The sequence below is a fragment of the Nocardioides sp. LHG3406-4 genome (assembly GCF_049897745.1).
In the GTDB taxonomy this organism is placed as follows: Bacteria; Actinomycetota; Actinomycetes; order Propionibacteriales; family Nocardioidaceae; genus Nocardioides.
The window spans coordinates 1-55,956 of record NZ_JAFCWV010000006.1 but is presented as its reverse complement, the minus strand read 5'-3'; the positions used below and the strand labels follow the sequence as shown (position 1 = coordinate 55,956).

At 72.0% G+C, this 55,956-nt stretch carries 53 protein-coding genes (1 of these 53 only partly in view); 20 read left to right on the top strand and 33 right to left on the bottom strand.

Annotation, left to right across the window (positions count from 1 at the left end; genetic code table 11):
* The 4 genes in view from lhgO to ACP7BP_RS18885 are tightly spaced (at most 46 nt apart) and all read left to right on the top strand, a layout consistent with a single transcriptional unit that may run on beyond the window.
* A protein-coding gene (gene lhgO / locus ACP7BP_RS18900) for an L-2-hydroxyglutarate oxidase (RefSeq protein ID WP_426246869.1) crosses the window boundary here: on the top strand, positions 1 to 815 show its 3' portion. 421 nt of this gene lie to the left of the window's left edge; only the last 815 of its 1,236 coding nucleotides appear in the window; its start codon lies beyond the left edge, outside the window; it ends in the stop codon at positions 813 to 815.
* Positions 812 to 1,711, top strand: a complete 900-nt coding sequence (locus ACP7BP_RS18895) for a dihydrodipicolinate synthase family protein (protein ID WP_426246867.1) — start codon at positions 812 to 814, stop codon at positions 1,709 to 1,711. Before lhgO ends, ACP7BP_RS18895 begins: the two co-directional genes overlap by 4 nt.
* Positions 1,711 to 2,484, top strand: a complete 774-nt coding sequence (locus tag ACP7BP_RS18890) for an SDR family oxidoreductase (protein WP_426246866.1) — start codon at positions 1,711 to 1,713, stop codon at positions 2,482 to 2,484. The genes ACP7BP_RS18895 and ACP7BP_RS18890 overlap by 1 nt, the downstream gene beginning before the upstream one ends.
* Positions 2,485 to 2,530: 46 nt before the next feature.
* On the top strand, positions 2,531 to 3,379 hold the full coding sequence (locus tag ACP7BP_RS18885) for a fumarylacetoacetate hydrolase family protein (RefSeq protein WP_426246864.1): 849 nt from the start codon (positions 2,531 to 2,533) through the stop codon (positions 3,377 to 3,379).
* 6 nt (positions 3,380 to 3,385) lie between these two features.
* Here the strand turns inward: ACP7BP_RS18885 and ACP7BP_RS18880 are convergent, their stop codons facing one another.
* From ACP7BP_RS18880 to ACP7BP_RS18860, 5 genes are all read right to left on the bottom strand, one after another.
* Positions 3,386 to 4,492, bottom strand: coding sequence for a GuaB3 family IMP dehydrogenase-related protein (locus ACP7BP_RS18880; protein WP_426246862.1), 1,107 nt, complete (start codon positions 4,490 to 4,492; stop codon positions 3,386 to 3,388).
* 71 nt (positions 4,493 to 4,563) lie between these two features.
* Complete coding sequence (locus ACP7BP_RS18875) at positions 4,564 to 6,591, bottom strand: pre-peptidase C-terminal domain-containing protein (RefSeq protein ID WP_426246860.1); 2,028 nt, start codon at positions 6,589 to 6,591, stop codon at positions 4,564 to 4,566.
* A 152-nt stretch (positions 6,592 to 6,743) separates the two neighbouring features.
* A complete protein-coding gene (guaB, locus tag ACP7BP_RS18870; RefSeq protein ID WP_426246859.1) occupies positions 6,744 to 8,267 on the bottom strand; it encodes an IMP dehydrogenase in 1,524 nt (507 codons plus the stop codon).
* Between the two features lie 299 nt (positions 8,268 to 8,566).
* Positions 8,567 to 9,850, bottom strand: coding sequence for a multidrug effflux MFS transporter (locus ACP7BP_RS18865; RefSeq protein WP_426246858.1), 1,284 nt, complete (start codon positions 9,848 to 9,850; stop codon positions 8,567 to 8,569).
* Between the two features lie 19 nt (positions 9,851 to 9,869).
* Positions 9,870 to 10,763: a GNAT family N-acetyltransferase gene (locus ACP7BP_RS18860; protein ID WP_426246856.1), complete on the bottom strand. Its 894-nt coding sequence runs from the start codon at positions 10,761 to 10,763 to the stop codon at positions 9,870 to 9,872.
* A gap of 119 nt (positions 10,764 to 10,882) precedes the next feature.
* Between ACP7BP_RS18860 and ACP7BP_RS18855 the strand changes: the two genes are divergently transcribed.
* The gene (locus tag ACP7BP_RS18855; protein ID WP_426246854.1) at positions 10,883 to 11,950 is read left to right on the top strand and encodes a YihY/virulence factor BrkB family protein; all 1,068 of its coding nucleotides are present in this window, start codon (positions 10,883 to 10,885) and stop codon (positions 11,948 to 11,950) included.
* Positions 11,951 to 11,983: 33 nt separating this feature from the next.
* Positions 11,984 to 13,579, top strand: coding sequence for a hypothetical protein (locus tag ACP7BP_RS18850; RefSeq protein ID WP_426246852.1), 1,596 nt, complete (start codon positions 11,984 to 11,986; stop codon positions 13,577 to 13,579).
* A 54-nt stretch (positions 13,580 to 13,633) separates the two neighbouring features.
* On the opposite strand, the gene groL is transcribed toward ACP7BP_RS18850, so the two are convergent.
* Both groL and groES read right to left on the bottom strand, forming a co-directional pair.
* Positions 13,634 to 15,253 (bottom strand): chaperonin GroEL, encoded by a 1,620-nt coding sequence (gene groL, locus ACP7BP_RS18845; protein WP_426246851.1) that lies wholly within the window; start codon positions 15,251 to 15,253, stop codon positions 13,634 to 13,636.
* A gap of 92 nt (positions 15,254 to 15,345) precedes the next feature.
* On the bottom strand, positions 15,346 to 15,639 hold the full coding sequence (groES, locus tag ACP7BP_RS18840) for a co-chaperone GroES (protein ID WP_116570841.1): 294 nt from the start codon (positions 15,637 to 15,639) through the stop codon (positions 15,346 to 15,348).
* Between the two features lie 221 nt (positions 15,640 to 15,860).
* Here groES and ACP7BP_RS18835 point away from each other — a divergent pair, with 221 nt between their 5' ends.
* Together ACP7BP_RS18835 and ACP7BP_RS18830 are read left to right on the top strand one after the other, a co-directional pair.
* Positions 15,861 to 17,045, top strand: coding sequence for a class I SAM-dependent methyltransferase (locus ACP7BP_RS18835; RefSeq protein WP_426246849.1), 1,185 nt, complete (start codon positions 15,861 to 15,863; stop codon positions 17,043 to 17,045).
* 53 nt (positions 17,046 to 17,098) lie between these two features.
* A complete protein-coding gene (locus tag ACP7BP_RS18830) occupies positions 17,099 to 18,298 on the top strand; it encodes a glycoside hydrolase family 6 protein (protein WP_426246847.1) in 1,200 nt (399 codons plus the stop codon).
* A gap of 1 nt (position 18,299) precedes the next feature.
* On the opposite strand, the gene ACP7BP_RS18825 is transcribed toward ACP7BP_RS18830, so the two are convergent.
* The 3 genes from ACP7BP_RS18825 to ACP7BP_RS18815 are packed head-to-tail and all read right to left on the bottom strand — an operon-like array spanning position 18,300 to position 21,762.
* Positions 18,300 to 20,003: a glycoside hydrolase family 3 protein gene (locus ACP7BP_RS18825; protein ID WP_426246845.1), complete on the bottom strand. Its 1,704-nt coding sequence runs from the start codon at positions 20,001 to 20,003 to the stop codon at positions 18,300 to 18,302.
* Positions 20,004 to 20,053: 50 nt separating this feature from the next.
* Complete coding sequence (locus ACP7BP_RS18820; protein ID WP_426246843.1) at positions 20,054 to 20,668, bottom strand: MBL fold metallo-hydrolase; 615 nt, start codon at positions 20,666 to 20,668, stop codon at positions 20,054 to 20,056.
* Between the two features lie 8 nt (positions 20,669 to 20,676).
* On the bottom strand, positions 20,677 to 21,762 hold the full coding sequence (locus ACP7BP_RS18815; protein ID WP_426246841.1) for an S-(hydroxymethyl)mycothiol dehydrogenase: 1,086 nt from the start codon (positions 21,760 to 21,762) through the stop codon (positions 20,677 to 20,679).
* A 144-nt stretch (positions 21,763 to 21,906) separates the two neighbouring features.
* Here ACP7BP_RS18815 and ACP7BP_RS18810 point away from each other — a divergent pair, with 144 nt between their 5' ends.
* Complete coding sequence (locus ACP7BP_RS18810) at positions 21,907 to 22,416, top strand: SigE family RNA polymerase sigma factor (protein ID WP_426246839.1); 510 nt, start codon at positions 21,907 to 21,909, stop codon at positions 22,414 to 22,416.
* On the top strand, positions 22,413 to 23,558 hold the full coding sequence (locus ACP7BP_RS18805) for a hypothetical protein (protein ID WP_426246838.1): 1,146 nt from the start codon (positions 22,413 to 22,415) through the stop codon (positions 23,556 to 23,558). Before ACP7BP_RS18810 ends, ACP7BP_RS18805 begins: the two co-directional genes overlap by 4 nt.
* Positions 23,559 to 23,565: 7 nt before the next feature.
* On the opposite strand, the gene ACP7BP_RS18800 is transcribed toward ACP7BP_RS18805, so the two are convergent.
* A complete protein-coding gene (locus tag ACP7BP_RS18800; protein ID WP_426246836.1) occupies positions 23,566 to 24,162 on the bottom strand; it encodes a hypothetical protein in 597 nt (198 codons plus the stop codon).
* Between the two features lie 145 nt (positions 24,163 to 24,307).
* On the opposite strand from ACP7BP_RS18800, the gene ACP7BP_RS18795 reads away from it, so the two are divergent.
* The gene (locus ACP7BP_RS18795; RefSeq protein WP_426246834.1) at positions 24,308 to 24,703 is read left to right on the top strand and encodes a hypothetical protein; all 396 of its coding nucleotides are present in this window, start codon (positions 24,308 to 24,310) and stop codon (positions 24,701 to 24,703) included.
* The gene (locus tag ACP7BP_RS18790; RefSeq protein ID WP_426246832.1) at positions 24,703 to 26,097 is read left to right on the top strand and encodes a hypothetical protein; all 1,395 of its coding nucleotides are present in this window, start codon (positions 24,703 to 24,705) and stop codon (positions 26,095 to 26,097) included. The genes ACP7BP_RS18795 and ACP7BP_RS18790 overlap by 1 nt, the downstream gene beginning before the upstream one ends.
* Before the next feature lie 41 nt (positions 26,098 to 26,138).
* Here ACP7BP_RS18790 and tsaD read toward each other — a convergent pair whose 3' ends face one another.
* Entirely contained in the window at positions 26,139 to 27,185 is a 1,047-nt protein-coding gene (tsaD, locus tag ACP7BP_RS18785; protein ID WP_426246831.1) for a tRNA (adenosine(37)-N6)-threonylcarbamoyltransferase complex transferase subunit TsaD, read from the bottom strand.
* A gap of 32 nt (positions 27,186 to 27,217) precedes the next feature.
* On the opposite strand from tsaD, the gene ACP7BP_RS18780 reads away from it, so the two are divergent.
* Complete coding sequence (locus ACP7BP_RS18780; RefSeq protein ID WP_426246829.1) at positions 27,218 to 27,949, top strand: GNAT family N-acetyltransferase; 732 nt, start codon at positions 27,218 to 27,220, stop codon at positions 27,947 to 27,949.
* On the opposite strand, the gene ACP7BP_RS18775 is transcribed toward ACP7BP_RS18780, so the two are convergent.
* From ACP7BP_RS18775 to glmS, 9 genes are all read right to left on the bottom strand, one after another.
* Entirely contained in the window at positions 27,930 to 28,355 is a 426-nt protein-coding gene (locus ACP7BP_RS18775; RefSeq protein ID WP_426246827.1) for a GNAT family N-acetyltransferase, read from the bottom strand. The two genes, ACP7BP_RS18780 and ACP7BP_RS18775, sit on opposite strands and share 20 nt — an antisense overlap.
* Entirely contained in the window at positions 28,352 to 28,990 is a 639-nt protein-coding gene (tsaB, locus tag ACP7BP_RS18770) for a tRNA (adenosine(37)-N6)-threonylcarbamoyltransferase complex dimerization subunit type 1 TsaB (RefSeq protein WP_426246825.1), read from the bottom strand. The genes ACP7BP_RS18775 and tsaB overlap by 4 nt, the downstream gene beginning before the upstream one ends.
* A gap of 9 nt (positions 28,991 to 28,999) precedes the next feature.
* Entirely contained in the window at positions 29,000 to 29,881 is an 882-nt protein-coding gene (gene tsaE, locus ACP7BP_RS18765) for a tRNA (adenosine(37)-N6)-threonylcarbamoyltransferase complex ATPase subunit type 1 TsaE (protein WP_426246823.1), read from the bottom strand.
* The gene (locus tag ACP7BP_RS18760; protein WP_426246821.1) at positions 29,878 to 30,954 is read right to left on the bottom strand and encodes an alpha/beta fold hydrolase; all 1,077 of its coding nucleotides are present in this window, start codon (positions 30,952 to 30,954) and stop codon (positions 29,878 to 29,880) included. Before ACP7BP_RS18760 ends, tsaE begins: the two co-directional genes overlap by 4 nt.
* A complete protein-coding gene (gene alr / locus ACP7BP_RS18755) occupies positions 30,951 to 32,087 on the bottom strand; it encodes an alanine racemase (RefSeq protein ID WP_426246820.1) in 1,137 nt (378 codons plus the stop codon). The genes ACP7BP_RS18760 and alr overlap by 4 nt, the downstream gene beginning before the upstream one ends.
* Positions 32,088 to 32,104: 17 nt before the next feature.
* Complete coding sequence (locus ACP7BP_RS18750) at positions 32,105 to 33,481, bottom strand: NAD(P)H-hydrate dehydratase (protein WP_426246818.1); 1,377 nt, start codon at positions 33,479 to 33,481, stop codon at positions 32,105 to 32,107.
* Positions 33,482 to 33,637: 156 nt separating this feature from the next.
* Positions 33,638 to 33,934: a LysM peptidoglycan-binding domain-containing protein gene (locus tag ACP7BP_RS18745; protein ID WP_426246816.1), complete on the bottom strand. Its 297-nt coding sequence runs from the start codon at positions 33,932 to 33,934 to the stop codon at positions 33,638 to 33,640.
* Between the two features lie 68 nt (positions 33,935 to 34,002).
* Positions 34,003 to 34,356 carry a holo-ACP synthase gene (locus ACP7BP_RS18740; protein WP_426246814.1) on the bottom strand — a complete coding sequence of 118 codons (354 nt, stop codon included), beginning with the start codon at positions 34,354 to 34,356 and terminating at the stop codon, positions 34,003 to 34,005.
* A gap of 2 nt (positions 34,357 to 34,358) precedes the next feature.
* On the bottom strand, positions 34,359 to 36,203 hold the full coding sequence (glmS, locus tag ACP7BP_RS18735) for a glutamine--fructose-6-phosphate transaminase (isomerizing) (RefSeq protein WP_426246813.1): 1,845 nt from the start codon (positions 36,201 to 36,203) through the stop codon (positions 34,359 to 34,361).
* Positions 36,204 to 36,292: 89 nt separating this feature from the next.
* Between glmS and coaA the strand changes: the two genes are divergently transcribed.
* Both coaA and ACP7BP_RS18725 read left to right on the top strand, forming a co-directional pair.
* The gene (coaA, locus tag ACP7BP_RS18730) at positions 36,293 to 37,261 is read left to right on the top strand and encodes a type I pantothenate kinase (RefSeq protein ID WP_426246811.1); all 969 of its coding nucleotides are present in this window, start codon (positions 36,293 to 36,295) and stop codon (positions 37,259 to 37,261) included.
* A 122-nt stretch (positions 37,262 to 37,383) separates the two neighbouring features.
* The gene (locus ACP7BP_RS18725; protein ID WP_426246810.1) at positions 37,384 to 38,418 is read left to right on the top strand and encodes a DUF4082 domain-containing protein; all 1,035 of its coding nucleotides are present in this window, start codon (positions 37,384 to 37,386) and stop codon (positions 38,416 to 38,418) included.
* Between the two features lie 3 nt (positions 38,419 to 38,421).
* On the opposite strand, the gene glmM is transcribed toward ACP7BP_RS18725, so the two are convergent.
* The 3 genes from glmM to rplM are packed head-to-tail and all read right to left on the bottom strand — an operon-like array spanning position 38,422 to position 40,782.
* The gene (gene glmM / locus ACP7BP_RS18720) at positions 38,422 to 39,768 is read right to left on the bottom strand and encodes a phosphoglucosamine mutase (RefSeq protein WP_426246808.1); all 1,347 of its coding nucleotides are present in this window, start codon (positions 39,766 to 39,768) and stop codon (positions 38,422 to 38,424) included.
* 17 nt (positions 39,769 to 39,785) lie between these two features.
* On the bottom strand, positions 39,786 to 40,325 hold the full coding sequence (rpsI, locus tag ACP7BP_RS18715) for a 30S ribosomal protein S9 (RefSeq protein WP_426246806.1): 540 nt from the start codon (positions 40,323 to 40,325) through the stop codon (positions 39,786 to 39,788).
* A 13-nt stretch (positions 40,326 to 40,338) separates the two neighbouring features.
* A complete protein-coding gene (gene rplM / locus ACP7BP_RS18710) occupies positions 40,339 to 40,782 on the bottom strand; it encodes a 50S ribosomal protein L13 (RefSeq protein ID WP_426246805.1) in 444 nt (147 codons plus the stop codon).
* A gap of 315 nt (positions 40,783 to 41,097) precedes the next feature.
* Between rplM and ACP7BP_RS18705 the strand changes: the two genes are divergently transcribed.
* Positions 41,098 to 42,423 (top strand): citrate synthase, encoded by a 1,326-nt coding sequence (locus ACP7BP_RS18705; RefSeq protein WP_426246804.1) that lies wholly within the window; start codon positions 41,098 to 41,100, stop codon positions 42,421 to 42,423.
* Between the two features lie 165 nt (positions 42,424 to 42,588).
* Here ACP7BP_RS18705 and ACP7BP_RS18700 read toward each other — a convergent pair whose 3' ends face one another.
* On the bottom strand, positions 42,589 to 43,887 hold the full coding sequence (locus ACP7BP_RS18700; protein ID WP_426246802.1) for an HNH endonuclease: 1,299 nt from the start codon (positions 43,885 to 43,887) through the stop codon (positions 42,589 to 42,591).
* A gap of 162 nt (positions 43,888 to 44,049) precedes the next feature.
* Positions 44,050 to 45,024 (bottom strand): YihY/virulence factor BrkB family protein, encoded by a 975-nt coding sequence (locus tag ACP7BP_RS18695; RefSeq protein WP_426246800.1) that lies wholly within the window; start codon positions 45,022 to 45,024, stop codon positions 44,050 to 44,052.
* A 118-nt stretch (positions 45,025 to 45,142) separates the two neighbouring features.
* On the opposite strand from ACP7BP_RS18695, the gene ACP7BP_RS18690 reads away from it, so the two are divergent.
* Complete coding sequence (locus tag ACP7BP_RS18690; protein ID WP_426246798.1) at positions 45,143 to 46,432, top strand: S1C family serine protease; 1,290 nt, start codon at positions 45,143 to 45,145, stop codon at positions 46,430 to 46,432.
* A 95-nt stretch (positions 46,433 to 46,527) separates the two neighbouring features.
* On the opposite strand, the gene ACP7BP_RS18685 is transcribed toward ACP7BP_RS18690, so the two are convergent.
* The 4 genes from ACP7BP_RS18685 to ACP7BP_RS18670 all read right to left on the bottom strand — a co-directional run bounded on the left by ACP7BP_RS18685 (position 46,528) and on the right by ACP7BP_RS18670 (position 50,821).
* Entirely contained in the window at positions 46,528 to 47,289 is a 762-nt protein-coding gene (locus ACP7BP_RS18685) for a cobalt transporter (RefSeq protein ID WP_426246796.1), read from the bottom strand.
* Positions 47,286 to 47,981, bottom strand: coding sequence for a hypothetical protein (locus tag ACP7BP_RS18680; protein ID WP_426246794.1), 696 nt, complete (start codon positions 47,979 to 47,981; stop codon positions 47,286 to 47,288). The genes ACP7BP_RS18685 and ACP7BP_RS18680 overlap by 4 nt, the downstream gene beginning before the upstream one ends.
* 132 nt (positions 47,982 to 48,113) lie before the next feature.
* Entirely contained in the window at positions 48,114 to 49,133 is a 1,020-nt protein-coding gene (locus ACP7BP_RS18675; RefSeq protein WP_426246792.1) for a GNAT family N-acetyltransferase, read from the bottom strand.
* A complete protein-coding gene (locus tag ACP7BP_RS18670; protein ID WP_426246790.1) occupies positions 49,130 to 50,821 on the bottom strand; it encodes an ABC-F family ATP-binding cassette domain-containing protein in 1,692 nt (563 codons plus the stop codon). Before ACP7BP_RS18670 ends, ACP7BP_RS18675 begins: the two co-directional genes overlap by 4 nt.
* Before the next feature lie 123 nt (positions 50,822 to 50,944).
* On the opposite strand from ACP7BP_RS18670, the gene ACP7BP_RS18665 reads away from it, so the two are divergent.
* Both ACP7BP_RS18665 and ACP7BP_RS18660 read left to right on the top strand, forming a co-directional pair.
* Entirely contained in the window at positions 50,945 to 52,099 is a 1,155-nt protein-coding gene (locus tag ACP7BP_RS18665) for an acyl-CoA dehydrogenase family protein (protein ID WP_426246788.1), read from the top strand.
* Positions 52,100 to 52,111: 12 nt separating this feature from the next.
* Positions 52,112 to 53,257, top strand: a complete 1,146-nt coding sequence (locus tag ACP7BP_RS18660) for an acyl-CoA dehydrogenase family protein (RefSeq protein WP_426246786.1) — start codon at positions 52,112 to 52,114, stop codon at positions 53,255 to 53,257.
* 122 nt (positions 53,258 to 53,379) lie between these two features.
* Here ACP7BP_RS18660 and ACP7BP_RS18655 read toward each other — a convergent pair whose 3' ends face one another.
* A complete protein-coding gene (locus tag ACP7BP_RS18655; protein ID WP_426246784.1) occupies positions 53,380 to 53,655 on the bottom strand; it encodes a hypothetical protein in 276 nt (91 codons plus the stop codon).
* Between the two features lie 210 nt (positions 53,656 to 53,865).
* Complete coding sequence (gene mgrA, locus ACP7BP_RS18650) at positions 53,866 to 54,903, bottom strand: L-glyceraldehyde 3-phosphate reductase (RefSeq protein WP_426246782.1); 1,038 nt, start codon at positions 54,901 to 54,903, stop codon at positions 53,866 to 53,868.
* A gap of 82 nt (positions 54,904 to 54,985) precedes the next feature.
* On the opposite strand from mgrA, the gene ACP7BP_RS18645 reads away from it, so the two are divergent.
* Positions 54,986 to 55,732 carry a class E sortase gene (locus ACP7BP_RS18645; RefSeq protein ID WP_426246781.1) on the top strand — a complete coding sequence of 249 codons (747 nt, stop codon included), beginning with the start codon at positions 54,986 to 54,988 and terminating at the stop codon, positions 55,730 to 55,732.
* Here ACP7BP_RS18645 and ACP7BP_RS18640 read toward each other — a convergent pair.
* A partial coding sequence (locus ACP7BP_RS18640) for an integrase core domain-containing protein (protein WP_426246779.1) occupies positions 55,729 to 55,956 on the bottom strand: 228 nt, incomplete at its 5' end. The genes ACP7BP_RS18645 and ACP7BP_RS18640 overlap by 4 nt on opposite strands.

Here is a 55,956-nt window from a genome sequence, read left to right as displayed (position 1 = left end):
ACTCCCCCACGACGGCCATCGTCGACTTCCCCGGCGTCACCCGCGAGCTCGCCCGTCAGGTCGAGCTGCGCGGCGGCGAGGTGCACTGTGGCGTCACCGTCACCGACGTCGACGCCGACTCCACCGGCGGCGTGGTGCTCCGTGCCCGGACCGCCGACGGCAGCACCCGCGACCAGCGCTTCGACCGGGCGGTGCTGTGTGTCGGGCTGTTCAGCGACCGGCTGGCCGAGCGCGCCGGCGACGACCCTGACCCGAGGATCGTGCCCTTCCGGGGTGAGTACCTGCTGCTGCGGCCCGAGAGGCGCTCGCTGGTCAACGGGCTGGTCTACCCCGTCCCGGACCCGCGGTACCCGTTCCTCGGGGTGCACCTGACCCCTCGCGTGGACGGCGAGGTCATGGTCGGCCCGAACGCCGTCCTCGCGCTGGCCCGCGAGGGCTACCGCTGGGGAAACGTCTCGCTGCGCGACCTGCGTGAGATCGCGGCCTCCCCCGGCTTCCGGAGGTTCGCGCGCAGGCACTGGCGCACCGGCATCACTGAGATGGCCGGCTCACTGAGCCGCCGGCGCTTCGTGGCCGCCGCGCAGCGCTACGTGCCCGAGCTCCGCCTGGATGACGTCGTGCCGGGCCCGAGCGGCATCCGGGCGCAGGCGCTCGACCGGGCCGGCAACCTCGTCGACGACTTCCGGATCAGCATCCGCGGCCCGGTCGTGGCGCTTCGCAACGCGCCGTCGCCGGCCGCCACATCGAGCCTGGCCATCGCCGAGCACCTCGTGGACGCCATGCTCGGCCGCACCGACGACGGAGAAGACGCATGACCCACACCCCTCTCGAGCGCGGCCTGTGGGTCGTCCTGGCCACCCCGTTCGGCACCGACGACGACGTCGACCACGGCTCGCTCCGGCGCCAGGTCCACCTCGCGGAGCAGGTCGGGGCGGCCGGGCTGGTGGCCCTCGGCGTCTTCGGCGAGGCCGCCAGCCTGTCGTCCGCCGAGCACGCCGCGGTGCTCGCCACCGTCACCGCGGCCACCACGCTGCCTGTGGTGGTGGGCCTTCCTGCGCGCACCACCGCGGTCGCCGTCGAGCAGGCGCGCGGCTGCATCGGGGCCGCGACCCGCCCCCTCCGGGGGCTGATGGTGCAGGCTCACTCGCCCCGGCCCGAGCTGCTCATCGAGCACCTGCACGCGATCCACGATGCCACCGGCGCCGACGTGGTGCTCCAGGACTATCCCGTTGTCTCGGGAGTGCACGTCACCCCGGCGGCCCTGCTCGAGACCGTCGCGGCCTGCCCCTTCGTGATCGCGGTCAAGGCGGAGTCCACGCCCACCGCTCCATCGGTGGCCGCGCTCACGGCCGGCACGGCCCTTCCCGTCTTCGGCGGGCTGGGCGGCGTCGGCCTGGTCGACGAGCTGGCCTGCGGTGCCGCCGGCGCGATGACCGGCTTCAGCCACCCGGAGGCGCTGCGCACCGCGTTGACGGCGTACGACGACGGGGGCTTCGCCGCGGCCCGCGCGGCCTGGGCGCCGTGGCTGCCGCTGGCGAACTTCGAGGGCCAGGTGGGCATCGGGCTCGCCCTGCGCAAGGCGATCCTCTACCGCCGCGGCGTACTGGCCACCCGGCGGGTGCGCCCGCCGGCCCCCGGCGTACCCCCGCTCCTGGAGCCGGTCCTGGCCCAGCACCTCTCTACCCTTCCCTCAACACAGGAGGTCTCCTGATGGACCTGGGTCTGACCGACAAGGTCGCCGTCGTCCTCGGCTCGACATCCGGACTCGGCCGGGCCAGCGCCCGGGCCCTGGCCGGCGAAGGCGCGCACGTCGTGGTCGTCGGCAGGCGACAGGAGCTCGTCGACGAGCTCGCTGCCTCCCTGCCCTCGGCCGCGGGCGTGGTGGCGGACGTGACCGATCCCGGTGCGCCAGCGATCATCGCGGATGCGGCACGTTCGGCCTTCGGCAGCATCGACGTGCTGGTCCTCAACGGCGGTGGCCCCGCCCCCGGCACCGCCCCCGACCTCACGGCGGACGGAGCCAGGGCCGCCACCGACCTGTTGCTCACCCCGCACGTCGCCATGGTGGGCGAGGTCCTGCCCGGCATGCGCGAGGCCGGTTGGGGCCGCATCATCGCGATCGGCTCCAGCGGCGTGCAGCAGCCGATCCCGACCCTCACCTCGTCCAACATCGGCCGGGCCGCGCTGGCGGCCTACCTGAAGACGCTCGCCGGCGCCGTCGCCCGCGACGGGGTCACCGTCAACATGGTGCTCCCCGGGCGCATCGACACCGACCGGGTCACCGCCCTGGACCGGGCCGCTGCCGAAGGCAGCAACACCGGCGCCGCCGAGGTCCGGGCCGCCTCGGAGGCGGCCATCCCCGTCGGTCGCTACGGAGACCCTGACGAGTTCGCCGCCGTCGTCACGTTCCTGGCCGGCCGCCCCGCGGCGTACGTCACCGGCGAGCAGGTCCGCTGCGACGGCGGGATGGTCGCGAGCTACTGAGCGACCCGGCACCGACCGGCCCCACCCCCACCTGCGAGGAGCAACCATGAACCTGGCCACCATCGACCACCACGGCCACGGCGTACCCGTCCTGGTCGACCCGACGCGCGGCGTGGTGCGGCTGGACCGGCTCACCGACGATGCACCCGCCGACGTGATGTCGGTGATCGAGGACGAGCGGTACGCCGAGCTCGTGAAGGCGGCCGGCGCGGCCGACGCCGACGCCTTCGAGCCGACCGGGTCGGTGCGGTTCACCGCGCCGTACCGCCGGCCGCACAAGATCTGGGGGATCGGGCTGAACTACGTCGCCCATGCCGCCGACCTGTCCGAGAGCGTCCCTGAGGAGCCCGCGTCCTTCATCAAGGGCGACCACACGATCATCGGCACCGGCGACGCGATCCCCATCCCGCACCAGAGCGAGCGGACCACCGCGGAGGGTGAGCTCGGGCTCGTCATCGGCCGCTACTGCCGCGACGTGAGCGAGGCGGACGCGATGGACTACGTCTTCGGCGTCACGACCGTCCTGGACCAGACCGCCGAGGACATCCTGCAGCGCAACCCGCGCTTCCTCACCCGCTCGAAGAACTTCCCGGGGTTCTTCTCGTTCGGCCCGGAGATCGTGCCGATGGCCACGCTGCTCGAGCGCTTCGACACCATCGGCGACGTGGAGGTGTCGACGGTCGTCAACGGCGACGAGAGCCGCACGAACACCGTTGAGATGATGCGCTACAGCCCGGCGTTCCTGGTCAGCTTCCACAGCGCCGTGATGCCGCTCTACCCGGGCGACGTGATCTCCACCGGCACGCCCGGCGCGATCCACGTGCGGCCGGGGGACATCGCGGAGTGCCGCATCCCGGGGGTGGGCCAGCTGGTCAACCCGGTGGTCGCGGGCTGAGCCGGCTCAGCCGACGACGACCTCGACCCGCTGGAACTCCTTGAGCTCGGTGTAGCCGGTCGTCGCCATCGAGCGCCGCAGCGCCCCGATGAGGTTCATCGTGCCGTCGGCCACCCGGGAGGGTCCGAAGAGGATCTCCTCGAGCGACCCGATCGGGCCGAACTCCACGCGCTCGCCGCGCGGCAGCTCGGCGTGGTGGGCCTCGGCGCCCCAGTGGAAGCCGCGGCCGGGCGCGTCCGTGGCGCGCGCCAGCGGCGAGCCGACCATGACGGCGTCGGCACCGCAGGCGACGGCCTTGGCGATGTCGCCCGAGCGGCCGATGGAGCCGTCGGCGATGACGTGGACGTAGCGCCCGCCCGACTCGTCGAGGTAGTCGCGCCGGGCTGCTGCGACGTCGGCCACTGCGCTCGCCATCGGCACCGCGATGCCCAGGACCGTGCGCGTGGTGTGCGCCGCTCCCCCGCCGAACCCGACGAGTACGCCGGCCGCGCCGGTGCGCATCAGGTGCAGGGCGGCCTGGTAGGTCGCGCAGCCGCCCACGATGACCGGCACGTCGAGCTCGTAGATGAACTCCTTGAGGTTGAGCGGCTCGGCCTGGCTGGAGACGTGCTCGGCCGAGACGGTGGTGCCGCGGATGACGAACATGTCGACGCCGGCGTCGACCACGGCCTTGCCGAACTCCTTGGTCCGCTGCGGGGAGAGCGACCCGGCGACGGTCACGCCGGCCTCCCGCATCTGCTTGAGCCGGGCGGTGATCAGCTCGGGCTTGATCGGCTCGGCGTACATCTCCTGCATGCGCTGGGTGGCGTCACTGCCGTGCAGCCCCGCGACCTCCTCGAGCAGGCCGGACGGGTCGTCGTACCTGGTCCAGAGGCCCTCGAGGTTGAGGACGCCGAGCCCGCCGAGCTTGCCGAAGGCGATCGCCGTCGACGGCGACATCACCGAGTCCATGGGCGCGGCCAGCACCGGCAGCTCGAACCTGTAGGCGTCGATCTGCCAGGCGACGCTCACCTCCTCGGGGTCGCGGGTGCGCCGCGAGGGCACGATCGCGATGTCGTCGAAGGAGTAGGACTGGCGGGCGCGCTTGGCCTTGCCGATCTCGATCTCGGTCACGGCACCACCCTATCCGCGACGGACGGCCCCACCCCGAGGGGTGAGGCCGTCCACGCGGGTGTGCTGCGACGTCAGCGGCCGGAGTAGGCCCAGGCGCTCACGTTGAGGGTGTTCTCCAGCCCGGTGAAGCCCTCGACCGGCGTGTAGGTGTCGGTGAGGAACCGGACGTTGGTGTCGTCGGCGGTGCCTCCGACGTTGTCCGGGCCGACGCCGTACAGGTTGAAGGCGAAGTTGGCGCCGCCGGAGTCCATCATGTTGCCGATCTCGTCGGCGTTGTCGGTGTGGTAGCTGCCGATCGTGTGACCGACCTCGTGGGCGACGACGTTGCCGACCGCGGCCGACACGAACCTCACCCGGTCGCTCGACGCGTTCATGAAGGTGTTGAGCGACGAGATCGGACCGGCCGCGGCGCTCAGCACGTCGAGCAGCACGATCGCCTCGTCCTCGTGCCCGTAGTTGCCCGGGTCGATGTACTGGGCGATGCCGATCGTGCTGATGCCGGTCTCCGCGATCGTGCCGGCGACGTAGATCCGCGACACGTTCTCCTTGCCGATCAGGTCGGCGTTGGTGCGGGCGTTGAGCACCTCGACGTTGACGTCGGGGTTGAGCCCACTGGACTGCAGCTCGGCCTGGAGGTTGGCACGGACGGTGTCGACGACGCGGTTCTCGACCTTGCGCGCGTCGGCCCGGGCGATGCCCCACTTCGGCACGAAGGAGGAGAACGGCGACACGTCGACCACGCCCGAGAGCGAGCCCCAGGTGGCTGCGTTGACGCGCCCCGGGTCGAAGTCGAGGAGCACCGTCTGGGTGCGGGCGGTGCGGTCGAGCTCGGCGCCCGGCCGGTAGCCCTCGACGGTCACGTCGTAGGCGCCCACCGCGCCGGTCACCTCGACGGCGTACCAGCCGGCCTCCTCCGCGACGTAGGCGATGGTCGTGTTGCCGCCGCCGGGCAGAGGGGAGGTGGGCGGGTAGAGCGACGAGGCGTCGGTGCCGACGCCGCCGACGCGCCGCTCACCACTGGGCGTGGTGACCGCGAGTCCGGTGGCGCCCCCGTTGCCGACCGCGCCGACGGTGTCACCCGGGCGCAGGCGCACGGAGTAGAAGTCGGCGTCGACCTGCTGCACGGAGATGGCGAGGTTGTAGGCGCCGTCGTCCGCTCCGCCGAAGCCGCTGCCGGAGTCGAACGGGTCCTCGGGGAGCGGGCCTGCCAGCGAGTAGCCGGCGACCAGGACGTAGTAGGTGCCCGGGGCCTCGGGCGTGTAGCTCAGGTTGCTGGACGTGCCGGTGCCGCTGTCGTCGTCGGCCGCCAGTGCGGTGCCCTCGGCGTCGTAGACGGCGATGATCGTGTCGGTGGTCGCCGCGCTTCCCTCGGTGTTGGCCGTGATGGAGTTCCCGGCAGCGACATCGACCTTGTAGAAGTCGAAGTCGTTGGTGTCGTCGCCGGGAGGGTTGCCGTGCGGGCCGTCGCCGAGCACGGACGTGGTCTTGACCGCCCCTGCGCCGGTGATGCCGGTGGCGGTGGCGAGCGGGATGGAGCCCTGGTCCTCGGCCGTGGTGATCGTGCGCGCGGCGGGGCCGCTCAGGTTGGCGAGCTCGCCGAGGATGCGCACCCGGTTGTTCCGGGAGTTCGCGGTGCCGAACTCGGCGATCGGCTCGGCGTTGGGCGCCGTGTCGTTGGAGCCCGCGCTGCCGGCCGGCTCCTCCTCGTCGTGGACGAACGCCGGCGGCAGAGCCGACGCCGCTGCGGACGCCGCTTCCCTGCGGTTGGCCGAGAGCTTCGCGGAGTCGGCGCGCTGCTCCGCCTTCGCGTGCATCCGCTTGTTCCACGTGAAGTAGTCGGCGTCGGTGACGCTGGGCAGATTGGCCAGGTAGGGGTTCGGGCTGAGCGCGGCTCCCCCTGCCTTGCTGGTTGCCTTGCCGGTTGCTTTGCGGGCGGCCAGGTCGGACGCCTTGGGTGCCACCTGGATGCCGAGGTCTAGGGCGTCCTGCTGTGCCGCAGTGACGCTACCCCCGTCTCCGGCGGCCGCAGTGGACAGTGTTGGAATGGTGAGACTGGCTACGGCGGCGACGCCGACCGCAGCTGCGAAGGTTTTTCGCACGTGGTTCCCTCTCCCGAGATTCGCGGATCGAGACCACCACTCACGCTCGTGACGCGAACAGGGCCCCGAATCCCTGATCTCAGGAAGGTAGGGGGCGGCCGTACTCCTCGTCCAGCCCCCGACCGGAGGACTTCCGGCGCGCCCCGCAGCGATCAGCGACCGGAGTAGTTCGGCGCCTCGACCGTCATCTGCACGTCGTGCGGGTGGCTCTCCTTGAGCGAGGCCGAGGTGATCCGGACGAACCGGCCCTTCTCCTGGAGCTCGGGAACGGTCCGCGCGCCGACGTAGAACATCGACTGGGTCAGCCCCCCGATCAGCTGGTGGGCGACCGCCGCCAGGGGCCCGCGGTAGGCGACCTGGCCCTCCACACCCTCAGGCACGAGGTGGTCGTCGCTGACGACCTCGGCCTGGAAGTACCGGTCCTTGGAGTAGGACTTCTTGCCGCGGCTGCTCATCGCGCCCAAAGAGCCCATGCCGCGGTAGGCCTTGAACTGCTTGCCGCTCACGAACACGACCTCGCCCGGCGACTCCTCGCAGCCGGCGAGCATCGAGCCGATCATGACCGTCTCGGCGCCGGCGGCGATGGCCTTCGCGATGTCACCCGACTGCTGCAGGCCGCCGTCTGCGATCACGGGCACGCCGGCCGGCTTCGCCGCGAGCGATGCCTCGTAGACGGCGGTGATCTGGGGTACGCCGCAGCCGGTCACGACCCGCGTCGTGCAGATGGAGCCGGGACCGAAGCCCACCTTCACGGCGTCGGCGCCCGCGTCGACGAACGCCTGGGCGCCGTCCCGCGTGGCGACGTTTCCGCCGATCACCTGGACGTGGCGGGTCGCCGGGTCGCTCTTGAGTCGCGCGACCATGTCGAGCAGCATCCGCACGTGGCCGTGGGCGGTGTCGGCGACGAGGACGTCCACGCCCGCCTCGATGAGCGTCGTGGCGCGCTCCCACGCGTCACCGAAGTAGCCGATCGCGGCACCCACCATCAGCCGGCCGTCGGCGTCCTTGGACGCGTGCGGGAACTGCTCGGACTTCACGAAGTCCTTGACGGTGATCAGGCCGCCGAGGCGGCCGTCGTCCTCGATGAGGGGAAGGCGCTCGCGCTTGTGCTTGCGCAACAGCAGGGTCGCGTCCTCGCGGGAGATGCCGACCTGGCCGGTGACCAGCGGCATCGGGGTCATCACCTCGTCCACCTTGGTGGTCGCCCACTCCGCGACGGGCGTGAACCTCAGGTCGCGGTTGGTGATGATGCCCAGCAGGTGGTTGCCGGCGTCGACGACGGGCAGGCCCGAGACGCGGTACTCGCCGCAGATCCGGTCGAGCTCCTCCAGGGTCGCGTCCGGCCCGATCGTGACGGGGTTGGAGATGATCCCGGTCTGGGTGCGCTTGACGAGGTCGACCTGGTAGGCCTGGTCCTCGAGCGACAGGTTGCGGTGCAGCACGCCGAGACCGCCCTGGCGGGCCATGGCGATGGCCATCCGTGACTCGGTGACCGTGTCCATCGCGGCACTCACCAGAGGCACCCGCAGGCTGATCTCGCGGGTCAGGCGCGACGTGGTGTCGATCTCGGAGGGGTTCAGGTCGGACATGCCGGGCAGCAGCAGCACGTCGTCGTAGGTCAGGCCGAGCGCCGCGAACTTGTCGGGCACACCCTCGTAGTTGACACCGTCAGTCATGGGTCAGCGACGACCTTTCGCGAGCCGGGGAACGAGACCCCATCCTACGTGGGCGTCCGAAGGGAGGAGTGCCGCCCTCGACTGGTGAGCGACCGGGTCCATCCGGTTGTTGGAACGTTCGCACAACGGCGGTTGCGCGAACGTTCCAACACCGGTCCGATCTCTGGTGCGAACGTTCCATCAACGGTCCGATCTCTGGTGCGAACGTTCCATCAACGGTCCGATCTCTGGTGCGAACGTTCCAACAACGCCCGTCGCGCGAACGGTCCAACAAGCGCACAGGCTCCTCGAGAGGCCGGTCAGAGCGACTCGGTCGGCTTGATCGGCTCCGGTGCCTTCGCCGGGACCGGCCTCGGCCCGGTGCGCAGGTGCCACACCCAGCAGAGCATTCCGCCGAGCACCAGCACCGTCGACCCGAGGGCCAGGGTCAGCACCGAGTGCGTGACCCACGGCGTCACGACCGCGGCAGTGATGCCGTTGAGCAGCAGCGCGAAGAACGTGAACATCGACACCGAGGCGCCACGGGAGCGCGGAAACATGTCGAGCAGCACCAGCTGCAGGGTGGGGTACGCCGCGGCGGTACCGACCGCGATCAGCCCAGGTCCGACGACGGCGTACGGCAGCTCGGCCGCCGTCGGCAGCAGCGCCAGCCCGACGTTGAGCAGGGCGGCGCCCGAGGCGAAGAGCAGTGACCACGTCACGAGGCGACGACCCGACACCCGGCCCGCCGCCCGGCCGCTGACCCACGCGCCCAGCATCACCCCGGAGATCATCGGCAGGAAGAACACCCAGAAGTCGAGCTCGCCCTTCCCGAGCAGGTCGACGACGAAGATCGGTGCCGAGCCGATGTAGATGAACTGGCCCGCGAAGCTGAGGGCGGCAGCCCACGCGACCCGGTGGAAGCGCAGGTCGCGCGACACCTCACCGAGGCTGGCGAGCAGCGACCCGACGGCCAGCGGCGTACGACGCTCCTTCGGGTGGGTCTCCGGCAGGAAGACCGCCACCAGGGCGACCAGGAGCAGTCCCACGACGGCGAGGAACCAGAAGATCACCGGCCATGGTCCGGCCTGCAAGAGGAAGCCGCCGACGATCGGTGCGATCGCCGGCGCTGCCCCGAAGATCATCATCACCCGGCTCATCAGCCGCTGGGCCTGGGGTCCGTCGAAGACGTCGCGGATCACGGTACGGCTCACGATGACCCCGCCGCCTGCGCTGAGGCCCTGGAGGACGCGGAACGTCAGCAGCATCGGCAACGACGTCGAGAAGGCGCAGCCGATCGACGCGACCGCGAACACCGCGCACCCGCCCAGGATCACCGGACGCCGGCCGATCGCGTCGGAGAGCGGGCCGTGGAAGGGGCTCATCAGGCCGAACGACAGCAGGTAGGCGCTCACCACGAGCTGCATCTGGTCGGTGCTGACGTCGAGGTCGGCGCCCATCCTCTTGAACGCCGGGAACGGCGTGTCGATGCTGAACGGGCCGAGCATGGACAGCCCTGCGAGCAGCAGCGGAACCACGAGCATGGCGGTCTTCGGGGACATCCGGGACCGGCCCGCGAACGACACGACTGGCTGCGAGGGCACGCTCCACCCTCGCAGACCGTCAGCGCATTGAGGACTTCAGGTCGCGCACCAGCACTCGCACGGTCAGGACATCGGCGGCCATCCGGATCCGGCCCCGCAGCCCGGCGGCCAGCACCATGGGCAGTGCCGCCTGGTTGTCGGCGTTGGTCGTGAGGACCAGCTCGCCGATGCCGCGGGAGCCCGCCAGTCGGACGGCCTCGACCAGCAGCCGGGTGCCAACGCCCCGACGCCGCCATGCCGGGTCGACCCGCAGGTAGAGCGGGCGGACCCCGGGCTCGCCCCCCTCCGGCCGCAGGGTCGCGAGGCCGACCACGGTGCCCTCGACCATCGCCTCGACGGTCTCACCCAGCACGGTGTACGACGGCACCTGGCCGCCGCCGATCCGGCGGCCCGGCGGCGGGCTGTCGGCCCTCAGGCGGGCCAGGACGTCGCTGACGAGGTCGGCCATCGAAGCCGCTCGCGCATGCTCGGTGGCTGTGAACGGCGCGGTCCGGCGTACCTGCACCGAGACTTCGCCCACAGCCATCTCGATGACGTCCTGGACGGGCGCGTAGTCGCCCGGCACTGGATCCGCCTCGGCGTCGAAGAGCCCAGCCACCACTTCCGGGAAGCTCGCCGGCTGGGCCAGGACCGTGCGCGCCGCCTGCACGTAGCGGGTCGGCTGGTCGACGAGCGCCGACTCCGTGCAGCGGGCGGCGCTCACCGCGCGCCCCCCGGACGCCTCGACCAGCGCCGCGAGATCTGGCAGCCCCCAGTCCTCCGGCGTGCCCAGCACGAGCTCGTCGGTGACCCGCTCGACGCCGGGGAAGATCTGGAGGCCGAGGATGTTGACTCCGGCCTCACCGCAGTGCAGGGCGAGCGCCGCGAGGGCGCCTGGCCGGTCGGGCAGGGTGGTGCGGACGCGCCAGAGCATGGCTGCTCCTCCGATGGATGTCATGGTGCCGTGGAGCCACAGCCTCCCCCGCTCGCGTTGCGTGACGACGGCGTGCGTGTTTCGGCGTTGCTACGAGCGTCGCTGGGTAGCCTCGGTCCATGAGCGGCGTGGTCGACCGGATCGACCGGTTCCAGGAGCGGCATCCGCTCGTGTCGTTCCCCCTCGCGGTCGTCTACAAGTTCTTCGACGACCAGGGCAACTACCTCGCCGCGATCCTCACCTACTACGCGTTCGTGGCGATCTTCCCGCTGATGCTGCTCGGTACGTCGATCCTGGGCTTCATCCTCGAGGGCAGGCCGGGCTGGCAGGAGGACATCCTCAACTCCGCGCTCAGCCAGTTCCCGATCATCGGCGAGGAGCTGGGCAGGCCCGAGGGGCTGAGCGGGTCGGTCGGGGGTGTCGCGGTCGGCGCCCTCGCGGCCCTGTACGGCGCCCTTGGCCTGGGGCAGGCGGTGCAGAACAGCATGCACGTGGTCTGGTCGGTGCCGCGCAACAGCCGTCCCAACCCGATCTACGCGCGGGTCAAGAGCCTGCTGCTCATCATGACCGCCGGCGCGTCGCTCCTCGCGGTCACCGTCGTGTCGGCGATCGCCAGCACCACGGAGGCCTTCAACGAGTGGCTGAACACCTCGGTGAAGTGGCTGCTCCCGGTGGTCACGGTGCTGGTGATCGGCTGCGGCCTCACCACCCTGTTCCGCTTCGCGGCAACCGGCCAGCACAGCCTGCGCCGGGCCGCGCCCGGCGGCTTCACCCTGGCCGTCCTGTGGCAGCTGCTGCAGTACATCGGTGCGGCGTACGTCGCTGCCGTGCTCGTGGGCACCAGCTCGATGACGAAGATCTTCGGACTCGTGCTCGGCCTGGTCGGGTTCCTCTACATCGGCTCGGTGATGGCCGTGCTGGCCATGGAGGTCAACGTGGTGATCGCCCGGCGGCTCTACCCGCGGGCGCTGCTGACCCCGTTCACCGACAACGTGCGGCTGACGGGCGCAGACCGCCGGGCCTACACGGGCTACGCCCAGATGCAGCGGCACAAGGGGTTCGAGACGGTCGAGGTCGTGTTCGCCGACCGCAGCGCCGAGCCCGACGAGCGCGGCCCCCACGACGGTCCCGACCCGGCGCGCGCCCAGCCCGACCGGCCACCGGCGAAGGCCGGGCCGGAGGACTGACGCCGGCGCCCACCCCTCCCGCATCCTGGGTTCATGCGGGGGCACGGACCGGCCACGGCAGGGCAGGGCGGGACGTCCGGTGCGCGGCGGAGGGTCGACGAGCGCCGGCCCCGCCGGTGCGGCGCCGGCACGGTCGTGGTGCTCGCCGCACTCACCGCCGTGCTCGGCCGGTTCCTGGGCCTGCTCTTCCCCTCCGGGGGTGACGAGGCCGGCTTCACGCTGGTCGCCCGCGCGTGGGACCCGCGGCCGGACAGCCTCTACGGGCCCTACTGGGTCGACCGGCCGCCGCCGCTGATCGCCCTGTTCAAGCTGTCGGACCAGCTCGGCGGGCCGTTCCTCATCCGCGCGGTGGCCGCCGCCGGCTGCCTGATGGCCGTGCTCGCAGCGGCGGCGGCGGCCCGCGCCGTCCTCCGACACATGGGCGTCAGCGACGAGGGCCGGGTCGCGCGTGCAGGCGCCTGGTGCGCCGTCCTCGCGGCCGCCCTCACCTCGAGCGGGATGATCGACCCCGTCTCGGCGAAGGGCGAGATCCTGGGGATCCCGCTGGTGCTGGTGAGTCTCTGGCTCTCGCTGACGGCCGTGGCCCGGCCCCGGCCCGACGCGGCCGCGCTGGCCATCGCCTGTGGTGCGGGCCTGACGGCCGCCGGCGCCCTCGGCGCCAAGCAGAACCTGGTCGCGGGTCTGGTCTTCGGTGCGGCCCTGCTGACCGGCTCGGTGCTCGACCGCCGGATCGGGGTCGGGCACGGCCTGCGCCTGGCCGCTGCCGCGCTCGTAGGGGCGGCCGTCCCGGTCATCGCCACCGCCGGGTGGGCGGTCGCCTCCGGCGTCCGCCTCGAGACTCTCTGGTACGCGACGTACGGGTTCCGCGCGGATGCCGCGGCCGCCATCGCGCTGGGCGGCCCCGGTGCGCCGGCGGCGCGAGCCCTGCTGCTCGTCGCGGTCTTCGTCGCGACCGGCGGCGGCTTCGTGCTCCTGCTGATGCTGGTCCAGGCGCGACGGATTCTCGGCCGGCACCGGGTCCTGTCGGTCTCGGCCGCCCTCGTCGTCGGCACGGACGTGGTCGGCCTGCTGCTCGGGGGCAGCTTCTGGCGGTCCTACCTGTTCGTCTTCGTGCCCGGTCTCGTGCTGGCCGCTGCGATGCTGCTGGCCCTCGACGGAGGTCCGGCACGCGCGATGCGCCGCCTGGTGGTCGTGGCCGCGGCGTCCACCGTGGTCTCCCTGACGGTCGGGGCGGTGCTGATCCGCGTCGGCGCCCTGGTGCCCGGTGAGGTCCGCACCGGCGAGGCGATCGCCCGGGCGTCGGAGCCGGGCGACACCATCGTCTCGTACGGCGGCCGGCCCAGCCTCGTGCTCGCCAGCGGGCTGCGGTCGCCGTACCGGCACCTGTGGAGCCTGCCGATGCGCACGCTCGACCCGGGCCTGAAGGACCTGCGAGCCCTGCTCGCCGGCCCGGACGCCCCCACCTGGCTGGTGCTCTGGGTGCCGACATCCGCCTGGCACGACACGGGGAGGCCGCTGGAGCCGGTCGTCGAGCAGCGCTACGAGCTGCACGGCCTCGGCTGCTGGGACCGCCCGGTCTACCTGCTGAAGGCTGCGGAGCGACCCGCGCTGGAGCCGAGATGCGACTGACCCGCCCGGTCGCCCGGGCGGGTCAGTCAGAGCTGGTGCAGCTGGTGCAGAGGGTCAGTGACCGTGCCCGTGGCCGTGTCCGGCCGCCGGCTCGGGCTCTTCCTCGGGCTTGTCGGCGATCAGCGTCTCGGTCGTGAGCAGCATGCCCGCGATCGAGGTGGCGTTGACGAGCGCCGAGCGGGTGACCTTGACCGGGTCGAGAACACCCTGGGCGACCAGGTCGCCGTACTCCTCGGTGGCGGCGTTGTAGCCGTTGCCGACACCGAGCTCGCGCACCTTGGTGGTCACGACGTAGCCGTTGACGCCGCCGTTCTCGGCGATCCAGCGCAGCGGCTCGTCGGCAGACTTGCGCACGATGCGCACGCCGACGGCCTCGTCACCGGTGAGGCCGAGGTCGCCCTCGAGCACGCTGACGGCGTGGATGAGCGCGGAGCCACCGCCGGGGACGATGCCCTCCTCGATCGCGGCGCGCGTCGCGGAGACGGCGTCCTCGATGCGGTGCTTCTTCTCCTTGAGCTCCACCTCGGTGGCGGCGCCGACCTTGATCACGCACACGCCGCCGGCCAGCTTCGCGAGGCGCTCCTGGAGCTTCTCGCGGTCCCAGTCGGAGTCGGTGGACTCGATCTCGCCCTTGATCTGGTTGACCCGGCCCTCGACGGCGGCCGGGTCACCCGAGCCGTCGACGATCGTGGTGTTGTCCTTGGTGATGACAACGCGGCGGGCCTGGCCCAGCACCTCGAGGCCGACCTGGTCGAGCTTGAGACCGATCTCGGGGGCCACGACCTGCGCGCCGGTGAGGGTCGCGATGTCCTCCATCATGGCCTTGCGCCGGTCACCGAACGCCGGGCTCTTGACCGCGACGGCGTTGAACGTGCCGCGGATCTTGTTGACGACCAGCGTCGACAGGGCCTCGCCGTCGACGTCCTCGGCCAGGATGAACAGCGGCTTGCCGGCCGAGATGACCTTCTCGAGCAGCGGCAGCAGGTCGGCCACGGCCGAGATCTTGCCCTGGTGCAGCAGGATGTAGGGGTCGTCGAGGACGGCCTCCATCCGCTCGGGGTCGGAGACGAAGTACGCCGAGATGTAGCCCTTGTCGAACTGCATGCCCTCGGTGAACTCCAGCTCGGTGCCCATGGTGTTGGACTCCTCGACGGTGATCACGCCGTCCTTGCCGACCTTGTCGAAGGCCTCGGCGAGCAGCTCGCCGATGATGCTGTCGCGGCTCGAGATGGTGGCGACCGAGGACATGTCCTCCTTCGAGTCCACCTCCCGGGCAGCCTCGCGCAGCGCGTCGCCCACGGCCTCGGCCGCGGCGTCCATGCCGCGCTTGAGCCCCATCGGGTTGGAGCCGGCGGCCACGGCGCGCAGGCCCTCGTGCACCATCGCCTGGGCGAGCACGGTGGCCGTGGTGGTGCCGTCACCGGCGACGTCGTTGGTCTTGGTGGCGACCTCCTTGGTCAGCTGGGCGCCGAGGTTCTCGAACGGGTCGTCCAGCTCGATCTCGCGGGCCACGGTGACGCCGTCGTTGGTGATCGTGGGGGCGCCCCACTTCTTGTCCAGGACGACGTAGCGACCCTTGGGGCCGAGCGTCACCTTGACGGCGTTGGCGAGGGCGTCGACGCCGCGCTCGAGGGCACGGCGGGCGTTCTCGTCGAACTCCAGGATCTTGGGCATGCATGCTCCTTAAAAGAGTCATCGCCCGAAGACGTCATACGGAGCGAGGAACCGTGGGCTCCATCCGTATGACGTCCCGGGCGATGCGGGAATCAGGAAACGACGGCGAGGACGTCGCGGGCGGAGAGGATGAGGTACTCGTCACCGGCGTACTTGACCTCGGTGCCGCCGTACTTGCTGTAGATGACCTTGTCACCCACGGCGACGTCGAGCGGGACGCGGTTGCCGTTGTCGTCGATGCGCCCGGGACCGATCGCCAGGACCTCGCCCTCCTGGGGCTTCTCCTTGGCGGTGTCCGGGATGACCAGGCCCGAGGCCGTGGTCTGCTCGGCGTCGAGGGGCTTGACGACGATCCGGTCCTCGAGGGGCTTGATGTTGACCGACACGATGTCGACCTCCACTTTCTTGTGCCCTACGCATTGCAGGGTGGCTTCTGGGACGGAACGGGAGCCGGAGCTCCCGGGACGTTCGAGCCTGCGGATGACGGACGCCGTCGCGGGGGTCGTACGTCGTCGCAAGCGCTGGCACCCTCGGGGCGAGAGTGCCAGATCAGACGTTAGCACTCGCCTCCGCTGAGTGCCAGCGGGGTCCCTGCGAGGATGCGTGCATGGACGTCGACACCTTCGCCTGGCTGCTCACCGACCCCGGGCAGCAGGTGCTGGAGCGCGCCACGGAGGCCTACGTCGACGCCGACGCCGACCCCGTGCGGGCCGCGGCAGCGGTCCGCAGGCTGGAGCCTGACCCCGACCGCGCCAGTGCCGCGCTCACCCAGGTCCAGCTCCGGGCCCGGGCGGTCGCGAAGTTCGGCGACGACGCCGTGCGCATGTACTTCACACCCGAGGCGCTCGAGCAGGCGACCCGGCCCCGCGTCGCCGCCCACCGGGCCGCCCGGCTGGTCGCGGCCGAGGCCGGCACCGTCCTCGACCTCGGCTGCGGCATCGGCGGCGACCTGGTCGCCTTCGCCCGCGCCGGGCTGACCGCGGCAGGAGTCGACCTCGACCCGGTGCGGGTCGCGGTGGCCCGGGCCAACCTCGCGGCCCTGGGGCTCGGCGGCGCGGTGCAGGTCGCCGACGCGACCACGCTGGCGGTCGACGGCTTCGGCGCGGTCTTCGCCGACCCCGCTCGTCGCGGGGCGCGCGGCCGCGTCTTCGACGCCGAGGGCTGGACCCCACCGTGGCCCTTCGTGACGGACCTGCTGAGGGGCCGCGCGGTGGTCAAGGTCGCGCCGGGGATCCCCCACGACCTGGTGCCCGACGGCGTCGAGGCCGAGTGGGTCAGTGAGCGCGGCGAGGTCAAGGAGGCCGCGCTCTGGTCGCCGACCCTGGCCACGACCGCCCACCGCGCCACCGTCATCGCTTCCGGCGGACTCGCCTCGGTCACCACCGAGGACGATCCGTACGCCGGCCGGCCGAGGCCCGTGCGCGGCATCGGCGAGTTCCTCTACGAGCCCGACGGGGCGGTGATCCGGGCCGGCCTCGTCACCGCTGTCGCGGCCGGCGTCGACGGTGGGCTGCTCGACGAGAAGATCGCCTACGTGACCTCTGACGCGTCCTACCGCACGCCCTTCGCGACGTCGTACCGGGTGCTGGAGGAGCTGCCCTTCCGCGAGAAGCCGCTGCGGGCGGCGCTGCGCGAGCGCGGCGTCGGCAGCCTCACCATCAAGAAGCGCGGGGTCGACATCGTGCCCGAGGAGCTGCGCAAGCGCCTGGCGCTCAGGGGCGACCAGACCGCCACGCTGGTGCTCACCCGGGTGGCGGGGCAGGGCACCGCACTGCTCGTGCAGCCGTTCTGACCTCTCCTCGCAACCGCCTGCGGCGATCGGGGAACGCACCTACAGTCCTCGACATGACGCGACCGAGCATGCCCGCAAGCAGGCGCGTGCTGACGCGCGCCGCCCTCGTCGCAGGAGCTGTCCTGGTGCTGGCTGTCCCGGCCCTGGCGCACGCCATCGCCACGCCGGCCACGCCGCCGGCGTCGGAGTCCGCGATGAAAGTGCGGACCCAGCCCAGCAACGCCTCGGCGTACGCCAGCCGCACGGTCGCGAACCCGCTCGCCGGCCGGACGTGGGGCATCGGCGACCTCGACCGGACCATCGAGGCCTACAACGCTGCCAGCGGTGCCGACCGCGACCTGCTCGCCAAGATGGCGACCCAGCCCAAGGCCGCGTGGTTCGGCGCATGGAACAGCACCTCCGGTGTCCGCAAGATCGTCGGCCGCTACATCTCCGTCGCCCAGGCCGGCGACCCCGAGGCGCTCGTGCAGCTCTCGGTCTTCCGCATGGTCCCGTGGGAGCAGGAGGCGTGCCGCCGGCTGCCCACGGCAGCTGAGCAGGCCTCCTACCGGGCCTGGATCGACGCCCTCGCCGAGACCATCGGCACCGCCCACGTCGCCGTGGTGATGCAGCCGGACGGCCCGTTCGTCCTGTGCGCACCGAAGGGCTCGAAGCTGCCCGGCCAGCTCATCAGCTACGGCACCCGCGTCCTCAGCGCCCTGCCCAACACCAGCGTCTACGTCGAGGTCGGAGCAGCGGACTGGCCGATGGACGACCCGAAGAAGGCGGCGAAGATCGCGGTGCGCGGCGGCGTGGAGTACGCCCGGGGCATCGCCCTCAACGGCACCCACTACGACAGCACCGAGCGCCAGGTCGTCTTCGGGGCGCAGGTCTCGCAGCTGTTGGCCAAGCGCGGGATGCCGGGCAAGACGGTGGTCGTCAACACCACCCAGAACGGTCGCGGCTTCAAGGCCGGGGAGTACCACAAGAAGTACCAGCGCAAGGACACCTGCAACCTCGCCAAGGCCACCGGCACCTGCTACGACCACGCCCCGGTCTGCAAGACCGCCACGCAGCGGGTCTGCGTGACCCTGGGCATCCCGCCGACCACCGACGTCGCCAACCCGGCGTGGGGGCTCTCGGCGAAGGCGAACGCCCTGGCCCAGCAGTACGTCGACGGCTACCTGTGGTTCGGTCGGCCGTGGCTCTTCATGCAGAACCAGCCCTTCCAGCTCGACCGGGCCCTCGACCTCGCCCGCAGCACGGCGTACTGACTCACTGACAGCCGCGGCGCGGCGCCCCGGGGACCACGACGGGCAGCCGGCCGGTTGCGGGAGCCTTGCCGAGCAGCACGTCGACCAGTGCCGACATGGCGCCGGGAGTCTCGCCGTACGTCGCGATCCGGACGCCCGCGCTGACCTGGCCCAGGACGTAGGGCGCGTCGGTGGCGATCACGATCGGCGCCGACGAGGCGGCTCCGCGGTACCCGGTGAACGCCATCGGCGTGCCGTGGTAGACGGGCGTGGGCTCGAGCCTGCGCCACCTGCGCAGCTTCTTCTTCTTGCGCTTGGGCGGCTTGGGCGGCTTCTCGTAGGTGATCCTGCCCAGCGCGAGCCCGGCCTGCCGGGCCGCGGTGCGGAAGTTGGCGACCGCGACCGGGCTGCCCACCGGCACCACCGCACCGGCGAGCAGCGGCCCGCCGCACGGTCCGGCGACCGACGTGACGGCAGCGGCCGAGAGGGCGCGGGACGCGGTGGCTCCGGAGCCCGGCTTCGCGCCGCGGGCGGCCGTGGCGCGGTGATGGAGCAGCAGCGCGATCTGCCGCGCCGCGGCCTGCTTCAGCCGATCGAGGGGCAGGCGCTCCTCCCGTACGGCACGCACGATGCCGGCCCGCGCGGCCGCCGGATCGCTGGGCATCAGCAGCACGTCGTTGCCGGCCCGGAGCGCCCTGACCGCGATCTCGGCCGGTGACCGGCCGGCCCGCACCCCGGCCATGTCCAGGGCGTCCGTCACGGCCAAGCCGTCGAAGCCGAGCTCGTCCCTGAGCAGGCCGTCGACCACCTGGTGCGACAGCGAGCTCGGCACCCTGGGATCGACGGCCCGGACGTCGAGGTGGCCGACCATGATGGCCGACGTGCCCGATCGGACGGCGTCGGCGAACGGCACCAGGTCGGTGCTCCGCAGCTTCGCCATCGACCGTTCCTGCACCGGCAGGGTGCGGTGGCTGTCGGCGAGCACCGACCCGTGCCCGGGGAAGTGCTTGAGGACCGGCACGATCCCGCCGGCGACGAACCCCCGGGCCGCCGCCGCCGTCTGCGCCGCGACCAGCGCCGGGTCGGAGCCGGCCGAGCGGGCCCCGATGGTCGGGTCCGCGCGTCCGACGGTGACGTCGGCGTCGGGGCCGAGGTCGACGTTGAAGCCGAGACCCCGCAGCTCGGCGCCGCTCGCGGCGTACGCCGCCTGCGTCAGCGCCTCGTCGCGGGCCGCGCCGGCCGACATGAACGCCGGGAACCTCGTCGCCGTGCCCTTGACCCGTTCGACGGCGCCGCCTTCCTGGTCGACGGCGAGGAACAGCGGCCACGGCCGGTCACCCGCGCGACGCAGGGCGGCGTTGACCTGACGGATCTGGTTGGTGGAGGTGACGTTGTCGGAGAACGCGATCACGCCGCCGAGGTGCAGCCGCCGCACGAGACCGGTCGGGGCGCGGGTGCCGTGCCAGCGGGCCACGATCACCTGGCCGGCGAGGTCGCGCACGCCGAGGTCCTCGACGAAGCCGGCCGCCTCCTCGAGCTCGGCGGGGGTGGGACCCCACCCGGGCACGAGGCCGAGCCGCTCGACCGGGGTCGGCGGTGGCGCTGCAGCACGCCTCGACACGAGAGCTCCGGGCTCGCCCGTGTCGTCGGAGGTGCACCCGCCCAGCAGGCCCGCCACCAGACCCACCGAGGCCAGCAGGCAGGTCAGGGCACGGCGCTCACGCATCGACCCATCGTGCCACCCGTGACCACCCGTCCCGCGACGCGAACGTGCGGTCAGGCGGTCCACCCGTCCGAACGCGCCCGCTCGGCCCCGATGGTGGTGTCGTCCCCGTGACCCGTGTGCACGACGGTCTCGTCCGGCAGCGCGAAGAGCACGGTGCGGATCGACGACTCGATGGTGGGTCGGTCGCTGAAGCTGCGGCCGGTCGCCCCCGGACCACCGTCGAACAGCGTGTCACCGGTGAACACGCAGCCGAGGTCGGGCACGTGGATGCAGACGGCGCCCGGCGCGTGCCCGGGTGTGTGCAGGATGGTCAGGTCGGTGCCCGCCACGGTGATCGTCTGGCCGTCAGCCAGGTCGGCGTCCCACAGCTCGTCGGGGTGGACCATCTCCCACAGCGGCCGGTCGGCGGGGTGCAGCAGGATCGGCGTCCGCGTGCGGTGCCGCAGCGTCGTCGCCTCCCGCACGTGGTCGTCGTGGGCGTGCGTGCAGATGATCGCCTTGATCAGCCGCGCCCCCACGACCTCGACGATGGCGTCGACGTCGTGCGGGGCGTCGATCACGACGCACTCGGTGTCGTCGCCGACGACCCAGATGTTGTTGTCGACGTCGAAGGTCTCCCCGTCGAGCGAGAAGGTGCCGGAGATTGCACCGCGGTCTACGCGCACGACGTTCTTCACAAGATCACCACCGAGCGGAGCACCTCACCGCGGTGCATCTTCTCGAACGCCGTCTCCACCTCGTCGAGCGCGATCTCCTCGCTGACGAACGCGTCGAGGTCGAGCCGGCCCTGCAGGTAGAGGTCGACGAGCATCGGGAAGTCACGCGACGGCAGGCAGTCGCCGTACCAGCTCGACTTCAGCGACCCGCCGCGCCCGAACACGTCGATCAGTGGGATCTCGGGCACGAGCATGTCGGGGGTCGGGACGCCGACGAGTACGACGGTGCCGGCGAGGTCTCGGGCGTAGAACGCCTGCTTCCACGTCTCGGGCCGACCCACCGCGTCGATGACGACGTCGGCGCCGTTGCCGTCGGTGAGAGCCTGGATGGCCTCGACCGGGTCGCCGTCCGTGCTGTTGACCGTGTGCGTGGCCCCCAGCTTGCGCGCCCCCTCGAGCTTGCGGTCGTCGATGTCGACGGCGATCACCTTGCTCGCCCCGGCCAGCACCGAGCCGGCGATCGCGGCCGCGCCGACGCCGCCGCAGCCGATGACGGCGACCGAGTCGCCGCGGCCGACGTTGCCGGTGTTGATGGCGGCGCCCAGTCCGGCCATCACGCCGCATCCGAGCAGCCCCACGGCGGCCGCGCGGGCCGACGGGTCGACCTTCGTGCACTGCCCGGCCGCGACCAGGGTCTTCTCGGCGAAGGAGCCGATGCCGAGGGCCGGCGACAGCTCGGTGCCGTCCTCGAGGGTCATCTTCTGGGTGGCGTTGTGGGTGGCGAAGCAGTACCACGGCTCACCGCGGCTGCATGCCCGGCACTGGCCGCACACCGCCCGCCAGTTGAGGATGACGAAGTCGCCGGGCTGCACGTCGGTGACGTCAGGACCGACCGCCTCGACCACGCCGGCCGCCTCGTGACCGAGGAGGAACGGGAACTCGTCGTTGATGCCGCCCTCGCGGTAGTGGAGGTCGGTGTGGCAGACCCCGCAGGCCTGCACCTTGACCAGCGCCTCACCCGGACCCGGGTCGGGGACGTTGATCGTCTCGACGGTGACCGGTGCGCCCTTGGCGCGGGCGACGACGCCCTTGACCTGCTGCATGCCTGGACCCTCTCGTGCTGCCGAAGTTTTCTGCAACCCACCCTGACAGGCCCGCGTCTTCCCACTGACAGCACCCGGCACGGAGCAGGATGGGAGGCGAGGATGCACACCACCGCCAGAGCGGGGACAGGGACGGGGACAGCCGTGGCCAGTCGCAGCCGCGACGCCGACTTCGCGTCGTACCTCGCCGCCCGCGAGCAGGCACACCTCCGCACGGCGTACGCCCTGACCGGCAACCTGCACGACGCGCAGGACCTCGTGCAGACGGCCCTGGCCAAGCTGTACCTCGCCTGGGACTCCGTGCGCGACCGCGAGTCGCTCGACGGCTACGTGCGCCGGATCATGGTCAACGAGAACACCTCGCTGTGGCGGCGTGCCTGGAAGCGCCGAGAGCACCCCAGCGACGACCTTCCCGACCTGCCGGCCGCCGGCCCCCGGGACCACAGCGACTCGGCACGGCTGTGGACCTTCGTGCAGACCCTGCCGACGCGCCAGCGCGCGGTGGTGGTGCTGCGCTACTACGAGGAGCTCTCGGAGGCCGAGACCGCCGACGTGCTCGGCATCTCCGTCGGCACCGTGAAGTCCCAGACCAGTCGTGCCCTCGCGGCCCTCCGCGAGCGCGCGCCCCAGAGTCTCCGGGAGGAGGACAGATGAGCCACGACGACCTCGGCACCCGCATCGCAGACAGCATTCACGACCATGTGGACCGGCTGCCCGCGGGCCACGTCAGCGTGCACGACGTCCGGCAGCGCGCGAGTCGCATCCGTCGCACTCGTCGGATCGTGACCGTCGTGGCGGCCGCCGCGGCGGCGGCCGTCGTCGTACCCACGGCGCTGTTCGTCTCGTCCCCCGGCGGCGACAAGGCCCCTGGACCGGTGGCGAGCAGCACGCCGACCCCGAGCGTGACCGGGCCGGTCGACGTGACCGTGCCGGCAGAACCCCAGGGTGGCGCTCGGCCCCGCATCGAGGTGAGGGACGGCAGGGACTACCAGCACTTCGTCCGAATCGGCTCGCTGTTCCTGGGCGTGACCACCGAGCACGGCAACCAAGTGCTCCACATCGTCGACGGCAAAAGGCGGACCACCGAGGCCCGGACCGGCGTCGACCACTTCGTCGTCAGCCAGAGCGGCACCACGGCTGCCTGGACCGAGCCCGACGGCTCGGTGTGGACCGCCTGGGACGGCGGCAGGCTCGAGCTCGACCAGCAGGCCGCCGGAGTGACCCCGGCCGCCGTCTTCGGCGACGGCAGCTGCCTGCTGTCGGAGGGCGACGGGTGCACCGTCTACGTCAACACCGGCGAGGGCCCGCCCCGCTTCGTGGCCTCCGACGGCCAGACCGGCATCGTCACCCCCGACACCATCAAGCTCAACGACGTGTCCGGCTACCTCGCTGCCACCCAGACGTCGTACGACGAGGGGCGTGCCTGCAGCAAGGTCTTCGACGTGCCGCAGGCCAAGGTGATGTGGAAGGGCTGCGACTACACACTCCTGCGCTTCTCCCCCGACAGCCGCCACCTGACGGCCACGAACTCCGACAGCGACGGGATGGGCCTCACCTCGGTCACGGTGCTGCGGGCGACGACCGGCGACCCGGTCGTCACCTATCGCGTCGACAACGGGTTCATCGGCGCGCAGGCCTGGGAGGACGACGGCCACCTGCTGCTCGTCCGCTACTCCTACGCGACGGGCCGCTGGGACATCGTGCGCGTCGACCTGTTCGGCACCATGTGGCGGGCGGCGCCGCCGGTGGACGCGGCCGAGGACGAGCGGCCGTACGCGCTCGGCGGCAACCGGTGAGGCGGCGTCACCTCCAAGTGAAGGAGGCCACGACCTCGTCGCGGATCCGCGTCAGCTCCGCCTTGGGCAGTCCGCGCTCGAGGTTCAGGATCAAGGTCACGACGGTGTCGTCGTAGACGGCACCGAACTCCTCCAGGGTGAAGCTCTGGTAGCTGGGTGCGGACGGCTTGCCGACCAGGTGGTAGACCGGGACCCCGGCCAGCTCGGTGTCGGGCAGCCGTCGCACCTCACCCTTGCGACCCCCGCTCGTCGCCGACAGCTTGGCCAGCTCGTCGATGGAGCCCCCGAACGAGTCGCGGGCGGTCAGGGTGATGTTGCCGAAGCCGTCCGGGTCGCGCCCGGTCTCGGCCAACGGCACGAACTGGTCCACCTTCACCCAGCCCTCGGGCAGGTTGACCTGAGCAACGTCCATCTTCAGCAGCGGCCCGGTCGCGGCCGCCGCCGACGGGGTCGGGGTCGGGGTCGCGCTGGGGGTCGGCGTGGCCGATGCCGAGGAGGTCGGCTGCGTCGCCCGCGGCTCGTCGCCGCCACCGCACCCAGCCAGCACCAGAAGGGCCGTCCCGCAGACGGCAGCGAGCGGGACCAGCGTGCTCCGTGCCCCCATGGCACCTCCTCCGAGTAGGCCGCGCCCACCCTACGGAAGCGGGACGAACTTGGTGGCACCGGGCATGTTTGAGACGGTGGCACGGGGGTATGCGCCCTGTCGTAGCGCCGCACCATCGAGCCCAAGGGGTACACGCATCATGTTCATGGCAGAAGTCGGGTCCACGCTGAGCGTCCTGAACGTCCCTGAGGACGTCATCAAGGAGGTCATGACCATGCTCGAGGAGAACGCAGACGCCCTCGAGCAGCGCAAGCTCAACCCCATCGCCGGTGATGCCTTCGGCGCATCGTCGACGGGCAGCCAGCTGGCCTTCGACGCCCGCCTGGCCCAGAAGGTCGCCTCCAAGGAGATCATCGAGATGGTGGCGGGCCTTCGCGGCTACAGCCAGAACATCCAGAAGTTCGCCGACGACGTCAAGGACACCGACGAGTCCAACGCGGCCACGCTGAAGGCATTCGAGGCGGCGACCGAGAAGGTCGCCCAGCCCACCTTCTCCCCTTCGGGGCAGGTCCCGCCGGCGCCCGAGGGAGGCGACAACTGATGTCCGGACCCCAGCGAGCGCGCCTCGACAGCTACATGAACGGTGCCAACGAGGAGACGGTCAACTCGATGGCGACCGACTGGAAGCGGTGCGCCGACATCCTGTTGACGATCAGCACCGCACTCTCCGAGGCGTCCCCGAAGGTCAAGGAGGAGATCGGCGGTCAGACCGGTCCGGCGGTCGACTCCCAGTTCTCCCAGGCGGCCACCGCCATGAACGCGCGGTCGACGCTCCTCAACGAGGGCGCGACCGCCCTCTCCGACGCTGCCCTGGTCATCACGCACGCCAGGCTCGCGAAGGACAAGATGGTCGACATCACTCCTCCGGCCAAGCCGACCAGGACTCCTGGCCCCAGCACGCCGGCCGAGGAGAAGGCCCAGGCGGCCTACGACACCCAGCACGCGCACTACGTGAGCGCCTTCAACGCCCAGGAGGAGCAGGCTGCGAAGTGGGCCGACAAGATGGACACCACGTTCCAGACCGCGATCCCGCCCATGCGCGCGATCAGCGGGTACGTGCCTGACGACGACGACAACAACAACGACAACAACGACGACGGCGGGGGCGGCGGCCACACGCCGGTCGTTCCCCACACCGGCGGCGGCGGCAACGGCGGCGGAAACGGCGGCGGCGGAAACGGCGGCGGCAACGGCGGCGGAAACGGCGGCGGCGGAAACGGCGGCGGCGGCAACGGCGGCGGCGGCAACGGCGGCAACGGCGGCGGCGGCAACGGCGGCGGCGGCAACGGCGGCGGCGGCAACGGCGGCGGCACGACCACCGTCGGCGGCGGCACCCAGTCCGGCGGCGGAAGCGGCGGCGGAAACGGCGGGGGCTTCGGCGGGGGGCTCGGCTCGACGTCGGGAGGCTCCGTGGGCGGCGGCAGCGGCGGCGGACTCAGCGGCGGCTCGGTCGGCGCAGGCGTGGCAGCCGGTGCTGGCGGTGGTCTGGCCGGCGGACTCGCCGGCACCTTGCGCGGCGGCCAGCTGCCCGGGGCCACGTCAGGCTCTGCCGGGTCGGTGCGCCCGATCGGCAGCAGCACCCGCAGCGCCGCGCCAGGCGCGCTCGGCAAGACGGCCGGCACTGTGGGCGCTGGCCGTGGCAGCAGCCTGTCGGGCGCCGGCGGCACGGCTGGCCGCGCGGGTGCGGGCGCCGCACGCAGCGGCGCAGCCGGACGCGGCGGCAGCGCAGGACGCGCCGGAGCAGCAGGCACGGCGGGCGGGCGCGGCTCGGCAGGTGGCCGCGGCGCGGGTGCCGGCCGCGGCGGCGCCGGGACCGGCGGCGCGCAGGGCAAGGGCAAGGGCAAGGACAAGTCCGGGTCCGCTACGGCAGCCGGCATGGAGTTCGAGCAGGACTGGATCGACGACGAGGGTGCCGAGTCCGGCCTGCTGAGCTGAACCCAGCGACATCGACCGTGGTCGTCTGAACCCCGCAGGGGTCAGGCGACCACTGTCGTGATGGGCTGCGAGGAGTCGGCCGGCAGGTCGAGCTCCGACGGCGCTCGGCCCCGGCTCACCAGCTCCGCACCGAGCGCGGCGACCATCGCCCCGTTGTCGGTGCACAGCCCCGGCCGGGGCACCCGAACCCGGATGCCGCGGGCCGAGGCCCGCTCCTCGGCCATGGCGCGCAGCCGGCTGTTCGCGGCCACGCCGCCGCCGATCAGGATGTCCTCGATGCCGTGGGTGACGGCGGCGTCGACCGCCTTGCGCGTGAGCACGTCGCACACGGCCTCCTGGAACGATGCCGCCACGTCATTGACGTCGATCGGCTCCCCCGCCCGCTCCTTCGCCTCGACCCAGCGGGCCACCGCGGTCTTCAACCCGGAGAACGAGAAGTCGAACCGGTGCCGCTCCAGGTCGCGCCGCGAGGAGAGCCCGCGCGGGAAGTCGACGTACGCCGCGTTCCCGCTCACCGCCGCGGCGTCGATGTGCGGGCCACCCGGGAAGGGCAGTCCGAGGAGCCGGGCGACCTTGTCGAAGGCCTCGCCCGCGGCGTCGTCGATCGTGGCGCCCAGAGGTGCGACGCCGACAGTGACGTCCTCGACCTTGAGCAGCGAGGAGTGGCCCCCGGACACCAGCATCGCCAGGCAGGGCTCCGGCAGCGGACCGTGCTCGAGCTGGTCGACGGCCACGTGCGCCGCCAGGTGGTTGACGCCGTAGATCGGCTTGCCCAGTCCCAGCGCGAGAGCCTTGGCGCTGGCGATGCCCACCAGCAGCGCCCCCGCCAGTCCGGGTCCGCTGGTGACGGCCACGGCGTCGATGTCGCGCAGGGCTATCCCTGCCGTCTCGCAGGCCCTCTCGATGGTGGGCACCATCGCCTCGAGGTGGGCACGGCTGGCGACCTCGGGCACCACTCCCCCGAAGCGGGCGTGCTCCTCGACGCTGCTGGCCACGGCGTCCGCGAGCAGGGTGTGCCCGCGCACGATGCCCACCCCGGTCTCGTCGCAGGAGGTCTCGATGCCCAGCACCAACGGCTCGTCACGCATGGACCCATTGTGTCGGACGGCATGATGTGCCGGTGCGCGAGATCGACGGGGACGAGCTGACGGCCACCAGCACGGAGCGGTTCGTCCGCTGGCAGATGAGGCCGGCCAGGGTCACCCGCGCCTGGGTGGCGGCCGGGGCGACGATCGTGGAGCACGCGAGCGAGCGATGGGACGTGCCGCCCGGTTCCAGGGCGTTCACGTGCCTGGGCGAGGCGGAGCCACTCGTGGCCCTGATGCGCGACCTCGCGTCGGCGATCGAGCCGCCGGACCGGCTCTCGGTTCCCGTCGAGGTCGCCGACGCGTCGCCGTGGAGGCAGGACGAGTCGTGGCTCTGGCGCTGGATGTACGCCGACCGGCCCGGCCCGGAGCCCCGCGTCGAGGTGGTCGAGTGCAGCGACCCCGACGAGATCAACGCAGTGCTCGACGCCGGCAATCCCGACGCCTGGGCCCGGCCGGGTGGGGAGGGGCTCCGCTGGCTCGGCATCCGCGACGGCGACGCCCTCGTCGCGGTGGGGGCGGTCCACCGGCAGGCCGGCGGGGCCGGGCTGCTGCAGGCCGTCACGGTGGTCCCCGGGGCGCGGGGACGCGGGCTGGGGCGCGACCTGAGCGCGGGCCTGACCCGCCTGGCCCAGTCGGAGGCGCCGGGCGTGGCGACGTTGGGGGCGTACGCCGACAACGCGCCGGCCGTGGCGACGTACCTCTCGCTCGGCTACGCCAACCCCTACACGTTCCGCTCCGGGCCGGTCAGCCCAGCTCCCGGCTGAGCACCAGGGCGTCGGCCCCGTCGGCGTAGTAGCGGGCCCGCACGTCGATGCGGGCGAAGCCGACCGCGGCGTAGAGCTCCACGGCCGCAGTGTTGGCAGCGCTGACCTCCAGCAGCATGCGCTCGGCACCGGCAGCCTCGGCCTGGTCGATGGCCACGCCCAGGAGCTCTCGCGCCAGGCCGCGACGTCGCTCGGCAGGGGCGACGCCGATACGCATGAGATCGGCCAGCTCGCCGACGACCCGCGTGACGACGTACGCCGCCCCCTCCCCGGCCACCCACACCCGCTCGTGTGCCGAGGTCAGGGTGGACGCGAGCAGCGCCTCGCTCCACGCGTCTGCGGCGAACAGCTCGCGCTCGAGCCCGAGCAGGAGGGCCAGGTCGTCGGGAGTGGCGCGCCGGATCACGACACGCGCTTGCGCGGCGCTCCCGCGACGGCGTCGGGGCGGCGCAGGTACAGCGGCTCGGGGTCGAGCAGCTCGGCGCGCTCGTCGTTGACCACCCGCGCCAGCCAGCCGGCGCCGGGCCGGTCGGGTCCTGCGGGTCGCGGGAAGGAGTCGGGGTAGAGCAGGGCGCCCTCGCCGACCACGGGCACGTCGCTCGCGACGTCGGCCGGGGTGCGCACCTCCGGCCCGGCCAGCCGAACGCCGTCGCCGTCGTAGGAGGCGATGTAGACCTCCTTGCGCCGGGCATCGGTGGCCACCAGGAAGTCGGTCGAGACGGCGCCGGTGTCGACCGCCTCGACGGCCAGCACGTCGAGGGAGCAGACGGCGTAGACGGGGATCTCGAGCACGAAGCCGAGCGTGCGGGCGGTCACCAGGCCGACGCGCAGGCCGGTGAAGGGTCCGGGGCCGGCGCCCACCGCGATGGCGGTGAGGTCCTGGCGGACGATGCCCGCGTCGGCCATCACGGCCTCGATGAGGGGGGCGAGCTGCTCGCCGTGCTTCATGGGCCGCTCGGCCGAGCGCTCAGCCACCACGTCGTCACCGTCGTGGAGGGCGACGGTCACCCGGGGGGTCGCGGTGTCGAAGGCGAGCAGCACGCAGCGACCCTACCTGCGGTGGAGACGGACGACGCGGGGGTCGAGCCCGTCCCGGCTGGTCTCGGCGCCGACCGACCTGCTGATCTCGACCTCGAGCCGGTGCTCGGCCAGCCCCTCGGCCAGCCCGGTGCCCCACTCGACCACGGTGACGGCCCCGTCCAGGCTGGTGTCGAGGTCGAGGTCGTCGAGCTCTTCGAGCCCCCCGATCCGGTAGGCGTCGACGTGCACGAGGCCGGCGCCGCCGACCAGCGACGGGTGCACGCGCGCGATGACGAACGTGGGCGACGTGACCTGGCCGCGCACGCCCAGCCCGGCCCCGAGGCCCTGGGTGAAGGTCGTCTTGCCCGCTCCGAGCTCACCGCTGAGCACCACCAGGTCGCCGGGCACGAGCAACGCGCCCAGCCGCTCCCCCAGCCCGCGCATGGCGTCGGCGTCCGGGACGTCGTACGCCGTGGGGAGCGGGCGCCGCAGCTCGACGTACGGCGTGGCGCGCGAGCAGGTCCGGAAGCCCAGGGACTCCCAGAACCCGATCGTGGCGGGCAGCTCCTCACGGGCGAGCACCGCGAGCTCGGTGAAGCCGGCGCCGGCCTCGTGGGCGGCTGCCACCAGGGCGTGGGCGACGCCGTGGTCCTGGGCGTCGGGGTGCACGCCGACGCGGCGCAGGTAGAGCGTGGGACCGACGGGATCGAGGAGGGCGGCGCCGACGGGCCGGCCGTCGATCTCGGCGAGCAGCCCGCGGGCAGGCGCGAGCGCGGCAGCGAGGGTGGCGGGCTCCTCCGCCAGGGCGTCGGCGGGCGGGTCGAGCACGGGACGCCCGGCGAACGCGGCATGCACCACGGCGTGCACCGCCTCGGCGGCGTCGGGTCCGACGCGGCGTACGTCCGGGCTCACGCGGTGCGTCCGCCGATCAGCTGCCCGGCTGCGTCGAGCAGGTCGTCGAGCTCGGCCGCGACGTCGTCGGGCCGTTCGATGATGACCATGTGGCCGGCGCCCTCGACCTCCAGGAGGCTCGAGCCGTGGATGCGGGCGTGCAGCCGGCGGCTGTGGCCGATGCCGACGATCTTGTCGTCGGTGCCGGCGATGACCGTCGTCGGGACCTGGGCCAGCGCGCCGAGGTGGTCGAAGGAGTCGAGGGTGGCGAAGGCCGGCCAGAAGTCGGCGACCACGGAGAACGGCGTCGCGTCGAGCATGTCGACCACGAAGTCCACATGATCGCGGGGAGCGTCCCGGCCGAAGGCGAAGTCGTCGGTGACCACCTCGGCGAGGTCGCGTCCCCGGCTGCGCAGGAGGTCGACGACCCGGTGGCCGCGGCCGAGGGCCGAGACCGCCCGGCCGACCAGCCGGCCGCTCAGGCCCAGGGGCAGCACCGGGAAGAGGAGGCGGCCGGTGTCGAGCCCGCCGGCGGTCGTCGAGAGGAGGGCGACGCCGACCACCTTGTCGCCGAAGAGCTCGGGGTGGTGCTGGGCGAGGGAGATGACCCCCATGCCGCCCATGGAGTGACCGACCAGGACCACGGGACCCGGGGCCGTGGCCTCGATGACCCGCAGCAGGTCCTCCCCGAGCTGCTCGACCGTGCAGTGGTTCACGGGCGACCGCCCCGAGCGGCCGTGCGAGCGCTGGTCGTAGAAGACGCTGCGTACCCGGCCGCGGTAGGCCGCCCGCTGGTAGTGCCAGCAGTCCAGGTTGAGGGCGTAGCCGTGCGCGAAGACGACCGTGAGCGGCTGCGGGTCAGGCGCCGCGCGGCTGCCGCGGATCGACGGCTCGTCGACCTCGACGTGCAGGTCGGTGCCGTCGTCGGCGACGACGACGAGGGGATCCGAGCGCAGCGAGCCGAACGGGGTGTCCTGGCCCGCGCCGCGGCGGGCGATGACGCGCTGCCGTTGGGCGACGCGCACCGCGGTGCCCGCGACCGCGATGCCGGCCGCACCCGCTGCCGCCCCGAGGATCTTGCCCCTGACGCTCATCCCACCTCCCCTGAATCCACATGCAGCAGCGACATGCGGCCCCCGATGCGCGCGACGATCTCGTAGCTGATGGTCTCGCTGGCCTCCGCCCAGTCCTGCGCCGTCGGCTCCCCCGCCGTACCGGGACCGAAGACCAGCACCTGCTCGCCGGCCTCCGGCAGGTCGCCGTCGAGGTCGACCACGAACTGGTCCATGCAGACCCTCCCACGCACGGGCCGGCGCTTGCCGGCGACCCAGACGTGGGCGCGGTTGCCGGCGTGCCGCGGGATGCCCTCGGCGTACCCCACGGGCACCAGGCCGACGGTGGTGTCGCGGTCGGCGGTCCAGGTGTGCCCGTAGGAGACGCTGTCGCCCGCGCGCAGCGGCTTGACCATCGCGAGCTGCGTCACCACCGACATCGCCGGCACCAGCCCGAGGTCCGGCGTGCGGCCCGGGGCGGGGTCGAGGCCGTACGCCGCGATGCCGCACCGCACCAGGTCGTAGCGTGCGCCCGGTCGCAAGATCGCGGCTGCGGAGTTGGCCAGGTGCCGGAGCTCCGGGCGCAGACCGGCGTCGAAGGCCACGTCGAGCGCCTCGTCGAAGACCTTCTGCTGGGCGTCGCTGGCGGGATGGTCGGGTTCGTCGCTGGTCGCGAAATGCGACCAGATGCCGGTGATGCGCACCAGGCCGGCCGTCTCCAGGCGGCGGGCCTCCTCGACCAGGTCGGGCCACACGGCCGTCGGCGAACCGCCGCGGGACAGCCCGGTGTCGACCTTGAGCTGCACACGGGCGGCGATGCCGGTCCGCTCGGCGGCCGCGGCGATCTCGTCGAGCTCCGCGGCGGAGTACGCCGTCACGTCGAGGTCCTCGCGGAGGGCGGTGTCGTAGTCCTCCCCCGGCACGGTCAGCCAGCACAGCACCCGGCCGGAATCGCCGCCACGGCGCAGCTGCAGTGCCTCGTCGATGGTGGCGACGCCCAGCCACGGGGCCCCGGCCTGACGTGCGGCGTGCGCGACGGGCACCATGCCGTGGCCGTAGCCGTCGGCCTTGACCACGACCATCAGCGCGCTGGGCGCCACGAGCCGGGCCAGCACCTCGACGTTGTGCCGGATCGCGCCGAGCTCGACGCTGATGCTGGCGCGCGGGCGGGTCATGCCGGGGATTCTCCCATTCACGGTCGGAGCCGACGCACCACGTCCGGCAGCGCGGCGGCGACGTCACCCGCCACGATCGGGCCGCCGCCGCTCGCCAGGGTCGCTGCCGCGCCGTGCAGCCACGAGCCGACCGACGCGGCGTCGAACGGGTCCAGACCCGCGGCGAGCAGCGCGCCGATCAGGCCGGCCAGCACGTCACCCGCGCCCGCAGTGGCCAGCCAGGGCACCCCGGTGGTGGTGACGCGGACGCCTCCGCCGGGTGCCGCGACGAGCGTGCGCCGGCCCTTGAGGAGCACGACGGCGGCGTACCGCTCGGCGGCGGCCCGGGCGTGCCGCAGCGGGGAGGCCTCGACCTCACCGCGGTCGACGCCGACCATCCGCGCCAGCTCCCCGGCGTGCGGGGTGAGGACCAGGGCCGACGCGACCGGGCCGGTGACGTGCGCGAGGGCATCGGCGTCGACCACGGTGGGTACGCCGTCGGCCAGAGCCCCGGCCAGCGCGTCCGCCGCGTCGGTGTCGGTGCCGGGGCCGACGACCCACGCCTGGACGCGGCCGCCCCCCACCACCTCGGGGTGAGCGTCGTGCACGCGGGCCGCGGCCTCGTCGGAGCCGACGTACCGGACCATGCCGGCCAGCCCGCTCGCCGCGCCGGCGACGCAGAGCAGGGCGGCGCCGGGGTAGGCGGCGGACCCGGCACGCACCCCGACCACGCCTCGCGTGTACTTGTGGCCGTCGGGCTTCGGCACCGGGAGCAGGCGGCGTACGTCGTGGGGCTGGAGCGCGCTGACCGCGGCGCTGGGGAGATCCAGCCCGAGGTCGACGAGGTGGACGGCACCGCAGGCCGTGGCGGCCGGGTCGACGAGGTGGGCGACCTTGTGGGTGCCGAAGGTGACGGTGAGGTCGGCGCGCACGTGGGAGCCGGGCGTCTCGCCGGTGTCGACGTCGACACCCGAGGGCACGTCGACCGCGACCACGGGGACGTTCCGAACGGCGTCCAGCGCCGCCTGTGCGCCAGGGCTGAGCCCGGGCCGTCCGCCGATGCCCACGACGGCGTCGACGACCACGTCCACCCGCTCCGGGACCTCCGCGACGACCCGCCCGCCCGCAGCCGTGAGCGCCGCCAGGCCTGCGTCGTGTGCCCGGTCGGCCACGAGCAGCGCGTCGACCTGGGCGCCCCGGCGTGCGAGCTGCGCGCCGGCGTAGAGCGCGTCGCCGCCGTTGTCACCCGGACCGACCAGCAGCAGGACGCGACGGCCGTAGGCCCCGCCCAGGTGGTCGACGAGGGCGGCGGCCAGCCCGGCTGCCGCCCGCGCCATCAGCGCTCCGTCGGGCAGCGTCGCCAGCAGTGCCGCCTCCGCGGACCGGACCTGCTCGACGGTGTGGGCGTGGCGCATCCGACCAACCTAGGCCCCGCAGCTGGTTGCCCCGCAGCGCCGTACCGCCCGACAGCCCCATACCGCCCGACAGCGGTGCGCCAGCCACCGTCCCGGGCTTCGAGAACGTGGCTAGGTCACCGCTCCCCCGGGCTCAGGCGGTGGAAGTCGGGCACCTCAGCCGGTCGGGATCTTGAAGACCTGCCCGGGAAAGATCAGGTGGGGATCCTCGATGGCATTGAGCCGGGCGATGTCGAGCGAGTCGACGCCGTAGCGCTCGGCGATGTCACCGAGGGCCTCCCCCGGCTTCACGGTGTGGATGCGTGAGGTGGGCCCCGCCGACTCGTTCACCGCCGGCTCCGCGCCCGGCTCGCTGGTGGTCGGCTCGCTGGTGGTCGGCTCGGGCTCGGCGACCGTCGGCGCCGGGGCGACGTCCTTCTTCCGGGCACCCTTGAGGCTGTCCAGGAAACCCATGCGTCCCCACTCCTGTTCGTCGGTCGACGCCGCACGCTATCTCGCGCGCGAGGGCCGGCGGAAGGCGCTCAGGCCTCGAGGACGACGACGGCCGAGGCGATGCCCGCGTCGTGGGACAAGGACACGTGCACCGAGCCGACACCCAGCTCGGCGGCCCGGGCAGCCACGGTGCCCCGCATCTCGAAGCGGGGCCGGCCGGTCTCCTCGGAGACGATCTCTGCGTCGTGCCAGTCGAGCCCCACGGGCGCGCCGAGCGCCTTGGCCATGGCCTCCTTGGCGGCGAAGCGCGCGGCCAGCGAGGCCAGCGCCCGGGTGGACTCCTCGGGCGTGAAGAGCCGCTCGCGAAGTGCTGGGGTGCGCTCCAGCGAGATGCCGAAGCGCTCGACGTCCACGACGTCGATGCCGATCCCGACGACGGCCACCGCTACTCGACCGTCACGGACTTGGCGAGGTTGCGGGGCTGGTCGACGTCGTGGCCGAGCTGGGTGGCCAGCTCGCAGGCGAAGAGCTGCAGCGGGATCACCGACACCAACGGCTGGAGCAGCACCGGCACCGCAGGCACCGGGATCAGCACGTCGGCGTAGGGGACGATCGACTCGTCCCCCTCCTCGGCGATGCACAGCGTGCGAGCGCCTCGCGCGCGCACCTCCTGGATGCCGCTCAGCATCTTCTCGTGGAGCTGGTCGCGGCCCCGGGGCGGGACGATGCAGAGCACGGGGAGCCCGGGCTCGACCAGCGCGATCGGTCCGTGCTTGAGCTCGCCCGCGGCGAAGCCCTCGGCGTGGAGATAGGCGATCTCCTTGAGCTTGAGGGCACCCTCGAGCGCCACCGGGTAGCCGGCGTGCCGGCCGAGGAAGAGCACGGACTTCGCGTCGACGTACTCGCGGGCGAGCGCGTAGATCGTCTCGTCGGAGTCGAGCACCGTCTGGATGTGCTCGGGCATCTGGTCGAGCTGGTCCATGACCCGGGTGATCTCGTCGCCGTAGCGGGTGCCCTTGACCTGGGCGAGGTAGAGCGCGAGGAGGTAGCAGGCGACCAGCTGGGTCAGGAAGCCCTTGGTCGACGCCACGCCGATCTCGGGGCCGGCGTGGGTGTAGATCACCCCGTCGGACTCGCGCGGGATCGTGGACCCGTTGGTGTTGCAGATCGCGAGCACCTTGGAGCGCTGCACGCGCGCGTGCCGGATCGCCTGCAGGGTGTCGGCCGTCTCGCCCGACTGGCTGATGGCGACGACGAGGGTCGAGTGGGTCAGGATCGGGTCGCGGTAGCGGAACTCGCTGGCCAGCTCGACCTCGACCGGGATCCGGGTCCAGTGCTCGATGGCGTACTTGGCCACCATGCCGGCGTAGAACGACGTCCCGGCGGCGATGATGATGATCTTGTCGATGTCGCGCAGGTCGTCGTCGGAGAGGCGCATCTCGTCGAGCTGCAGCAGGCCGTCGGCGTTGCGGCGGCCCAGCAGCGAGTTGGCCACGGCCTGTGGCTGCTCGTAGATCTCCTTGCGCATGAACCAGTCGTGACCGTCCTTCTCGGCGGCGGTGAGGTCCCAGTCGACGTGGTAGCGGCGGCCCTCGGCCGGCGTGCCGTCGAAGCCGCTGACGCTGACGGCCTCGCGGGTGATCGTGACGACCTGGTCCTGGTCGAGCTCCATCGCCTCCCGGGTGTGCTCGATGAAGGCCGCCACGTCGGAGCCCAGGAAGTTCTCGCCGTCGCCGAGGCCGACGACCAGCGGCGAGTTGCGGCGGCCGGCGACCACGCGGGCGGGGTCCTCGGCGTCGAGGGCGACCAGCGTGAACGCACCCTCCAGACGGCGGCAGACGTTCTGCATGGCGGTGGTCAGGTCCGCGCCCCCCGCGACCTCGATCTCCAGCAGGTGCGCGGCGATCTCGGTGTCGGTCTCCGACAGCATCTCGTGGCCGGCGTCCTCCAGCTCGGTGCGCAGGCTCGCGAAGTTCTCGATGATCCCGTTGTGCACGACGGCCAGCCGGCCGGTGCGGCCCAGGTGCGGGTGGGCGTTGACGTCGTTGGGGGCACCGTGCGTGGCCCAGCGGGTGTGGCCGATGCCCGTAGTCGACTCCGGGAGCGGGGTCTCCTGGATCGCCTTCTCGAGGTTGGCCAGCTTGCCCGCCCGCTTGTCGGAGGCGACCCGCCCCTCATGGGCGAGCGCGATGCCGGCGGAGTCGTAGCCGCGGTACTCCAGGCGTCGCAGACCCTGGATCACGACACCTTCAGCCTGCTTGGCACCGACGTAGCCCACGATTCCGCACATGGGGGCGCAGTCTATTCGGCGCGTCACCCGCCGACGCCATCGGCGAGGCTCCCCGAGCCCGCCACGGTGCGCACTGCAACAATGCCCGCATGTCTGACGCCGCGGGGAGCACCGGCTCCCAGGAGGCCTCGCCGTACGTCGAGCTGGACCGTGCCGCGTGGGCGGCGCTGGCCCGCGAGACCGAGAGCCCCCTCACGCCCGGCGAGGTGAACAGCCTGCGCGGCCTCGGCGACTTCCTGGACCTCAACGAGGTCGAGCAGGTCTACCTGCCCCTGTCGCGGCTGCTCAGCCTGTACGTCGCCGGTGCCGGGCGGCTGCACCGCGAGCAGGAGGAGTTCCTGCACCGCCAGACGCCGCCGCGCACTCCCTTCGTGATCGGGCTGGCCGGCTCGGTGGCGGTCGGCAAGTCGACGACCGCGCGCGTGCTGCAGCAGATGCTCGCCCACTGGCCCGAGCACCCCCACGTCGCGCTGGTGACGACCGACGGCTTCCTGCTGCCCAACGCCGAGCTGGAACGGCGCGGCATCCTGCACCGCAAGGGCTTCCCGGAGTCCTACGACCGCAAGGCGCTGCTGAGGTTCGTCGTCGACATCAAGTCCGGCCGGGACGAGGTCGAGGCCCCGATCTACTCCCACCTCGTCTACGACGTCGTGCCCCACGAGCGCGTCGTGGTCAAGAGCCCCGATATCGTGATCATCGAGGGGCTCAACGTCCTCCAGCCGGCCCGGACCCGCGACGACGGCCGCACCGGCCTGGCGGTGAGCGACTTCTTCGACTTCAGCGTCTACGTCGACGCGGCCACGAGCGACATCCGCAAGTGGTACGTCGACCGGTTCCAGTGGCTGCGCGAGACGGCCTTCCAGGACCCGTCGTCGTACTTCGCGAAGTACGCCGCGCTCACCCCCGAGGAGGCGGTGGCGGAGGCCGGGCGCATCTGGGACACCATCAACGGCCCCAACCTCAACCAGAACGTGCTGCCCACCCGCAGCCGCGCCACGCTGGTGCTGCGCAAGGACGCCGACCACTCGGTGCGCTACGTGCGGCTGCGCAAGCTGTAGGAACATCTCCGGTCCCAGCCCACCACGCAGAGCATGAAGTCGGGCACACGGGGTACCCCCGGGTCTCTCGGGACCACAGGCCAAGGGGGTTGGCCGACACCAGGGGGAACGACATGGGGTTCATGAGCACTGCTGTCGCGCTCGGCAGCGTCGTCATCGCCACGATCACCGTGGCATCCGCTCCAGCCGGGGCCCAGCGGGCCGAGGCTACGGGGCTGTGGTCCAAGAGCTTCGCCGCCCACCAGACCGCGGACGACTGCGGTCCGTGGCGACTCGACGAGAACGACTTCTGTGTCGCCAACGACGCCAGGAACGGACTGGAGGTGGGCGTCAGGTTCCGGACGGCGCGGGAGCTGCGGGTGACCGGTGTCCGCATCTACCGCGCGGACCCCGCCAGCGTGCGGGGCTCGCTGTGGCGCTCCGACGGGACCCTGCTGGCCAGGGGCACCTTCCCGGCGAGCAGCGGCAACGGGTGGGAGGACCTGCGCTTCGCCGACCCGGTCACGGTCACGCCCGGCGAGACGTACGTCGCGTCGTACTTCACGCCCGGCACGAAGTACGCCTTCCGCTACGGGTACTTCGCGGACTCCAGCCGCACGGTCGGGCCGGTCACCGCGCTCCGATCGACGAGCGAGAGCCCGAACGGCATCCACTGCTACGACGACGCCCCGTGCGTCTCCTTCCCGGTGAACGGCTACCGCAGCTCGACCTACTGGGTGACACCGATCTGGCAGGACACCGACGCCGGGCCCACGGAGCCAGGCCCCAACCCGCCCAACGAGCCTCCGACCGACGGGCCCGCAGCGGGGCAGCAGGCGCCCCGGGTCACGTCCTCGTCGCCGGCCGCGGGAGCCGGGCGGGTCAGGACCGGGGCGAAGGTGACCGCGACGTTCTCCAGGCAGGTACGCCGGGGCGACCTGACCCGGGCCACCGTCCGCCTCGCCAGGAAGGGCAGCGCGAAGGCGGTGCCGGCGAGCCTGCGGTACGACGGGGCGCGGCGCCGGGTGGTGATCGACCCGCGGTCGAAGCTGCGTTCCTCGGCGACGTACCGGGTGCGGATCACCAGCGCGGTCCGAGACCTGACGGGCCACCGGCTGGACCAGAACCCGACCCGCGCCGGTCGGCAGGATGCGATCTGGACGTTCCGCACCCGCTGAGCCTCAGAGGGTGAGCTGAGCCTTCACCACGTCGGCGAGCCGGGCGGCGACCGCCTCCGCCTCGTCGAGGGTGGGCGCCTCGACCATCACCCGCACCATCTCCTCGGTGCCTGAGGGACGCAGCAGGACCCGGCCGCGTCCCTGGAGGGCGGCCTCCTCCTCGGCGACTGCCGCGGCGAGGACGGCGTCCTGGTCGGTGCGCGCCTTGTCGATGTCGCGCACGTTGACCAGGACCTGCGGGAGCCGGGTCATCACCCCGGCGAGCTGCTGCAGCGACTGGCCGCTGGTGGCCATCCGCTCCAGGACGTGCAGGGTGGTGAGGATGCCGTCGCCGGTGGTCGCGTGGTCGCTGAGGATGACGTGCCCCGACTGCTCACCGCCCAGGTTGTAGCCGGAGGTCTTCATCGCCTCGAGCACGTAGCGGTCGCCCACGCGCGTCTGCAGGACCTCGACCCCGTGGGCCCTCATCGCCTGCACGAAGCCGAGGTTGCTCATCACCGTGGCGACCACGGTGTTGTCGGCCAGCCTGCCCTGCTCCTTCAGCGAGAGCGCGAGGACCGCGAGGATCTGGTCCCCGTCGACGACGTTGCCCTCGTGGTCGACGGCCAGGCAGCGGTCGGAGTCGCCATCGAGGGCGAACCCGGCATCCGCGCCGTGCTGGAGTACGGCGGCGCGCAGCGGCTCGAGGTGGGTGGACCCGCACCCGTCGTTGATGTTCAGTCCGTCGGGCTCGGCGTGGATCGCGATGACGTTGGCGCCGGCGTCGCGCAGCGCCTGCGGGCCGGCCACGTGGGCGGCGCCCTCGGCGCAGTCGAGCACCACCGTCAGGCCGTCGAGCCGGTGCGAGATCGTGCTGTCCAGGTGCGCCGCGTACTCGTCGATCGCGGGCGCGTGCACCGTCACCCGGCCGACCTTGCCGCCCGTGGGGCGCTGCCAGGGCTCGCCCATGCGCTTCTCGATGGCGATCTCTACGGCGTCGTCGAGCTTGCGACCGCCGCGGGCCAGGAACTTGATGCCGTTGTCGGGCATGGGGTTGTGCGAGGCCGACAGCATGACGCCCAGGTCGGCCCCCAGCGAGCCGGTCAGGAAGGCGACGCCCGGGGTCGGCAGCACGCCCAGCAGGAGTACGTCGACGCCCGCGGACGCGAGCCCGGCCACGACCGCGGCCTCGAGGAACTGCCCGGAGATGCGGGTGTCACGGCCGACGACCGCGAGCGGCCGGTGTCCGGAGAACTCGCCGCGGTCGGCCAGCACATGGGCGGCAGAAACGGAAAGGTCCAGGGCCAGCTCAGCGGTCAGTTGACCGTTGGCCAGGCCCCGGACCCCGTCCGTGCCGAAGAGGCGTGCCATCTGTGCGGCAGCCGCGATCAGCGCTTGCTGAACTGAGGCGCCTTGCGGGCCTTCTTGAGACCGGCCTTCTTGCGCTCGATGACGCGCGCGTCGCGGGTCAGCAGACCGGCCTTCTTGAGGGAAGGACGGTTGGCGTCGGTGTCGATGGAGTTCAGGCAGCGAGCCACGCCGAGGCGCAGGGCACCGGCCTGACCGGTGATGCCGCCGCCATGGATCCGGGCGATGACGTCGAAGCGGCCCTCGAGCTGCAGCTCCGAGAAGGGCTCGTTGACGACCTGCTGGTGCAGCTTGTTGGGGAAGTAGGAGTCCAGGGTGCGACCGTTGACGGTCCACACGCCGGTGCCCGGCACGATGCGCACCCGGGCCACGGCCTCCTTGCGACGGCCGGTGGCCGCTGCGGGCGCGATCGTCGCGGGACGCAGCGGGGCGTCGGCCGACGGAGCGCTCTCGGAAGAGTAGGCAACGCCCGACTCGTCGGTCGTGAAGGTCTCTTCGACCTCGGCGTCGGGGGTCTGGGTCTCGGTGTTCTCGGTGGTCTCAGCCACGGTGTTCCTCACTCGTCCTTGGAAATTACTGGGAGACCTGGGTGATCTCGAACGGCGTGGCCTTCTGGGCCGCGTGCGGGTGCTCCGGGCCGGTGTAGACCTTGAGCTTCTTGATGATCTGACGGCCGAGGCGGTTCTTGGGGAGCATGCCCCACACGGAGTTCTCGATCGCCTTGCGGGCGTCCTTCTCCAGCAGCTCGCCGTACGGCGTGGCGGAGAGGCCACCGGGGTAGCCCGAGTGGCGGTAGGCCAGCTTGGTGACCTTCTTGTTGCCCGAAAGGGCGACCTTCTCGGCGTTCACGATGATGACGAAGTCGCCCATGTCCATGTGCGGGGCGAACGTCGGCTTGTGCTTGCCGCGGAGGAGGTTGGCGGCCTGGACGGAGAGCCGTCCCAGGACCACGTCGGTGGCGTCGATGACGTGCCACTCGCGCTGGATGTCAGCGGGCTTGGGGCTGTACGTGCGCACGACTGATTACCTTCTTGTTCGTTGGGCCCGGCGAGACGACTCACGCCGGGTGGCGCAGCGGCTTCTGACGAACACTGCCCGGTTCCAGATCGTCCGGGTCTGCACCTCGACCGTGCGGGTCGTGGCGCGGCAGGAGTCGCAACCAGCAAAGATACGCGGGCCTCGCCCCGGGGGTCAAAACGTCGTCCCGACCCGGCGCCGTGGGCCGCCGATCGTCCGGTGGATGGGTACCTGCTTTGAGGTCTTGCCCAATGAAGGAATACGTTGTGGGTTCACTCACCTGAGTCAGAGATGACTTTCACGACAGGAGCCGACGTGACCGACGTACCGGCCACCGATGTCCAGGCCACCGCCGAAACATCCACCGATTCGCTGACCGTCCGCGACAACCGCACGGGCCAGTCCTACGACCTTGCCATCACCGACAACACGATCAAGGCCGCGGACCTGGGCCAGATCAGGCTCGGCGACGAGGGTCCGGGCCTGGCGACCTACGATCCCGGCTTCGTCAACACCGCGTCCTGCCGCAGCGCCGTCACCTACATCGACGGCGAGAAGGGCATCCTCGAGTATCGCGGGTACCCGATCGAGCAGCTGGCCGAGAAGTCGAACTTCCTCGAGGTCGCCTACCTGCTGATCCACGGCACCCTGCCCAGCAAGGCGGAGTACGACTCCTGGGTGCACGAGATCACCTACCACACGTTCGTGCACGAGAACGTCAAGTCGTTCATGGAGGGCTTCCGCTACGACGCCCACCCCATGGGCATGCTGATGGCCTCGGTCGGGGCGCTGTCGACGTTCTACCCCGACGCCCGCAACATCCACGACGCCGAGAACCGTCACCTCCAGATGGTCCGGATGATCGCCAAGATGCCGACCCTGGGCGCCTGGTCGTTCCGGCACGCGCAGGGCAAGCCGTTCGTCTACCCCGACAACGACCTGAGCTACACCGCCAACTTCCTCTCGATGCTCTTCAAGATGAGCGAGCAGAAGTTCGAGGCCGACGAGCGCCTGGTCAAGGCCCTGGACGTGCTGTTCATCCTGCACGCCGACCACGAGCAGAACGCCTCGACCAACGCGGTGCGCTCCGTGGGATCGACCCAGGTCGACCCCTACTCCGCCGTGGCCGCCGGCGTCGGCGCGCTCTTCGGCCCGCTGCACGGTGGCGCCAACGAGGCCGTGCTCCGGATGCTGCGCCGGATCGGCTCCAAGAGCGAGATCCCGGCGTTCATCGAGGGCGTCAAGAACGGCAACGAGAAGCTGATGGGCTTCGGCCACCGGGTCTACAAGAACTACGACCCGCGCGCCACGATCATCAAGAAGGCCTGCGACGACGTCTTCGAGGTCAACCCGCTCCTCGAGATCGCCCAGGAGCTGGAGAAGATCGCGCTGGAGGACGAGTACTTCGTCAAGCGCAAGCTCTACCCCAACGTCGACTTCTACTCCGGCCTGATCTACGAGGCCTTCCAGTTCCCGCCCGAGATGTTCACCGTGCTCTTCGCGATCGGCCGCACCCCCGGCTGGCTCGCGCAGTGGCTCGAGCTCGTGCAGGACAAGGAGCAGAAGATCGCCCGGCCCAAGCAGATCTACACCGGCGACCGCACGCTCGACTTCGTGCCCGCCTCGGAGCGCTGGGCCTGAGCCCATCCTCCTCGAGTACGACGCCCCGGCAGCCTTGGCTGCCGGGGTGTTGTGCGTCCCGAGGGGTGCCCGGGGCCGACACCATCACCGCCGGCCGTCTGTGGGAGCGGAGACGCGTCTGTCCGCCCCGCCGAGGTGGTCTCGGCGGGGTGTGGGGCGTGGTGGTCAACCCGGCTCGGTGCCGGTGTCGTCGCGGACGTAGGTGTGGCCGTGCGGGCTGGTCCAGGTGTACGCCGCGGGGCCGGTGCGTTGATAGGTCCAGGCCGAATGGGTCTTGAGGCGGTGGTGTCGGCGGCACAGGGCGGCGAGGTTGGTGGTGTCGGTGGGTCCGCCGGTCTCCCAGGGGACGATGTGGTCGAGGTCACAGGCTCGGGCGGGTCTCGTGCACCAGGGGAACACGCACGTGCGGTCGCGGAGGATCACCTGCTCGCGGAGCCGGGCCGAGGGCTGGTAGCCGTCGCACTCGATCGGCTGGTGGAGGTCGAGGACGGGTTTCACCACCACCTGGGTGTGCGAGCGGGTGCACCAGTGCCGGACCTGGTCGAGGGTGGTCAGGGTGCCGGGCTCGAGCCGGGCGACCGGGTCACCCTCGGTCAGGTGCACGTGCAGGACCACCTGCCGGGCGGGTGCGGGTGGGGTGCCTTGGTTTCGAGACGGTTGCTGCGCAACCTCCTCAACCGGCGGCGACGCGGCCAGGTCGAGCGACAGCTGCGTGCGCGCCAGCTCTCCGACCGCGGCGGCCCGCCGGGCATCGAGGGACTCCTCGGACCCGAGTGTCTGGAGCGTCTCGGCGCCGTGGGTGATGGCGGCACCGAAGTCGAGGGCGTCGGCGAGGTCGAGCTCCGAGGTGACCCGCATCGTCCCCGCGAACGAGACCTGCTGGTCCTCGATGGTCACATGCCTACCGTCGGCGGCGAGCCGGGCCGTCTCGGCGGCGCGGGCGGGTTCGTACCGGGCGATGGCCGCGTCCACCAGCCGGTCCACCGCGGTGGTCGTGGTGCGGTGTGCGAACGGGGTCAGCTGGGCGTCGACGTACGCCGCCGCCTGGGGTGACAACCCGGCGTGGATGGTGGTCTCCGCGACCCGCCTGGCCCGCCACGCCGGGAGGTCACCGGCCTGGACCCGGCGCCACAACCTCGGGAGCCGGTGCCGCAGCTCGAGGGCCTGGCCGATCAGCTGCTTCGCCGCGGTGGTGGACAGGCCGAGGACGGCACCGAACTCGGGAATGCAGAACTCCGCGACCAGTGGTGCGCCCGGGCCGGCGACCGGCTCCTCATGCTCACCGCCACCCGGCACCGTGAACGCGGCCGCATCCGACACCGTCTCGGGAGGGTGCAGGTCGGCCCACTCACAGGCTGCGACCAGCAACTCCGCCTCCGCGCGATCAGCCGCAGCCCGGCGGGAACGCGCGAACGCCAGCACCGCGGATGCGGTGTCGGGGAGCTCGCTGGTGGTGATCGCCATACGAGAAGCCAACCAGGGACCACCGACATTTCGGCGTCCCGATTCGGGTGCCTGTGGATACTCGGGGGTCTTGGTTTCGAGGCTCGTCGCTGCGCTCCTCGCACCTCAACCAGCGACCTCCTCGCACCTCAACCAGCGACACAGTCCAGCCAGCGAGTGCATCTACCCGTCGGCGGGCTGCTCATGGCGGGGCGGCCCGGGGTCGTCGTACGCCGGCCGCGGATCGTCGCCGCGCAGCGCCTCGAGCTGGGCACACACCGCGACGCCGAAGAAGAGGGAGATCGACGAGAGCAGGCTCCACACCAGCAGCGCGACGACGCCTGCGAGGGGGCCGTAGGTGCTGCTGAACGACCCACTGACGTTGACGTACGCCGCGAGCCCGGCGGCCGCCGCCATGCTGAGGACCACCGTGATCGCGGCTCCCAGAGCGAGCCACGACAGCGCCGGCTGGCGTCGTCGTGGGGAATGGTCGAAGAGCACGGCGATGGTGACGACCAGCATCACCAGCCCGACCGGCCAGCGCACCAGGTTCCACGTGGCCCGTTGCCCGGTCGTCCACCCGTACTCGCTGACCATGGCGTCCCCCAACGCGCCGCCGGCGACCAGCAGCAGGAAGCCGAGACCGACGGGAACGGCCAGCAGGGCGGTGAGGACCGCCGCACGGCCGTACTTGCGGAGTGCCGGCCGGTCGCGCCGGATGCCGTAGATGCGGTTGCTGCCGCGCTCGACCTGGCCCATGGCTGTGATCATCGAGACCACCGCGAACGCCAGGCCGAGCGCCAGGGCCAGCTCACCGCCCTTCTCCGAGCCGGCGGTCAGCGCGTCGACGAGCGCGTCGTCTCCCCCGGAGGCCGGCGACACCGCGTTGATGGTCGTCGCCACCACCCGGGCCGAGCGCTCGTCGTCGATGTCGGCGGCCAGGCCGGACACGGCCAGCATGAACGGCACCACCGCGAGACAGGTCTGCAGCGCCAGCGCCCGGCTGTTGGTGAACCCGTCGCCGTACCGGAAGCGCACGAAGGAGCTCACCAGGATCGTGCGCAGGCCGTGGCGCCGAGCCAGGTGCCAGGCGTCCTCGGCGTCGAGCTCGTCGCCGTCCATCTCGGTGGTCACCGGGACGGTGCGCGCCGTGGTCATGTGCAGACTCTATGTGCGGGAGACGGCCAGCCCTGGGTGCGAAAAGCAGGACCAGACCTCAGAGAACCCGCAGCGCAGTCTCAGGCTGCTCACAGCCCGGTCGGGCATCGTCGAGGACATGAACGAGACGCCTCCCCCCAGCTTCTACGGTCAGTCCGGTCCCGACGAGAACCGGACCAGCGCCTTCGGTCCGGCACCCGCGACGCAGCCCACTCCCCAGCGCGAGGTCACGCCCCGAGACGGGCACCGCCGTGGAGCGGGCTTCGCGGCGGCCGTCATCGCCGCGTCCCTGGTCGTCGGCGGCGGGGCAGGGTTCGGTGGCGCCGCGGCGTACGACGCGTGGCAGGGCGACGACACGAGCAGCTCCTCGACCACCGCCACCCGCACCAGCCAGGTGGTCGACCAGGGCTCGACTCCCGCCGAGCCGGGCTCGGTGCAGGATGTGGCCTCGTCGGTGCTGCCCTCGGTCGTGAAGATCGAGGTCGTCGGCAGCGGCTCGGCCGGGTCCGGTTCGGGGATCGTGCTCAGTGAGGACGGCACCATCCTGACCAACAACCACGTCGTCGACGCCGCCGGCGAGGACGGCTCGATCACCGTCGCCTTCAGCGACGGATCGCGGGCCGACGCCACCGTGCTCGGGACCGACCCGCTCACCGATACCGCGGTCATCAAGGCCCAGGATGTCTCGGGCCTCACCCCGGCCACCATCGGCAAGTCGGCCAACCTCGCCGTGGGCCAGGGCGTCGTCGCCATCGGGTCGCCCTTCGGCCTCGACGCCACCGTCACCAGCGGCATCGTCAGTGCCCTCGCGCGGCCGGTGAACGTCGGCTCCGACGACGCCGGCAACACCACGACGTACCCCGCGATCCAGACCGATGCGGCGATCAACCCGGGCAACAGCGGCGGCCCGCTGGTCGACATGACCGGCAGCGTGATCGGCATCAACTCCTCGATCCGCACCGCCTCGGGCGCCGTACAGCAGGAGGCCGGTTCGATCGGCCTCGGCTTCGCGATCCCGATCGACGAGGTCATGCCGATCGTCGACCAGATGATCAAGGGCGACACCCCGACCCACGCGCGGCTGGGCATCAAGGTCTCCGACGCGTCGCGTGCGCAGGGTCAGCAGCCCGGCCTGTCCGGTGGCCAGGAGAGCCAGCCCCCGACGGGCGAGGTCGGCGCGCGGGTCGAGTCGCTCACCGAGGGCTCCACGGCCGCGGACGCCGGGCTCGAGTCCGGTGACGTGATCACCAAGGTCGACGAGACCCTGATCGACAGCGCGGACGACCTCGTCGCCACGATCCGCTCCTACCGGCCGGGCGACAAGGTCACCGTGACCTACAGCCGGGACGGCGACGAGCACACCACCGACCTGACGCTCGACTCCGACGCGGAACGGGCCGACTCCTGAGTCGCCGCGGCTGAGTCACCGCGTCCTGGCCCCCCGGGACGTCATACGGAGAGTGGACCCGCTCCCCGATCCGTATGACGTCCCGCAGGGGCTGCTCAGGTGCCGGCGAGGTTGACCACCGCGTTGGCGGTGATCGCGCAGCCGGCGACGGTGACCGCGCCGGCCACCACCAGCGGGCCGACCCGGGTGGCGTGGTGCAGCCAGCCTCGGGACGCGAATCCACGCAGCACGAAGGTCCTCCCCCACAGGGCGACCAGTCCGACCGTGAACAGCACCACCGCCATGCCGATGCCGAACGTGACCACCATGAGCAGGGCGAAGCCGCTGCGCCCGCTGAAGATCCCGGTCACCAGCAGCAGGAACGCGGCCGGTGAGGGCACCAGCCCACCCGAGATGCCGAGCAGCCACAGCCCGGGCCGGTCCGCTTCGGGACCGTGCCCGTGCCCGTGCCCGTGCCCATGTCCGTGCCCGTGATTCGCGGCGCGACGCCAGCGCCACAGCATCCAGACGCCCAGCACCACCACCACCAGGCCGGCGACGACGCCCAGCCCACCGGTCAGCGCGTCCAGCGGCATCCAGTCGGCCAGGGAGAGGAACGTCCAGGCCAAGGCGATCGCCAGCGAGGAGACGGTGTGCATCACCGCGACGCTGCCTCCCAGGTACGCCGCGTCCCGCGCCCGGCCCCGGGACCCGACCAGGTACGCCGCCGCGAGCGTCTTGCCGTGCCCCGGCTGCACGGCGTGGGCGACACCGGCCACGAACGCGACCAGGAGCGCCGTCGGCGGGAAGCCCGGCGACTCGGCGAAGCCGATCATCCGGTCGGCCAGGGCCCCCGGGTCGAGGTCTGACCAGGTCATGGCGCCGGGCGCCGCCGGCGCAGGACCAGCACGACCGCGACCAGGGCGGCGGCTCCGCCGCCTGCCCACGCGAACAGCGTCAGGGCGCCACGCTCTGAAGCATCGGCGCCGGCCGGCTCACCGACCAGCTGGAAGGAATGGCTCTCGGACTGGGCGCTGTAGACGTGCGTGGCACCTCCCGGACCCGTGGCGAGGGTGCGGTAGGCCGGGTCCACGTCGAGGAGCATCTGCGTGCGGATGTCGACCTCTGACACCGGCTCCGGGCAGGCGAAGTCGACGGCTGCACCCTCCGCCGCCAGATCCTCCACGGGTGCGACCTGGCCGGCGCACGCCGTACCCCCTTGCTCGACGGCCATCCGCTCCAGCAGGTAGGCGCCGAACTCCGTGGATGCCGCCAGGGCCTCCGCGTCACTCTCGTCGGACTCCTCGGGCACCAGCGCGCCGTCCTTGTAGACGTAGGTCCGAGGTGACTCCAGCAGGTCCAGACGCAGGGCGAGCGAGGTCAGGTCGTCGGCGGCCGCGCTCCACTGCAGCCTGACGGTCGTGTCGTCCTTCCGGCTGATCGCGAGCGTCTGCGGGTCGCCGAACGGGTGCGTCGCAGCCGGCTGCGCCGGGACGAGCACCAGGGCGACCAGGGCGGCCACCGCGAGGACCGTGCGTCGCAGCGTCGAGCGGATGCGGAGAGAGGACATGGATCCTTCGGGGGCGACGGCGAGCGGGCGCTCCAGGGCGAGCGGTACGAGGAGTGTCGAGGACCGATCCAACGGGGCCCGACGCGCACGTGTCCCTCCAGTGCTGCGGAGATGAACACCTGGTCTCGGAGCTCAGCCGACTCGCTTCTGGAACTCCGCCAGCCTCGCCACCGGCTCGAAGCCGAGCCGCTCATTGACGCCGATCATGTGGGTGTTGACCTCGGCGTTGAAGGTGGTCAGGTGAGTGATGTCGGGACGCAGCCGCTGCAGCTGCGCCTGGTTCGCGACCTTCACGGCCAGGCCGAGCCGGTGGCCGCGGTCGGCGCGGCGGACGAGCGTGCCCCACTGGTAGGCACGGCCGGGTTCGTGGATGGTCGTCACGAGGTCGGTGTAGGCCACCACGGTGCCGTCGGAGTCGAGGGCGGCCGTGTGGAAGCGCTCGCGGCCCTGCCGCACCTGCTGCTCCTCGGCCTCGCGCAGGGCATCGACGTCGACCGCCTCGTCCTCGAGCTCCATCTCCCCCGTCGGCGACTCGGTCATCAGCGTGGCCGACAGCTCCAGCCAGCTCGTCACCAGCTCGTCGGGCACCGCACCGACCCAGCTGCGCAGGGTGTACGACGCGTGCGCGTCGGCCGCCTCCGCCGCCAGCGCGACGAGCAGGTCGTCACCCACCGGCAGGGCCAGCTCGCGCTCCACGTCGCTGAGGCCGAAGGTGTAGCCGTGCCCGTGGGCGAACGCCACGGCAGGCATACCGTCGCCGGCCGGGCCCGCCGCGTACGGGTAGGTCGCCTCGGAGTCGAGCCGGGTGCGGCCGTGGCTCCGAGCGACCTGCTCCAGCACGGCCAGCATCGCCGTGCCATGGCCACGACGCCGGGCCTCGGGCAGCGTGTGCACCTGGACCAGTGCGGCGTCGAGGTTGTCGAGCAGTGGCATCGCGACGAAGCCGGCGACCACCACGCGACCGCCCTCGAGGCCCGCGTAGCCCGCCGACCAGCGACGCCGGCTCGGCTCCATCGACACGCGCAGCTCGGGCAGGGCCCAGCAGGCGTGGAATCGACCGACCTCGTGCACGTTGGCCGCCAGGTAGGTTGCGTGCCACCGCGAGAAGAGGTCCTCGTCGTCGGGGCTCACCGGCACGATCTCGAGACTCATCGCGCTCGCTCCACTCGTCCCTCGTCCCAGACCGGACCGTCGGACTCGTAGACCGAGCCGTCGGCGCCGTAGACCAGGAACCGGTCGAACGAGCGGGCGAACCAGCGGTCGTGGGTGACCGCGATGACCGTGCCGTCGAACGCCGCGAGACCGGCCTCCAGCGCCTCCGCGCTCTGCACGTCGAGGTTGTCGGTCGGCTCGTCCAGGAGGAGCAGCGTCGCCCCGGAGAGCTCGAGCAGCAGGATCTGGAAGCGGGCCTGCTGGCCCCCCGACAGCGACTCGAAGGCCTGCTCGCCGGCGTGGGCGAGCTCGTAGCGGTCGAGCACCCGGGCGGCCTGCTCGCGCCCCATGCCCTGCCTGCCTCCGGCGGACCCGTCGCCGCGATGGAGCACGTCGAGCAGCGTGCGGCCACGCAGCTCGGGATGCTCGTGGGTCTGCACGAACCAGCCCGGACGCACCCTCGCACCCAGCTTGGCCTTCCCGGTGTGGTCGACGGGCTTGATCGGCACCTCTCCGACGGGCCGGTGCTCGACGTCGGGGTCGCTGCCGCCGGCGGCCAGCAGTCGCAGGAAGTGCGACTTGCCTGAGCCGTTCGAGCCGAGCACGGCCACCCGCTCGCCGTACCAGACCTCGAGGTCGAACGGCCTCATCAGGCCACGCAGCTCGAGATCGGTGCAGACCACGGCCCGCTTCCCGGTCCGGCCGCCCTTGAGGCGCATCTTCACCTGCTGCTCGCGCGGCTGCTCGGTCGGCGGCCCGGCCTCCTCGAACTTGCGCAGCCGGGTCTGCGCGGCCTGGTAGCGGCTGGCCATGTCGGAGTTGTACGCCGCCTTCTGCTTGTACATCAGCATCTGCGCGCGCAGCTTGGCGAACTCCTCGTCCCACCGCTTGCGCAGCTCCTCGAAGCGCGCGAAGCGCTCCTCGCGAGCCCGGTGGTAGCTCTCGAAGCCGCCCGGATGGGTCCACACGAGGTTGCCGGCGCTGCCCAGCTCGACGGTGACGATGCGCGTGGCGGTGTTGGCGAGCAGCTCACGGTCGTGGCTGACGAAGAGGATCGTCTTCGCCGACTCCCGGATCCGCTCCTCCAGCCAGATCTTGCCCGGCACGTCGAGGTAGTTGTCGGGCTCGTCGAGCAGCAGCACCTGGTCGGGCCCGCGCAGGAGGTACTCCAGCACCAGCCGCTTCTGCTCACCGCCCGAGAGAGTACGCAGGTCGCGGTGCCTCGCTCGGTCGTACGGCACACCCAGGGCAGCCGTCGTACACACGTCCCAGACGACCTCGATGTCGTAGCCACCGGCGTCGGCGAAGTCGGAGAGCGCGCCGGCGTAGCGCATCTGGGTCTTCTCGTCGTCGTGCTCCATCAGCCGCAGCTCGCAGGCGTCGACCTCCTCGGCCGCCCGGCGCACGTCGGGCGGCCCGACCGACATGAGCAGGTCGGCGACGGTCTCGTCGGCACCCCCGTGTCCGACGAACTGCCGCATGACGCCCAGCCCGCCGCTGCGGGTGACCGCGCCCGCGTGCGGCATCAGCTCGCCGGTCACGATGCGCAGCAGCGTCGTCTTGCCGGCACCGTTGGCGCCGACCAGCGCGACCTTGGCGCCGTCGCCGACTCGGAAGCTGACGTCGTCGAGCAGCACCCGCCCGTCGGGCAGCTCGTAACGCACTCCGGCGACATCCACGTGACCCACGACCGACCATTGTCCGGCACCGGGACCGCTCTTCGCACCACGTTTGTCCCGGGCGACCCGCGCCCGGCCACCACCGACCCGACATGATGCGTGTAGACGACGCCGCGAGAGAGGCTGGAGCAGATGCAGCTCGAACTGTCCGAGGAGGACCGGGCATTCCGGCAGGAGATGCGCGACTTCTTCACCACGCAGGTCCCCGAGGAGATCCGAGCGACGGTCAGGGAGGGACGCGAGCTCACCAAGGACCAGCTGGTCGAGAGCATGCGGGTGCTCAACGCCGCGGGCCTCGCCGTACCCCACTGGCCGGAGGAGTACGGCGGCCGCGCTTGGTCCGAGCTGCAGCGGCACCTGTGGTTCGAGGAGATGCAACGCGCCGGCGTGCCGACCCCGTTGGCCTTCAACGCCTCGATGATCGGGCCGGTCCTGGCCCAGTTCGGCTCGGAGGAGCAGAAGCGGAAGTTCCTGCCGAAGACCGCCAACCTCGACATCTGGTGGGCGCAGGGGTTCTCCGAGCCCGACGCCGGATCCGACCTCGCGTCGCTGCGCACGAGCGCCGTGCGCGACGGGGACGACTGGGTGGTCAACGGCCAGAAGACGTGGACCACCCTGGGCCAGCACGCCGACTGGATCTTCACGCTCGTGCGCACCGACCCCGAGGCGAAGAAGCAGGCCGGCATCTCGATGCTGCTCATCGACATGACGACGCCCGGCGTCGAGGTGAGGCCGATCCAGCTGATCGACGGCGGCCACGAGGTCAACGAGGTGTGGTTCGACGACGTGCGGGTGCCGGGTGGCAACCTCGTCGGCGAGCTGAACGGCGGCTGGACCATCGCGAAGTTCCTGCTCGGCAACGAGCGTGTCGGGGTGGCTCCCGTCGGCGCGACCAAGCAGTCCCTGGCCCACGCCAAGGAGCTGGCGGCCGACGTGATCGCCGAGGATCCGCTGCTGCGTGCCCGCATCGCCGAGCTCGAGAACGACCTGCTCGCGCTCGAGCTGACCGCCCTGCGCGTCGCGGCGCACTCGGCCGGCGGGGAGCCGCACCCCGCCTCGTCGGTGCTCAAGCTCAGGGGGTCCGTGCTGCAGCAGGCCGTGAGCGAGCTGGTCGTCGACCTGGCCGGGCCGGGCTCGCTGGGCAGCGGCGCCGGCGACGACTCCGACCTCGAGGGCTGGGCGCGGCGGGCCACGCCGACCTACCTCAACCTCCGCAAGGCCTCGATCTACGGCGGGTCCAACGAGGTGCAGCGACAGATCATCTCCCGCACGATCCTCGGACTCTGAAGGGACCTGCACATGGACTTCACCTACGACGACGAGCAGGTCGCGCTCCGCGACGCCGTCCGAGGCCTGGTCGGTGCGGCGTACGCCGACTTCGAGAGCCGGCGCAAGGCCGTGGCCGGCGACCCGGGCTTCGACGAGAGCCTCTGGTCGCGGATGGCCGACATGGGGCTGCTGGGCCTGCCGTTCGCGGAGGAGGACGGCGGCGTCGGCGCCGGACCCGTCGAGATCGGGATCGTCTGCCGCGAGCTCGGCCGGGTGGTCGCGCCCGAGCCCTACCTCGCCTCGGTCGTGCTGGCCGGTGGCCTGGTGGCGGCCTGTGGCAGCCAAGAGCAGCGCGCCGAGATGCTAGGAGCGCTCTCAGCGGGCGACAGCGTGCTCGCGTTCGCGCACGACGAGCCGGGCCGCCGGTGGGGTCCGACGGCAGCTGCGGTCACGGCAGCGGCCTCCGACGACGGCGCGTCGTGGACGCTGACCGGCGTCAAGGAGCCGGTGCCCCACGGCGCCCGGGCCGACGTACTCGTCGTGAGCGCTGCGCTGCCCGACGGCGGCACCGGCCTCTTCCTGGTGTCCGGCGACGACGCCGACCGCACCGGCTACGCGGCGTACGACGGCAGCCGGGTCGCGCGCATCGGCCTGGACGGCACCGCCGCGACGCCGCTCGGGACGGCCGGCTTGGACGTCACCGCGAGCATCGCGACCGTGCAGGACATCGCCCGGGTGATGGCGGCCAACCAGGCGCTGGGCTCGATGCAGACCGCCCTCGCGATGACGACCGACTACCTGAAGAGCCGCAAGCAGTTCGGCGTCACGCTCAACACGTTCCAGGCGCTGACCTTCAGGGCGGCCGATATGTACGTCTCGCAGGAGCTCGCGGTCAGCATGGTCGACTGGGCGACGATGGTGGTCGCGCAGGGTGACCCCGACGCGCTGGCCGACGCCGCCTCCCGGGTCGCCCTGCAGGTCAGCCGCGTCGGCCGGCACATCGGCCAGGAGGCCATCCAGCTGCACGGGGGCATCGGCATGACCGCGGAGTACGCCGTCGGCGCCCACCTGGCCCAGCTCACCATGCTCGACCACCTGTTCGGTGACGGCGGGTTCCAGCTCGGCAGGCTGGCGTCGACGGTCACCGAGCACGGAGCGCTCGACCCACTCACCTGACCGCCGCTCGGTGAGGTGCGCCGCTGGCTGAGGTGCGCCGCCGGCTGAGGTGCGCCGCTGGCTGAGGTGCGAGGAGCGCCAGCGACGAGCCTCGAAGCCAAGGCGCCCCAGAGCCCACCAGGCTACGGAGCGCCGCCCTCGCTGATGGGCGCCTCGACCGACCTGGTGCCGGCGTCGTGCCCGACCACGAGCCGACTGCCGTCGAGCTTGCGGAGGCACTCTCGCACCACGTCCAGCTCCAGCTTCGTGTCAGTGGCGATGTCGGCGTCACGCACCACCACCGCCGGATCCCACTCGCTCGGTGGGACCTGATAGGGGTCGAAGTCCGTCTGCGCGGCCCCCCACAGCTGGAGGGCAGACTCGTAGACAACTTCCTCCGCCGAGATCTCGTCAGCCATGTCCGCGACGTTACCCGTTGAGTTGCGCCCCCGTTCCCGTTGAGTTGCGCCCCCGTGCCTGTCGAGTCGCGTCTCCGTTCCTGTCGAGTCGCCTCCCGCACCACGTCGGGTACGCCGACGCAACTCGTCGGGTACGCACGCGCAACTCAACGGGTACGCCGACGCAACTCAACGGGTACGCAGGCGCAACTCAACGAGGGAGGAGGCGGGTCATTCCTCGGCGGACTCCGCCCACAGGTTGATGCCGGAGTCGACGGCGTGCCGGTCGATCGCGGCGAGCTCGTCGTCGGTGAGGTCGGGGAACGCCAGCGCGTCGAGGTTGGTGTCGAGCTGCGCCACCGACGAGGCACCGATGACCGCCGAGGTGACGCGAGGATCGCGGACCGCCCACTGCAGGGCGAGCTGGGCGAGCTTCTGGCCACGACCCAGGGCGATCTCGTTGAGCGCGCGCACCCGCTCGAGCACCGTCTCCTCGAGTCCCGCGATCGAGGAGTCGTCGCGCGCGGCCCGCGAGTCGGGGGGCACCCCCTCGAGGTAGCGGTCCGTCAGCAGCCCCTGCGCCAACGCCGTGAACACGATGCAGCCCATGCCCTGCCGCTCGAGCTCGTCGAGGAGCTCGGGCTCGATCCAGCGGTTGAGCATGGAGTACGACGGCTGGTGGATGAGCAGCGGAGTGCCGAGGTCGCGGGCGATCGAGGCGGCCTCGGCGGTCCTGGTCGCGGAGTACGACGAGATGCCGGCGTACAGCGCCCGGCCCGAGCGCACCGCCGTGTCGAGGGCCGTCATCGTCTCCTCCACGGGGGTCTCCGCGTCGTAGCGGTGGCTGTAGAAGATGTCGACGTAGTCGAGCCCCAGCCGCGCCAGCGACTGGTCGAGGCTGGCCAGGACGTACTTGCGCGAGCCACCACCCTGGCCATAGGGGCCGGGCCACATGTCGTAGCCGGCCTTGGTGGAGATCACCAGCTCGTCGCGGTACGGCGCGAAGTCGTCCTTGAGGTAGCGCCCCATGTTCTCCTCGGCGCGGCCGTAGGGCGGGCCGTAGTTGTTGGCGAGGTCGAAGTGCGTGACGCCGCGGTCGAACGCACGGCGCAGGATCGCGCGCTGGGTCTCCTCGGAGCGGTCGTCGCCGAAGTTCTGCCACAGGCCCAGCGAGAGGAGCGGCAGCTTGAGTCCGCTGCGGCCGGAGAAGCGGTAGGCCATGGCGCCGTCGTGGACGTCGTACCGGTCGGGGGCTGCGTCGTAGCTCATGGCCCCAACCTACGAGGCACTCCCGAGCCGAAGCAGGCCGCATCTCCCTCGAGCGCTTGCGCGTCCCGGCTAGCGTGACGGCATGTCCTCGACCCGCCGTTGGGCGGGCATCGTCGCCGCCTGCACGGTGCTCGTCGCCGCGGGCTGCAGCGAGGACGACCCCGCCCAGGACACCCCTGCTCCGCGCACCGCTCCCGCGTCGTCGCCCCCGCCGCCCCCGTCCGCGACCCCGGCCCCCACGCCCTCATCCGTACCCCCGTCGACACCGACCCAGACGCAGCCACCGGTGTCCCCGCCCGAGCGCGAGCCCGAGCCCGAGCCCCGACACTCGTACGTCACGATCGATGCCCTCGACCTGCACGACTTCCCGGTACGCCGCTACCCCGGCTCCCCGGACGACGCGACCGGCACCGCCATTCAGAACGCCGGTGACATGGCCTCCCCCCGAGGGCCGCGCGGCGGCGTCGGCCCGGGCGAGATCGGCAACTTCCTCGTCACCGGACACCGGCTCAGCAGCTCCGCACCACTGCGCTACTCACCATCGTTGGAGCGGGGCGACCGGATCCGGGTGCGGTCGGGTGACGCCGTCTTCGTCTACGAGGTGCGCCGCACCCGCTGGACGTCGTTCCGGTCCGCGAGGTCGCTGGACGCGCAACGCGCACCCGTGCCCGGCCGCCCCGGAGTCGAGGCGAGGCGGCCCATGATCACGCTCTCGACCTGCGCCACCATCGAGGACCACGCCGCGGGCAACTACTGGGCCGACGAGTTCGACAACCCCGAGCACCGCATCGACAAGATCGGCGTGCTCGTGAAGGCGGGACGCGCCTAGCTGTGATGCCCAGCCAGGTTGTCCAACCGGGTGATGGGTGGAAGGCCACCGAGGGCTGAGTGGGGCCGGTGGTGGTTGTACTGGTGCAGCCATCCTGCCAGCGCGGCTCGTCTGGCGGCTTCGGAGTTGTAGAGCTTCTTGTAGGCCCAGCCGTCGCCCATGGTGCGATGGAGTCGTTCGATCTTGCCGTTCGTCTGGGGTCGTCGCGGTCGTGTGCGCTTGTG

Bases quoted from the DNA above. Each gene is read 5' to 3' on its own strand.
- ACP7BP_RS18895 (WP_426246867.1), top strand. From the start codon at position 812: ATGACCCACACCCCTCTCGAGCGCGGCCTGTGGGTCGTCCTGGCCACC.
- ACP7BP_RS18890 (WP_426246866.1), top strand. From the start codon at position 1,711: ATGGACCTGGGTCTGACCGACAAGGTCGCCGTCGTCCTCGGCTCGACA.
- ACP7BP_RS18885 (WP_426246864.1), top strand. From the start codon at position 2,531: ATGAACCTGGCCACCATCGACCACCACGGCCACGGCGTACCCGTCCTG.
- guaB (WP_426246859.1), bottom strand. From the start codon at position 8,267: ATGACTGACGGTGTCAACTACGAGGGTGTGCCCGACAAGTTCGCGGCG.
- ACP7BP_RS18860 (WP_426246856.1), bottom strand. From the start codon at position 10,763: ATGCTCTGGCGCGTCCGCACCACCCTGCCCGACCGGCCAGGCGCCCTC.
- ACP7BP_RS18855 (WP_426246854.1), top strand. From the start codon at position 10,883: ATGAGCGGCGTGGTCGACCGGATCGACCGGTTCCAGGAGCGGCATCCG.
- ACP7BP_RS18850 (WP_426246852.1), top strand. From the start codon at position 11,984: ATGCGGGGGCACGGACCGGCCACGGCAGGGCAGGGCGGGACGTCCGGT.
- groL (WP_426246851.1), bottom strand. From the start codon at position 15,253: ATGCCCAAGATCCTGGAGTTCGACGAGAACGCCCGCCGTGCCCTCGAG.
- ACP7BP_RS18835 (WP_426246849.1), top strand. From the start codon at position 15,861: ATGGACGTCGACACCTTCGCCTGGCTGCTCACCGACCCCGGGCAGCAG.
- ACP7BP_RS18830 (WP_426246847.1), top strand. From the start codon at position 17,099: ATGACGCGACCGAGCATGCCCGCAAGCAGGCGCGTGCTGACGCGCGCC.
- ACP7BP_RS18825 (WP_426246845.1), bottom strand. From the start codon at position 20,003: ATGCGTGAGCGCCGTGCCCTGACCTGCCTGCTGGCCTCGGTGGGTCTG.
- ACP7BP_RS18815 (WP_426246841.1), bottom strand. From the start codon at position 21,762: ATGCAGCAGGTCAAGGGCGTCGTCGCCCGCGCCAAGGGCGCACCGGTC.
- ACP7BP_RS18805 (WP_426246838.1), top strand. From the start codon at position 22,413: ATGAGCCACGACGACCTCGGCACCCGCATCGCAGACAGCATTCACGAC.
- ACP7BP_RS18800 (WP_426246836.1), bottom strand. From the start codon at position 24,162: ATGGGGGCACGGAGCACGCTGGTCCCGCTCGCTGCCGTCTGCGGGACG.
- ACP7BP_RS18795 (WP_426246834.1), top strand. From the start codon at position 24,308: ATGGCAGAAGTCGGGTCCACGCTGAGCGTCCTGAACGTCCCTGAGGAC.
- ACP7BP_RS18790 (WP_426246832.1), top strand. From the start codon at position 24,703: ATGTCCGGACCCCAGCGAGCGCGCCTCGACAGCTACATGAACGGTGCC.
- tsaD (WP_426246831.1), bottom strand. From the start codon at position 27,185: ATGCGTGACGAGCCGTTGGTGCTGGGCATCGAGACCTCCTGCGACGAG.
- ACP7BP_RS18760 (WP_426246821.1), bottom strand. From the start codon at position 30,954: ATGAGCGTCAGGGGCAAGATCCTCGGGGCGGCAGCGGGTGCGGCCGGC.
- alr (WP_426246820.1), bottom strand. From the start codon at position 32,087: ATGACCCGCCCGCGCGCCAGCATCAGCGTCGAGCTCGGCGCGATCCGG.
- ACP7BP_RS18750 (WP_426246818.1), bottom strand. From the start codon at position 33,481: ATGCGCCACGCCCACACCGTCGAGCAGGTCCGGTCCGCGGAGGCGGCA.
- ACP7BP_RS18745 (WP_426246816.1), bottom strand. From the start codon at position 33,934: ATGGGTTTCCTGGACAGCCTCAAGGGTGCCCGGAAGAAGGACGTCGCC.
- glmS (WP_426246813.1), bottom strand. From the start codon at position 36,203: ATGTGCGGAATCGTGGGCTACGTCGGTGCCAAGCAGGCTGAAGGTGTC.
- coaA (WP_426246811.1), top strand. From the start codon at position 36,293: ATGTCTGACGCCGCGGGGAGCACCGGCTCCCAGGAGGCCTCGCCGTAC.
- ACP7BP_RS18725 (WP_426246810.1), top strand. From the start codon at position 37,384: ATGAGCACTGCTGTCGCGCTCGGCAGCGTCGTCATCGCCACGATCACC.
- glmM (WP_426246808.1), bottom strand. From the start codon at position 39,768: ATGGCACGCCTCTTCGGCACGGACGGGGTCCGGGGCCTGGCCAACGGT.
- ACP7BP_RS18700 (WP_426246802.1), bottom strand. From the start codon at position 43,887: ATGGCGATCACCACCAGCGAGCTCCCCGACACCGCATCCGCGGTGCTG.
- ACP7BP_RS18695 (WP_426246800.1), bottom strand. From the start codon at position 45,024: ATGACCACGGCGCGCACCGTCCCGGTGACCACCGAGATGGACGGCGAC.
- ACP7BP_RS18690 (WP_426246798.1), top strand. From the start codon at position 45,143: ATGAACGAGACGCCTCCCCCCAGCTTCTACGGTCAGTCCGGTCCCGAC.
- ACP7BP_RS18685 (WP_426246796.1), bottom strand. From the start codon at position 47,289: ATGACCTGGTCAGACCTCGACCCGGGGGCCCTGGCCGACCGGATGATC.
- ACP7BP_RS18680 (WP_426246794.1), bottom strand. From the start codon at position 47,981: ATGTCCTCTCTCCGCATCCGCTCGACGCTGCGACGCACGGTCCTCGCG.
- ACP7BP_RS18675 (WP_426246792.1), bottom strand. From the start codon at position 49,133: ATGAGTCTCGAGATCGTGCCGGTGAGCCCCGACGACGAGGACCTCTTC.
- ACP7BP_RS18665 (WP_426246788.1), top strand. From the start codon at position 50,945: ATGCAGCTCGAACTGTCCGAGGAGGACCGGGCATTCCGGCAGGAGATG.
- ACP7BP_RS18660 (WP_426246786.1), top strand. From the start codon at position 52,112: ATGGACTTCACCTACGACGACGAGCAGGTCGCGCTCCGCGACGCCGTC.
- ACP7BP_RS18655 (WP_426246784.1), bottom strand. From the start codon at position 53,655: ATGGCTGACGAGATCTCGGCGGAGGAAGTTGTCTACGAGTCTGCCCTC.
- mgrA (WP_426246782.1), bottom strand. From the start codon at position 54,903: ATGAGCTACGACGCAGCCCCCGACCGGTACGACGTCCACGACGGCGCC.
- ACP7BP_RS18645 (WP_426246781.1), top strand. From the start codon at position 54,986: ATGTCCTCGACCCGCCGTTGGGCGGGCATCGTCGCCGCCTGCACGGTG.